At 73.1% G+C, this 56,041-nt stretch carries 53 protein-coding genes and 1 pseudogene (2 of these 54 only partly in view); 21 read left to right on the forward strand and 33 right to left on the reverse strand.

What is annotated here, in order from left to right; genetic code table 11:
- The 5 genes from BJY28_RS16960 to BJY28_RS14705 form a co-directional block, all read right to left on the reverse strand.
- Positions 1-618: the beginning of an ATP-binding protein gene (locus BJY28_RS16960; RefSeq protein ID WP_218875391.1), read on the reverse strand. It extends 936 nt beyond the left edge of the window; 618 of the gene's 1,554 nt are visible here — the first part of the coding sequence; it begins with the start codon at positions 616-618; its stop codon lies off the left edge, out of view.
- Complete coding sequence (locus BJY28_RS14690; protein ID WP_179463656.1) at positions 605-1,051, reverse strand: hypothetical protein; 447 nt, start codon at positions 1,049-1,051, stop codon at positions 605-607. Before BJY28_RS14690 ends, BJY28_RS16960 begins: the two co-directional genes overlap by 14 nt.
- 129 nt (positions 1,052-1,180) lie before the next feature.
- A complete protein-coding gene (locus BJY28_RS14695) occupies positions 1,181-2,443 on the reverse strand; it encodes a uracil-xanthine permease family protein (RefSeq protein WP_218913304.1) in 1,263 nt (420 codons plus the stop codon).
- Positions 2,444-2,661: 218 nt separating this feature from the next.
- Positions 2,662-3,180, reverse strand: a complete 519-nt coding sequence (locus tag BJY28_RS14700) for a hypothetical protein (protein WP_179463658.1) — start codon at positions 3,178-3,180, stop codon at positions 2,662-2,664.
- A complete protein-coding gene (locus BJY28_RS14705) occupies positions 3,180-4,115 on the reverse strand; it encodes an amidase domain-containing protein (RefSeq protein WP_179463659.1) in 936 nt (311 codons plus the stop codon). The genes BJY28_RS14700 and BJY28_RS14705 overlap by 1 nt, the downstream gene beginning before the upstream one ends.
- 359 nt (positions 4,116-4,474) lie before the next feature.
- Between BJY28_RS14705 and BJY28_RS14710 the strand changes: the two genes are divergently transcribed.
- From BJY28_RS14710 to BJY28_RS14725, 4 genes are all read left to right on the forward strand, one after another.
- Positions 4,475-7,111 carry a DEAD/DEAH box helicase gene (locus tag BJY28_RS14710; protein WP_179463660.1) on the forward strand — a complete coding sequence of 879 codons (2,637 nt, stop codon included), beginning with the start codon at positions 4,475-4,477 and terminating at the stop codon, positions 7,109-7,111.
- A gap of 83 nt (positions 7,112-7,194) precedes the next feature.
- A complete protein-coding gene (locus BJY28_RS16965) occupies positions 7,195-8,700 on the forward strand; it encodes an ABC transporter permease subunit (protein WP_179463661.1) in 1,506 nt (501 codons plus the stop codon).
- A 25-nt stretch (positions 8,701-8,725) separates the two neighbouring features.
- Positions 8,726-9,526 (forward strand): amino acid ABC transporter ATP-binding protein, encoded by an 801-nt coding sequence (locus BJY28_RS14720; RefSeq protein ID WP_179463662.1) that lies wholly within the window; start codon positions 8,726-8,728, stop codon positions 9,524-9,526.
- A 128-nt stretch (positions 9,527-9,654) separates the two neighbouring features.
- The gene (locus BJY28_RS14725) at positions 9,655-9,927 is read left to right on the forward strand and encodes a DUF4031 domain-containing protein (RefSeq protein WP_179463663.1); all 273 of its coding nucleotides are present in this window, start codon (positions 9,655-9,657) and stop codon (positions 9,925-9,927) included.
- Positions 9,928-10,106: 179 nt separating this feature from the next.
- Here the strand turns inward: BJY28_RS14725 and BJY28_RS14730 are convergent, their stop codons facing one another.
- Positions 10,107-10,742, reverse strand: coding sequence for an HD domain-containing protein (locus BJY28_RS14730; protein WP_179463664.1), 636 nt, complete (start codon positions 10,740-10,742; stop codon positions 10,107-10,109).
- An 80-nt stretch (positions 10,743-10,822) separates the two neighbouring features.
- Here BJY28_RS14730 and BJY28_RS14735 point away from each other — a divergent pair, with 80 nt between their 5' ends.
- The gene (locus BJY28_RS14735; protein WP_179463665.1) at positions 10,823-12,373 is read left to right on the forward strand and encodes a purine-cytosine permease family protein; all 1,551 of its coding nucleotides are present in this window, start codon (positions 10,823-10,825) and stop codon (positions 12,371-12,373) included.
- Entirely contained in the window at positions 12,370-12,921 is a 552-nt protein-coding gene (locus BJY28_RS16495; RefSeq protein ID WP_179463666.1) for an isochorismatase family protein, read from the forward strand. The genes BJY28_RS14735 and BJY28_RS16495 overlap by 4 nt, the downstream gene beginning before the upstream one ends.
- 153 nt (positions 12,922-13,074) lie before the next feature.
- Here the strand turns inward: BJY28_RS16495 and BJY28_RS14745 are convergent, their stop codons facing one another.
- A complete protein-coding gene (locus BJY28_RS14745; RefSeq protein ID WP_179463667.1) occupies positions 13,075-13,953 on the reverse strand; it encodes a LysR family transcriptional regulator ArgP in 879 nt (292 codons plus the stop codon).
- A gap of 70 nt (positions 13,954-14,023) precedes the next feature.
- Between BJY28_RS14745 and BJY28_RS14750 the strand changes: the two genes are divergently transcribed.
- Positions 14,024-14,614 (forward strand): LysE/ArgO family amino acid transporter, encoded by a 591-nt coding sequence (locus BJY28_RS14750; RefSeq protein WP_179463668.1) that lies wholly within the window; start codon positions 14,024-14,026, stop codon positions 14,612-14,614.
- Positions 14,615-14,801: 187 nt separating this feature from the next.
- On the opposite strand, the gene BJY28_RS14755 is transcribed toward BJY28_RS14750, so the two are convergent.
- From BJY28_RS14755 to BJY28_RS14770, 4 genes are all read right to left on the reverse strand, one after another.
- Positions 14,802-17,255 (reverse strand): glycoside hydrolase family 65 protein, encoded by a 2,454-nt coding sequence (locus BJY28_RS14755; RefSeq protein WP_179463669.1) that lies wholly within the window; start codon positions 17,253-17,255, stop codon positions 14,802-14,804.
- Positions 17,252-17,965, reverse strand: a complete 714-nt coding sequence (locus tag BJY28_RS14760; protein ID WP_179463670.1) for a beta-phosphoglucomutase family hydrolase — start codon at positions 17,963-17,965, stop codon at positions 17,252-17,254. Before BJY28_RS14760 ends, BJY28_RS14755 begins: the two co-directional genes overlap by 4 nt.
- A gap of 77 nt (positions 17,966-18,042) precedes the next feature.
- The gene (gene hflX / locus BJY28_RS14765; RefSeq protein WP_246313424.1) at positions 18,043-19,605 is read right to left on the reverse strand and encodes a GTPase HflX; all 1,563 of its coding nucleotides are present in this window, start codon (positions 19,603-19,605) and stop codon (positions 18,043-18,045) included.
- Between the two features lie 102 nt (positions 19,606-19,707).
- The gene (locus BJY28_RS14770; RefSeq protein ID WP_179463671.1) at positions 19,708-21,414 is read right to left on the reverse strand and encodes a glycerol-3-phosphate dehydrogenase/oxidase; all 1,707 of its coding nucleotides are present in this window, start codon (positions 21,412-21,414) and stop codon (positions 19,708-19,710) included.
- Positions 21,415-21,609: 195 nt separating this feature from the next.
- On the opposite strand from BJY28_RS14770, the gene BJY28_RS14775 reads away from it, so the two are divergent.
- The 4 genes from BJY28_RS14775 (at position 21,610) to BJY28_RS14790 (ending at position 25,701) form a co-directional block, all read left to right on the forward strand.
- Entirely contained in the window at positions 21,610-22,332 is a 723-nt protein-coding gene (locus BJY28_RS14775) for an MIP/aquaporin family protein (RefSeq protein ID WP_179463672.1), read from the forward strand.
- A gap of 75 nt (positions 22,333-22,407) precedes the next feature.
- Complete coding sequence (gene glpK / locus BJY28_RS14780; RefSeq protein WP_179463673.1) at positions 22,408-23,934, forward strand: glycerol kinase GlpK; 1,527 nt, start codon at positions 22,408-22,410, stop codon at positions 23,932-23,934.
- A gap of 84 nt (positions 23,935-24,018) precedes the next feature.
- A complete protein-coding gene (locus BJY28_RS14785; protein ID WP_179464203.1) occupies positions 24,019-24,672 on the forward strand; it encodes a methyltransferase in 654 nt (217 codons plus the stop codon).
- Between the two features lie 102 nt (positions 24,673-24,774).
- A complete protein-coding gene (locus BJY28_RS14790; protein WP_179463674.1) occupies positions 24,775-25,701 on the forward strand; it encodes an endonuclease domain-containing protein in 927 nt (308 codons plus the stop codon).
- A gap of 106 nt (positions 25,702-25,807) precedes the next feature.
- Here the strand turns inward: BJY28_RS14790 and dapF are convergent, their stop codons facing one another.
- The 4 genes from dapF to BJY28_RS14810 form a co-directional block, all read right to left on the reverse strand.
- Entirely contained in the window at positions 25,808-26,695 is an 888-nt protein-coding gene (gene dapF, locus BJY28_RS14795; RefSeq protein WP_179463675.1) for a diaminopimelate epimerase, read from the reverse strand.
- Positions 26,692-27,657 carry a tRNA (adenosine(37)-N6)-dimethylallyltransferase MiaA gene (gene miaA / locus BJY28_RS14800; protein WP_343037141.1) on the reverse strand — a complete coding sequence of 322 codons (966 nt, stop codon included), beginning with the start codon at positions 27,655-27,657 and terminating at the stop codon, positions 26,692-26,694. Before miaA ends, dapF begins: the two co-directional genes overlap by 4 nt.
- Before the next feature lie 47 nt (positions 27,658-27,704).
- Positions 27,705-28,286: a peptide deformylase gene (def, locus tag BJY28_RS14805; protein WP_179463676.1), complete on the reverse strand. Its 582-nt coding sequence runs from the start codon at positions 28,284-28,286 to the stop codon at positions 27,705-27,707.
- An 89-nt stretch (positions 28,287-28,375) separates the two neighbouring features.
- On the reverse strand, positions 28,376-28,927 hold the full coding sequence (locus BJY28_RS14810) for a YceI family protein (RefSeq protein WP_179463677.1): 552 nt from the start codon (positions 28,925-28,927) through the stop codon (positions 28,376-28,378).
- 203 nt (positions 28,928-29,130) lie between these two features.
- On the opposite strand from BJY28_RS14810, the gene BJY28_RS14815 reads away from it, so the two are divergent.
- Positions 29,131-29,301 carry an Rv0909 family putative TA system antitoxin gene (locus BJY28_RS14815; RefSeq protein ID WP_179463678.1) on the forward strand — a complete coding sequence of 57 codons (171 nt, stop codon included), beginning with the start codon at positions 29,131-29,133 and terminating at the stop codon, positions 29,299-29,301.
- Between the two features lie 77 nt (positions 29,302-29,378).
- On the opposite strand, the gene miaB is transcribed toward BJY28_RS14815, so the two are convergent.
- The 7 genes from miaB to recA all read right to left on the reverse strand — a co-directional run bounded on the left by miaB (position 29,379) and on the right by recA (position 37,312).
- Entirely contained in the window at positions 29,379-30,893 is a 1,515-nt protein-coding gene (gene miaB / locus BJY28_RS14820; protein WP_179463679.1) for a tRNA (N6-isopentenyl adenosine(37)-C2)-methylthiotransferase MiaB, read from the reverse strand.
- Positions 30,894-31,077: 184 nt separating this feature from the next.
- Entirely contained in the window at positions 31,078-31,926 is an 849-nt protein-coding gene (locus tag BJY28_RS14825) for a transglutaminase N-terminal domain-containing protein (protein WP_179463680.1), read from the reverse strand.
- Positions 31,923-32,843 (reverse strand): alpha-E domain-containing protein, encoded by a 921-nt coding sequence (locus BJY28_RS14830; protein WP_179463681.1) that lies wholly within the window; start codon positions 32,841-32,843, stop codon positions 31,923-31,925. Before BJY28_RS14830 ends, BJY28_RS14825 begins: the two co-directional genes overlap by 4 nt.
- Complete coding sequence (locus tag BJY28_RS14835) at positions 32,843-34,504, reverse strand: circularly permuted type 2 ATP-grasp protein (RefSeq protein ID WP_246313912.1); 1,662 nt, start codon at positions 34,502-34,504, stop codon at positions 32,843-32,845. The genes BJY28_RS14830 and BJY28_RS14835 overlap by 1 nt, the downstream gene beginning before the upstream one ends.
- Positions 34,505-34,663: 159 nt before the next feature.
- A complete protein-coding gene (locus tag BJY28_RS14840) occupies positions 34,664-35,473 on the reverse strand; it encodes a class I SAM-dependent methyltransferase (RefSeq protein WP_246313426.1) in 810 nt (269 codons plus the stop codon).
- A gap of 58 nt (positions 35,474-35,531) precedes the next feature.
- A complete protein-coding gene (locus tag BJY28_RS14845; RefSeq protein WP_343037142.1) occupies positions 35,532-36,269 on the reverse strand; it encodes a regulatory protein RecX in 738 nt (245 codons plus the stop codon).
- A 2-nt stretch (positions 36,270-36,271) separates the two neighbouring features.
- Complete coding sequence (gene recA / locus BJY28_RS14850) at positions 36,272-37,312, reverse strand: recombinase RecA (RefSeq protein ID WP_179464213.1); 1,041 nt, start codon at positions 37,310-37,312, stop codon at positions 36,272-36,274.
- Positions 37,313-37,594: 282 nt separating this feature from the next.
- Here recA and BJY28_RS14855 point away from each other — a divergent pair, with 282 nt between their 5' ends.
- Positions 37,595-38,320, forward strand: coding sequence for a glutamine amidotransferase (locus BJY28_RS14855; protein ID WP_179463682.1), 726 nt, complete (start codon positions 37,595-37,597; stop codon positions 38,318-38,320).
- A 64-nt stretch (positions 38,321-38,384) separates the two neighbouring features.
- Here BJY28_RS14855 and BJY28_RS14860 read toward each other — a convergent pair whose 3' ends face one another.
- From BJY28_RS14860 to BJY28_RS14875, 4 genes are read right to left on the reverse strand one after another with little or no spacing between them, the layout of a single operon-like run.
- Positions 38,385-39,209, reverse strand: coding sequence for an ABC transporter permease (locus BJY28_RS14860; protein WP_179463683.1), 825 nt, complete (start codon positions 39,207-39,209; stop codon positions 38,385-38,387).
- Complete coding sequence (locus BJY28_RS14865) at positions 39,206-40,051, reverse strand: ABC transporter permease (protein ID WP_179463684.1); 846 nt, start codon at positions 40,049-40,051, stop codon at positions 39,206-39,208. Before BJY28_RS14865 ends, BJY28_RS14860 begins: the two co-directional genes overlap by 4 nt.
- Positions 40,051-40,983: an ATP-binding cassette domain-containing protein gene (locus BJY28_RS14870; RefSeq protein WP_179463685.1), complete on the reverse strand. Its 933-nt coding sequence runs from the start codon at positions 40,981-40,983 to the stop codon at positions 40,051-40,053. The genes BJY28_RS14865 and BJY28_RS14870 overlap by 1 nt, the downstream gene beginning before the upstream one ends.
- A gap of 36 nt (positions 40,984-41,019) precedes the next feature.
- Entirely contained in the window at positions 41,020-41,268 is a 249-nt protein-coding gene (locus tag BJY28_RS14875; RefSeq protein ID WP_218875393.1) for a DUF3046 domain-containing protein, read from the reverse strand.
- Positions 41,269-41,337: 69 nt separating this feature from the next.
- On the opposite strand from BJY28_RS14875, the gene BJY28_RS14880 reads away from it, so the two are divergent.
- The gene (locus BJY28_RS14880) at positions 41,338-42,393 is read left to right on the forward strand and encodes an agmatine deiminase family protein (RefSeq protein ID WP_179463687.1); all 1,056 of its coding nucleotides are present in this window, start codon (positions 41,338-41,340) and stop codon (positions 42,391-42,393) included.
- A 59-nt stretch (positions 42,394-42,452) separates the two neighbouring features.
- Here the strand turns inward: BJY28_RS14880 and BJY28_RS14885 are convergent, their stop codons facing one another.
- Positions 42,453-42,782, reverse strand: a complete 330-nt coding sequence (locus tag BJY28_RS14885) for an ArsR/SmtB family transcription factor (RefSeq protein ID WP_179463688.1) — start codon at positions 42,780-42,782, stop codon at positions 42,453-42,455.
- A gap of 53 nt (positions 42,783-42,835) precedes the next feature.
- On the opposite strand from BJY28_RS14885, the gene BJY28_RS14890 reads away from it, so the two are divergent.
- Both BJY28_RS14890 and BJY28_RS16970 read left to right on the forward strand, forming a co-directional pair.
- Positions 42,836-44,038, forward strand: coding sequence for an MFS transporter (locus BJY28_RS14890; protein WP_179463689.1), 1,203 nt, complete (start codon positions 42,836-42,838; stop codon positions 44,036-44,038).
- 56 nt (positions 44,039-44,094) lie between these two features.
- A pseudogene (locus BJY28_RS16970) lies at positions 44,095-44,928 on the forward strand (hypothetical protein); the annotation flags it as partial.
- Positions 44,929-45,176: 248 nt separating this feature from the next.
- On the opposite strand, the gene BJY28_RS16500 reads toward BJY28_RS16970, so the two are convergent.
- Positions 45,177-45,326, reverse strand: coding sequence for a hypothetical protein (locus BJY28_RS16500; protein WP_246313427.1), 150 nt, complete (start codon positions 45,324-45,326; stop codon positions 45,177-45,179).
- A 93-nt stretch (positions 45,327-45,419) separates the two neighbouring features.
- Here BJY28_RS16500 and BJY28_RS16505 point away from each other — a divergent pair, with 93 nt between their 5' ends.
- The 5 genes from BJY28_RS16505 (at position 45,420) to BJY28_RS14915 (ending at position 52,410) form a co-directional block, all read left to right on the forward strand.
- A complete protein-coding gene (locus BJY28_RS16505) occupies positions 45,420-45,746 on the forward strand; it encodes a hypothetical protein (protein WP_246313428.1) in 327 nt (108 codons plus the stop codon).
- Between the two features lie 84 nt (positions 45,747-45,830).
- Complete coding sequence (locus BJY28_RS14900; RefSeq protein WP_179463690.1) at positions 45,831-46,244, forward strand: MarR family winged helix-turn-helix transcriptional regulator; 414 nt, start codon at positions 45,831-45,833, stop codon at positions 46,242-46,244.
- Between the two features lie 3 nt (positions 46,245-46,247).
- On the forward strand, positions 46,248-46,730 hold the full coding sequence (locus tag BJY28_RS14905) for a DUF2306 domain-containing protein (RefSeq protein WP_179463691.1): 483 nt from the start codon (positions 46,248-46,250) through the stop codon (positions 46,728-46,730).
- 85 nt (positions 46,731-46,815) lie between these two features.
- Positions 46,816-51,555 (forward strand): ATP-dependent helicase, encoded by a 4,740-nt coding sequence (locus tag BJY28_RS14910; RefSeq protein WP_179463692.1) that lies wholly within the window; start codon positions 46,816-46,818, stop codon positions 51,553-51,555.
- Between the two features lie 3 nt (positions 51,556-51,558).
- Positions 51,559-52,410, forward strand: a complete 852-nt coding sequence (locus BJY28_RS14915; RefSeq protein ID WP_179463693.1) for an Fpg/Nei family DNA glycosylase — start codon at positions 51,559-51,561, stop codon at positions 52,408-52,410.
- 86 nt (positions 52,411-52,496) lie between these two features.
- Here the strand turns inward: BJY28_RS14915 and BJY28_RS14920 are convergent, their stop codons facing one another.
- The 5 genes in view from BJY28_RS14920 to BJY28_RS14940 are tightly spaced (at most 36 nt apart) and all read right to left on the reverse strand, a layout consistent with a single transcriptional unit that may run on beyond the window.
- Entirely contained in the window at positions 52,497-52,796 is a 300-nt protein-coding gene (locus BJY28_RS14920) for a helix-turn-helix domain-containing protein (RefSeq protein WP_179464215.1), read from the reverse strand.
- Positions 52,797-52,801: 5 nt separating this feature from the next.
- Positions 52,802-53,323 (reverse strand): nicotinamide-nucleotide amidohydrolase family protein, encoded by a 522-nt coding sequence (locus BJY28_RS14925; protein WP_179463694.1) that lies wholly within the window; start codon positions 53,321-53,323, stop codon positions 52,802-52,804.
- A gap of 34 nt (positions 53,324-53,357) precedes the next feature.
- Complete coding sequence (pgsA, locus tag BJY28_RS14930) at positions 53,358-54,017, reverse strand: CDP-diacylglycerol--glycerol-3-phosphate 3-phosphatidyltransferase (protein WP_179463695.1); 660 nt, start codon at positions 54,015-54,017, stop codon at positions 53,358-53,360.
- Positions 54,014-55,438 (reverse strand): 30S ribosomal protein S12 methylthiotransferase RimO, encoded by a 1,425-nt coding sequence (gene rimO, locus BJY28_RS14935; protein ID WP_179463696.1) that lies wholly within the window; start codon positions 55,436-55,438, stop codon positions 54,014-54,016. The genes pgsA and rimO overlap by 4 nt, the downstream gene beginning before the upstream one ends.
- Before the next feature lie 36 nt (positions 55,439-55,474).
- Positions 55,475-56,041: the 3' portion of an ion channel gene (locus BJY28_RS14940; protein WP_179463697.1), read on the reverse strand. The gene runs 141 nt beyond the window's last position; only the last 567 of its 708 coding nucleotides appear in the window; the start codon falls outside the window, past its right edge — the gene reads right to left on this strand; the stop codon is at positions 55,475-55,477.

Raw genomic sequence — 56,041 nt, forward strand, 5'->3', positions numbered from 1 at the left:
CCAGGAGACGACCCCGGCGAGCACCATCCCGCCGAGCGAGAGCAGCGTGAGCAGCTGCAGCGTGGAGGTCACCCCGGCCTGGGCGTCGGCGGTGAAGACGGCGACGACGAGCACCCCGTCGGGGCCGTCGGCCTCGACCACCGCGCGGCCCCAGCGGATCTCGCCGGCGGGGGTGTCCCTCGTCCCGGAGGAGGCGTCGGCCACCTCGTCGAGGAAGGCCTGGTCCGCGGCCAGGTCGTACTCGCCGGGGGCAGGCACCTCGGGGCCGCGCACCTCGAGCACCTGCCCGTCGCGGCCGACGTATCCCATGATCAGCTCGCCGGTCCCGGCGCGCTGCCGGTCAAGGAAGACCTGCAGCATCCGCTCGGTGGAGGTGAAGGGCTGCCCGGTCTCCGGGTCCTGGCCCTCGGCGGCGAAGGTGCGGAACTCCTCGATCTCCTGGGTGACGTCGCCGTTGGCCTCGGCGGCGACGTCGGCGCGCAGCACCCCGTTCGCCACGAGCAGGATGCTGGCCAGGGTCGCGGCGAGGATGACGAGGACCCAGCCGACGATGGTGCCGCGGGCCAGGCGGGGACGTCGGCCGGTGGCCGGCCCGTGCCCCTGGTCAGTCGTCGTCACCGTCGTCGTCCTCGTCGTCGTCCTCCCCGTCATCATCGTCGTCGGGGCCGTCGTCGTCATCACCGTAGAAGGTGGAGGGCGGCGGCGTGACGGTTCGCTGGGTCCAGGAGCGACGGGTGCTGCTCGTCGGGCGCGGCGTGCTCGTGCTGCGCGGGGTCGACGTCGCCGAGGGCGTGGTCGCCGAGGGAGTCGTGGTCGACGACGCGCTGGTCGAGGTGCTGCTGGTGCTGCTCGACCCGCTGCCGGAGGTGCTGGAGCCGGTGCCGCTCGTGGGTGTCGACGTGGTGCTCGCGGGCTGCTGCAGCGGGACGACGGTGTCCTCGACGCTCGGGCGGTCCTCGCCGGCCAGCGCGGTCGCCCCGACAGCGAGGACGGGCACGAGGAGCAGGGCGAGCAGCAGCGCCACCTCGCGGCGTCGGGTGAACCAGCGCACGCCTCGTCTCCTGTCGTCCCGGCCCCGGTGGTCGCGGCCTGTGCCGCACGACGCTAGGCGCGAGCGATGACCGGGCGGTGAGCCCCGGATGAAGGGATCCTCATCCGCGGATGGATCAGCTGCGTGGGATCAGTCACGTGGGGTCAGCGGGTCGGGCACCGCGCCGGTGAGCGAGTTGATCCCGCGCATGAGGTGGAAGCCGACGAGGGCGACCGCGGAGCCCAGCGCGATGCCGGCGAAAGTGAGGTCCCCGACCGTCCAGGTGAAGTCGGCGATGCCGATGACGAGCGCGACGGCCCCGGTCATGAGGTTGATCGGGTTGCCGAAGTCGACCTTGTTCTCCACCCAGATCTTCACCCCGAGCAGGCCGATCATCCCGTAGAGCGCGGTGCCGGCGCCGCCGAGCACGCCGTCCGGCACGGTCGCGACGAGCTCGCCGAACTTCGGGCTGAGGGACAGCAGCAGGGCGACCACCGCGGCCACCCAGTAGGCGGCGGTGGAGTAGACCCGGGTGGCCGCCATGACCCCGATGTTCTCGGCGTAGGTGGTCGTGCCCGAGCCGCCGCCGGAGCCGGCCAGGGTGGTCGCCAGGCCGTCGGCGATGAGCGCCCGGCCCATCACCGGGTCGAGGTCCTCGCCGGTCATCGCGGCCACCGAGCGGACGTGCCCGACGTTCTCGGCGACGAGCACGAGCACCACCGGGACGAAGAGGCCGGCCACGGCGAGGTCGAAGGAGGGGGCGGTGAGCTCGGGCAGGCCGATCCAGTCCGCCTCCTGCATCTTCGTGAAGTCGAGCTCGCCGCGCAGCCCGGCGACGGCGTAGCCGGCGACGATGCCGACGAGGATCGCCAGCCGGCTGAGCATCCCCCTCGTCGCCACCGAGACGAGCAGGATGACGACGAGGGTCGCGGTCGCCGTCACCGGGGAGCTGACGAACCAGGTCTTCGCCTCCGGGGCGAGGTTGAGCCCGATGAGCGCGACGATGGCGCCGGTGACCATCGGCGGCATGAGCGCCCGCAGCCACCGGTCGCCGGCGGCCTGGACGGCCACGCCGAGCGCGGCCAGGGTCAGCCCGGCCATGACCACCCCGCCGAGCGCGGTGGCCATGTCGTGGCTCTGGCTCGCCGCGGTGATCGGGGCGATGAAGGCGAAGGACGAGCCGAGGTAGCTCGGCACCCGGCCGGCGGTGATGACGAGGAAGAGGGCGGTGCCGATGGCGCTGAAGAAGAGGGTGGTCGCCGGCGGCAGACCGGTGATCAGCGGGACGAGGAAGGTCGCGCCGAACATCGCCACGACGTGCTGGGCGCCGATCCCGATGGTGCGCGGCCAGGAGAGCCGCTCGCCCGGCAGGACCACCTCGCCGGGGCCGAGGTGGCGGCCGTCGCCGTGCAGCCGCCAGCCGAGGCCGAGCGGCCGGTCCGACGAGGGCTGGTCGGCCGGCGGCGGACCGGACGGCGGGGTGCGGGGGCTCTCCGGGGGTGCGCTCACGGGCGGCCACCCTACTGAGCCGAGCTGGACCGCTCGCCGGGCAGCCCGGGAGATCGTGCCGGCGCGGAGGCGGCCGGTCGTGCTCTCGGTCTGCCGCGACCGGGATCAAGACCTCCGTTAGGTCACGGCAATGGTGGCAGGTCGCGGAGGTCCGCCGGCAGACCGGCGTTGGTCACCTCGGTCGCCCCTGACCCTCCCGGCAGCCACTCCAGCAGCACCTCCCAGCTCTCCCCCCGCGTCTCGGAGGCATCCAGCGTGGTTCCGACGCGGTAGTCACTCTCACCACAGGTCATCCTGAAGGCCGCTCGCCCAGCCTCGTTTGATACCCCAGACCCAACGAGCGTGAGGGAGTCCAGGACGTCCTCACACTCGGCGCCCACCTCGCGCAGCCGGGTCGCCTGTGCCTGCGGTACGGGTTCCCCCGCCAGCTCGGCGATCGTGGTCACATCGCCGTCACCGACTGCCTGCGCCAGGCGGCGCGCCACCTCCGGCGAGTCGACGGGATCCCTGTTCGTGGTCTCCGATGACGTGTGCGACGTCGGGCTCGCGCTCGTGGTGGTGGGGTCGCCGGTGCTCTGGCCATCGCCCGAGCACCCGGCGATGGCCAGAGCACCGGCGCACAGGCACGCCAGCGATCGCATTAGAACTCTCCCCATTGCATCCGGACGTTGCGATAGGAGGGGTTGCTGTAGGTCTCCTTCGCCTTCGCTTGCAGCCACCCGACGCTCACGTTGCGCCGATCTGCCGTGTGCCCCGAGACTCGACGATCACCTCGCGGTGTGTAGCCCGTCACCATCCACACATGGTCCTTGACCCCGTCGCGGCGCCAATCCGCGTAGACGAGGTCCCCCCGTACGAGGGCCCTCGACGATGTCCAGCTCACCTTGCCGCGCTTGGTGTTGAGGTGGAACTTGTAGTGATAGTTGGCGACACTCCATGAGTGCGACCACTCGTCGATCCACTCATGGTCATACCACCAGCTCCACGTCGACGTTTTGTTCTGCAGCATGTGGCGATTGTTGAATCCTCCGGCACGTAGTGCCTGCGAGATGAAGTTCGTGCAGTCGTTTCCGAAATTCCGATAGCGATCGTTGTAGGACAATGCATACCGGAGGGCATAGCTGGCCGCATCCTCTCGTGTGGAACCCAAGGCCGTCGCGGCGCTCTCCGCCACGCCAGCATCAGCAGGCTCCGATCCCACCGGGCTCACGGACTCCGACCCTGGCTGCAGACTGCCCTCGAACGCTGTTGCCCCCTCAAGTAGCGGCCAACTGCCCTCAGGAACCTCGTTGCTCTCGATCCGCCATCCATCGCCCTCGGGCTGCAGCACAACTTCGCGCACATAAGCCTCACCCATGGACTCACCCGACGAGTCCAGGTACGGGTAGTCGACGACCTCACGAACCTGGATCTTCAGTCTGCCAGAGGCGATCCGCTCGGACGAGATCAGCTCGCTGCTGACAGATCCCTTGCCAACGTTCAGGGTCTCGTTCCCCGCCGAGAGCGGGTCCTCCGCGCCAAGGCGTCGTCGAAGCGTGTGCTCGGCGCTGGAGGCGGCTCGCGTCTGACTCCCCATGGTCCGACCGGGCGCGTCACCCGCCAGTACGTCTGCACGCTCCTGCGAGTTCCTCAGGACCTGACGAACCGCGTCGTCAACTGTCCCTCCATCAGGCTCGTGTGAGTACGCGGTCGCCCCCCCCAATGCTGATCCCCGCGACACACGCCGCTGCAGCCATTCGAACAATCATCATCTCTCCCCATCGTCGGAACGTCATCGACAGCAAACGACACTCGGCCTTCTCTCGCAACCTGAGCGGGAGAAATGCACATACCGAAACGATCACAGCGTTGTTCGCATTGACCAGAAGTTCTTAGGCCTGGGGGACGGCACCGGAGCGGTCGGACGGCGCATCGGCCTGAGAGCATGGAGCGGACATGACCTCGCCGACCACCGCCTCCCCCACGCCCGCTCCGCTCCCGGTGCCCGACGACGCCGACCCGGACGCCCTCTTGGACACCTTCGCCGGCTGGGCGGAGCAGCGCGGCACCCCGCTCTACCCGCACCAGGAGGAAGCGCTGCTGGCGCTGCTCGGCGGCGACCACGTCGTGCTGTCCACCCCCACCGGGTCCGGTAAGTCGCTGGTCGCCACCGGCGCCATCCATGCCGCGCTGGCCCGGGACGAGGTCGCCTTCTACACCGCACCGATCAAGGCCCTCGTCTCGGAGAAGGTCTTCGACCTGTGCGCCACCTTCGGCGCGCAGAACGTCGGCATGCTCACCGGCGACGCGGCGGTCAACGCCGACGCCCCGGTCATCGTGTGCACCGCCGAGGTGCTGGCCAACACGGCGCTGCGCGAAGGGAGCGACGCCGACGTCGGGCTCGTCGTCATGGACGAGTTCCACTACTACGCCGAGCCGGAGCGCGGCTGGGCCTGGCAGGTGCCGCTGCTGGAGCTGCCGCAGGCGCAGATGCTGCTCATGTCGGCCACGCTCGGCGACACCACCGCCATCGAGGAGGACCTCGCCGCCCGCTCCGGCCGCGAGGTCACCCGGGTCGCCGACGCCGAACGCCCGGTGCCGCTGCACTTCTCCTACGTGCTCACCCCGCTGCAGGAGACCATCGAGGAGCTGCTGGAGTGGCGCCGCGCCCCGATCTACGTCGTGCACCAGACCCAGGCCGGGGCCACCGAGCACGCCCAGAGCCTGCGCACCACCCGGCTGCTGACCAAGGACGAGCAGACGGCGATCGCCGCGCGGATCGGCAGCTTCCGCTTCGCCGCCGGCTTCGGGCGCACCCTCTCGGCGCTGCTGCGCCGCGGCATCGCCGTGCACCACGCCGGGATGCTGCCGCGCTACCGCCGGCTCGTCGAGCAGCTGGCCCAGGAGGGCCTGCTGAAGATCATCTGCGGCACCGACACCCTCGGGGTCGGGATCAACGTGCCGATCCGCACCGTGCTCTTCACCGCGCTGACGAAGTTCGACGGCTCGCGGCACCGGGTGCTGCGGGTGCGCGAGTTCCTGCAGGTGGCCGGACGCGCCGGCCGGGCCGGCTACGACACCGAGGGGTACGTCGTCGTGCAGGCCCCGGAGCACGTCATCGACAACGAGCGGGCCCTGGCGAAGGCGGGCGAGGACCCGAAGAAGCGCCGCAAGGTGCAGCGGAAGAAGGCGCCCGACGGCTTCGTCGTGTGGACCGAGGACACCTTCACCAAGCTGACGACGAGCACCCCGGAGACGCTGCGCTCCCGGATGACCGTCACCAACGCGATGATCCTCGACGTCGTCGCCCGCCCCGGCGACCCGGTGGCCGGGCTCTCCCGGCTGACCCGGGACAACCACGAGGAGCCGGCGGCGCAGGCCCGCCTGGCCCGGCGAGCGATCCGTCTCGGGCGCAGCCTGCTCGACTCCGGGGTGCTGGTGCGCCGCGACCCGCCGGACCCGGCCACCGGCCGCGGGGTCGACCTCACCCTCGACCTGCCCAAGGACTTCGCTCTCAACCAGCCGCTGGCCGACTTCGCCCTGGCCGCGCTCGACCTGCTCGACCCGGAGAGCCCCGAGCACGCCCTCGACGTGGTCTCGGTGGTCGAGTCGGTGCTGGAGACCCCCTACCCGGTCGTGCTCGCCCAGCAGCACGCCGCGCGCGGCGAGGCCATCGCCGAGATGAAGGCCGAGGGCATCGAGTACGAGGAGCGGATGGAGCGCCTCGAGGAGGTCACCTGGCCCCGGCCGCTGGCCGAGCTGCTGGAGGCGGCCTACGAGACGTACCGGCAGAGCCACCCGTGGCTGGCCGAGGACGCGCTGGTGCCCAAGTCCGTGGTGCGGCACATGTGGGAGGACGGGATGTCCTTCGGCGACCTGGTCCGCCGCTACGGCCTGGCTCCGCGCGAGGGGCTCGTGCTGCGCTACCTCTCCGACGCCTACCGCACGCTGCAGCGCACCGTGCCCCAGGAGCACCGCTCCCCCGCGCTGGAGGAGATCACCGACTGGCTGGGCGAGACCGTCCGGCAGACCGACTCCTCGCTGGTCGACGAGTGGGAGGCGCTCGCCGAGGGCGAGGCCGGGCGCGAGGACGGCGGCGAGGTGGCCGCCGCGGTGAGCCACCACGACGGCGCGCCCACGCCCCGGCCGCTCACCGCGCGCACCGCCGCCTTCCGCGCGATGGTCCGCGGCGCGCTCTGGCAGCGGGTCGCTCTGGCCGCCCGCGACGACGTCGACGGGCTGGCCCGGCTCGAGGCCGCCGCAGCCGACCTCGCCCACGACGAGCGACGTCCGGTGCTCACCGCGGACGACTGGGACGCCCCGCTGGCGGGCTACTGGGACGAGCACGACGAGATCGGCACCGACGGGGACGCCCGCGGCCCGGCCTGCTTCCACGTCGAGGAGGCGCACGGCCCGCCGCCGGGGGCCGACGAGCGTCGTGACCTGGCGGACGTGCGGCTGTGGCGGGTGCGCCAGACCCTGCTCGACCCGGCCGGCGACCGGGACTGGGTCATCGAGGCGGAGGTCGACCTCGAGGCCTCCGACCGGGTCGGCGAGGCGGTCGTCTTGGCCACCGCGATGCGCCGCCTCTGATCTCGGGGCGGCCGAGACCGTCGGTGACCGGCACGGACCGGCCCCGCGCTGCGGCGCGGGACCGGCCCACCTACGCTGCACCCATGCCCGCCCCTGACACCGTGCGGCCGACGGCCGCGCCTGGCCGGCTGCGCCGGCTCACCCACCTGCTGATCGCCCTCGCGCTGGTGCTCGTCCCGCTGCTCGGGACGGCCGCCCCGGCCTCGGCGCAGGAGTCCGCCTCCGCCCGCGAGCTGGCCGAGCGCGCGGACCTGCCGGACACCCTCCGGGTGGGCACCGAAGGGGTGTACGCCCCCTTCTCCATGCGGCAGGGCGAGGACTTCACCGGCTTCGACATCGAGGTGATGGACGCTCTCGCCGTGCGGCTCGGGGTCGAGGTGGAGTACGTCGCCACCCCGTGGGACTCGATGTTCGCGGCGCTGGAGGCCGACCGCTTCGACCTCGTCGCCAACCAGGTGACCTACAACGAGGAGCGCGCCGAGCTCTACGACCTCTCCGACCCCTACGTCGAGACCGGCGGGGTGCTGGTCGTCGCCGAGGACAATCCGCAGGACATCCAGGCGCTCGCGGACCTCGACGGGATGCGCGCGGCGGAGAACCTCACGAGCAGCTGGGCCGAGCTCGCCGAGGAGAACGGCGCCGAGATCGTCGGGGTCGACGGGATGACCGAGGCGATGTCCAGCCTCAAGGAGGGCCGGGTCGACGCGATCGTCAACGACAAGCTGGCCGTCCGCAACTACATCGCGACCACCCCGAACCCGGGGGTGAAGGTGGTCGACGAGACCGACGAGGTCTCCCAGTCGGTCTTCGCCGCGAAGAAGGACAGCGGCTACATGCCGGCGATCAACACCGCGCTGGAGGAGATGCGCGCGGACGGCACCATCGACGCGATCTACGACGAGTACTTCTCCGCCGAGAACGTCGCCCCCAGCTGGTGGGACCTGGTCAAGGAGAACGCCGGCCCGATGGCCCTGGCCGCCATCAAGGTAACCATCCCGCTCACCGCGATCTCCTTCGCGCTCGGGCTGGTCATCGCCCTGGTGGCGGCCATCGGCCGGATGTCCCGGGCCGCGCTGCCACGGGCCGTCGCCCGCAGCTACATCTCGATCATCCGGGGCACGCCGCTGCTCATCCAGCTGTACCTCATCTTCTACGCCCTGCCCCAGCTCGGCGTGGAGATCGACCCCTTCCCGGCGGCGGTGATCGCCCTCTCGCTCAACGTCGGCGGCTACGCCGCAGAGGTGCTCCGGGCGGCCATCGAGTCGATCCCCAAGGGGCAGTGGGAGGCCGCCCAGACGGTCGGGATGAGCCGCACCACCGCACTGCGCCGGATCATCCTGCCGCAGGCTGCGCGCACCGCCGTGCCGCCGCTGTCGAACACGCTCATCTCGCTGGTCAAGGACACCTCGCTGACCTCGATCATCCTCGTCGTCGAGATCGTGCAGACGGCGAAGTTTGCGGCCGCCCCCTCCTTCCAGTACCTGGCGATGTTCACCCTCGCGGCCGTCTACTACTGGATCATCTGCCTGGTGCTCTCCTTCCTCCAGGACCGTGCCGAGACCAGGCTGGGTCGCTTTGTCGCGGCCTGAGCCCACCCCCGACCGCAGGAGCGCGATGTCCGACCGCAGCTCGACCAGCCCCGTCGTCCGCGCCGAGGACGTGCGCAAGTCCTTCGGCGACCACGAGGTCCTCTCCGGCGTCTCCTTCGACGTCGGGCAGGGCACCGTGACCGTCATCCTGGGCCCGTCCGGGTCCGGGAAGACCACGCTGCTGCGCTCGCTCAACGGCCTGGAGGTCCCCGACTCCGGCACCGTCACGGTCAGCGACGTGACCGTGGACTTCGGCTCGCTCACCCCGAACCGCTCCGGCAGGCTGCCGCGCGCCCAGCGCGAGCAGCTGACCGCGCTGGGCCGGCAGAGCGGCTTCGTCTTCCAGGCGCACAACCTCTTCGCCCACCGCACGACCATCGAGAACGTCATCGAGGGTCCGGTGGTCGTCCAGGGCGAGGACGAGGGATCGGCCCGGGAGCGGGCGCGGGCGCTGCTGGAGCAGGTCGGGCTGGCCGAGCACGCCGACAAGTACCCCTACCAGCTCTCCGGCGGCCAGCAGCAGCGCGTCGGGATCGCCCGCGCCCTGGCGCTGCGGCCGGAGGTGGTGCTCTTCGACGAGCCGACCTCGGCGCTCGACCCGGAGACCGTCGGCGAGGTGCTGACGGTGATGCGCGACCTCGCCGAGCAGCGCTGGACGATGGTCGTCGTCACCCACGAGATCCGCTTCGCCCGCGAGGTCGCCGACCAGGTGCTCTTCATCGACGGTGGCGTCGTCGTCGAGCGCGGCGCCCCCGAGCAGGTCATCCTCGAGCCGCAGCAGCCGCGCACCCAGGCCTTCCTGCGGCGCATCCTCGACCCGCTGTGACGATCGGGTGACTGTGAGACTGCGGGTGGCTGTGACCTCGGCCCGCGGCGACGCTCGCCCCGCAGCGACGCCTCGTCGGGCGACTACCCTCGAGGTGACCGACCGCTCGATCGTGAGGGGATGATCCGGTGATCCTCATCGATCCCCCGACCTGGCCCGGCTGGGGCCGGGTGTGGAGCCACCTCGTCTCGGACCGCTCGCTGGCTGAGCTGCACACCTTCGCACGGCGGCTCGAGATCCCCCCGCGACTCTTCGACGAGGACCACTACGACGTACCGGTGGAGCGCTACGACGAGGTCGTCGCGGCCGGGGCGGTCGAGGTGAGCGGCGGCGAGCTGATCCGCCGGCTGCGCGACTCCGGTCTGCGGGTCACGACCGCCCAGCGCCGGGCCCGCCCCTGACCCTCCCCTCCCCCTGTTCCGCAACTGCCCGGGCAATTCACACCCCACGTCCGCAACTACCCGGGCAATTCACACCCCGCGCCCGCAACTGCCCGGGCAAATCACCCCTGGTCCGCAACTGCCCGGGCAAATCACCCGTCCGCTCCCCCGCCTCCTCAGGCAGCTGCGGGCGGTGCTCCTCAGCGGGTGAGCCGCGCGAGCTCGTCGGCGAGGTTGTCGCGGGCACGGGCCGTCCACTCACGGTGGGCCTGCTGGGTGGCGTAGAGGCGGTCCCGGTCGAGGAAGGGCGCGAGGATCGCGGCCCGTCCCCGGGCGAAGTCGGGGTCGGGCACCGCGGCGTACTCCCGCCGCACCTGCGCGGTGTAGTCCGCGTAGCGGGTCGGCGGCGCGGACAGGATCCACAGGTCGGCGTCGTGCAGCACCGCGTGGGCGCCGCTCGGCCCCGGCAGCGCGTGCTCCGCGGTCGCCCGCACCAGCTCGGCCACGACGGCAACGTCGGTCTCGGACAGGGCCGCGGCGGCCAGGTCGGCCTCGGCCAGCCGGGCGCTGGCCTCCTCGTTCGCCCCGGCCGCAGCGGCCGGGTCGTAGACCGCGTCGTGGTACCAGGCCGCCAGACGCACCAGCGCCAGGCCGCGCTCGTCCAGGCCGGCCCCTGCAGCGAGCGCATCGATGGCCGTGAGCATCTCGGCCAGGTGCTGCTCGTCGTGATAGCCGCGGTGCGGCTCGCCCCACCGGCCGGTCAGCGCTGCCGCCCGGTCGCCGTCGAGGTCGCCTCCGAGCACCGCGACGGAGTCCGTCAGGCTCTGCGGGTCCATGTGGTCATCGTCGCACCGGCGGGCTGGTCGGGGCGCCGCGGTTCCCGCGCAGGCGTGCTCGGCTGTGGGACGCTCGCCGCATGAGCGAGAGCACCAGCCTCGAGGAGGTCCGGCGCCGCGGCGTCGAGACGACCGGCATCGAGATCGTCGAGGAGGCCGAGCGCACCGCCCGGCCCAGCGACCTCTTCTGGCCGTGGTTCGCCGCGAACATCTCCGTCTTCGGGATCTCCTACGGCTCCTTCGTCCTCGGCTTCGGGATCTCCTTCGCCCAGGCGGCGGTGGTCACGGTCGTCGGGGTCGTGCTCTCCTTCGTCGCCTGCGGCATCATCGCCATCGCCGGCAAGCGGGGCTCCGCGCCGACGATGATCCTCTCCCGGGCCGCCTTCGGGGTGCGTGGGCAGAAGCTGCCCGGCGTCGTCTCCTGGCTGGTCTCGATCGGCTGGGAGACCTTCCTGGCGATCATGGCGGTGCTGGCCACGGCGACGGTCTTCCGCGAGCTCGGCTGGAGCGACGGCACGGCCGTCCAGATCATCGCGATGGTGGCCATCGCCGGGCTCATCGTGGCGGCCTCGGTGGCCGGATACCACGTCATCATGCGGCTGCAGTCGTACCTGACGTGGATCACCGGGATCGTCACCGTGCTCTACATCGGGATGACCCTGGACCAGATCGACATGGCGGCGGTCGCGGAGGTCCCGAGCGGCTCGACCCAGCAGGTCATCGGCGCGCTGGTCATGGTGATGACCGGCTTCGGGCTGGGGTGGATCAACATCGCCGCCGACTGGTCGCGCTACCAGCGGCGGGACACCTCGGGCGCGGCGATCGTCGCGTGGAACACCATCGGCGGCGCCCTCGCACCGACCGTGCTCGTGCTCTACGGTCTGCTGCTCGTCGGCTCCATCGGCGACCAGCCCTACCCCGGCGGGGAGATGACCTGGTCCGACGCCATCGCCGCCGACCCGGTCGGCGCGCTGGCCACGCTGCTGCCGACCTGGCTGCTGCTGCCCTACCTCGCCGCCGCGGTGCTGGCGCTGGTCTCCGGGGCGGTGCTGGGCATCTACTCCTCCGGGCTGACCCTGCTCAGCCTCGGCGTGCGCCTGCCCCGCCCCGCAGCCGCCGGCATCGACGGGGTGATCCTCACCCTGGGCGCGGTCTACGTCGTCTTCTTCGCCGAGGACTTCCTCGGGCCCTTCCAGTCCTTCCTCATCACGCTCGGGGTGCCGCTGGCCGCCTGGGCCGGGATCATGATGGCCGACATCGCGCTGCGCCGCCGCGACTACGACGAGCAGGCGCTCTTCGACGCGCGCGGCCGGTACGGGTCGGTGGACGTCGTCGCCGTGGTGACGATGATCGTCGCGACGGTGATCGGCTGGGGCCTGGTGACGAACGGGATGCCGGACTCGGAGTGGAACAACTGGCAGGGCTACCTGCTCAAGGCCTTCCTCGGCACCGAGCTCGTCGAGGACCCCGCCGGCAACTCGTGGGCCGGCGACTGGTCCTACGCCAACCTCGGGGTGCTCGCGGCGCTGGCGATCGGCTTCGTCGTCAGCTGGGTCGCGCGACGGCCGACGGTGCGGCGCCAGGAGGCCGGGATGGTCGACGACGCCGAGCGGGAGCCGGTGCAGGCGTGAGCGAGACCTGGTTGGTGGTCGTCGACCCGCAGCGGATCTTCGCCGACCCCGCCTCGGAGTGGGGGTCGCCGATGTTCGCCGACATCGTCGAACCGGTGCGGGAGCTGGCGGCCCGGTTCGGACCGGAGCGCACGCTGGTCACCCGGTGGCTGCCCGACGGTCCGCGCGAGGGGTCGTGGGTCGACTACTTCGCCCGATGGCCCTTCGCCGACCGGCCGGCCGACGACCCCGCCTTCGCCGTGGTTGAGGCGCTGTCCGGTCTCTCGGCGCACCCGAGCCTGGACCGGCCCACCTTCGGCAAGTGGGGCCCGCAGATGGCTGCGGTGGTCGGACCGACGCCGACGCTCGTGCTCACCGGTGTCTCCACGGACTGCTGCGTCATCTCCACCGCGCTGGCTGCGGCCGACGCCGGGGCCCGGGTGCTCGTGGCCGCCGACGCCTGCGCCGGCTCCACCGAGACCGACCACGCCGCCGCGCTGCAGGTGATGAGCCTCTACGACCCGCAGATCCGCCTGGCCACCTCCCCCGCCGTGTCCCCAACCCCCTAGGCAGCTGCATCCGCTCACCCTGCAACCGCAGCGGCTGGGACGAAGGTGAGCGTCTGAGGCCCCGATCGTGCCGCGGCCGATCGTCGCGCCGGGTCCGCTCCTCGCCGCCTGGTCGGCCGACCGTCGCGCCGGGTCCGCTCGCCGCCGCCGTGGCTACCGCGGCGTCGGCCGCAACGCCTTCGCCGCGCCGAGCACCGCCTCCGTCAGCCGCGTGATCCGCGGGGAGTCCAGGCGCCAGACCTGCCAGGACAGCGGCACGTCGCGATGCGCCCGCGCCCGCAGCAGGACCAGCCGGCCGTCGTCGAGATCCGCCCCGATCTGGCTCTCCGGTAGCATCCCCCACCCCAGCCCGGCGCGCACCGCGGCGGCGAAGGCCTCGGACGAGGGCACCTGGCTGACCGGCGGCGACCCGTCGGCGCCGATCGCCCGCAGCACGCCGTGCTGCATCTCGTCCTTCACGTTGTAGCGCAGCAGCGGCATCCGGTCCCAGTCGTAGGAGCGGCCCCGGGTGAACCGCTCGGCCAGCACGGGCGCGGCGACCGGGAGGTAGCGCATCGCGCCGAGCAGCACCGTCTCGCAGCCGGCGACCGGTCTGGGATCCGCCGAGACGGCGCCGACCACCCGCCCGCGCCGAAGGTGGTCGGCGCTGTACTCCTCGTCCTCCACCTCGAGCTGCAGTCGGGTGTCCTGCCAGGTCGCGGCGACGCCGAGCAAGGGCTCGAACCACGTGGCCAGCGAGTCGGCGTTGACCGCGACCGGCAGGTCGGTGACGCCGTCGTCTCCCTCGCCGAGGGCGTCCCGGGCCTCGGCGTCCAGCAGGACCATCTGCCGGGCGGTGCGCACCAGCACCTCGCCGGCGTCGGTGGGCCGGCACGGCGCGGTGCGCTCGACGAGGACCCGACCGGTCGAGGACTCCAGCGCCTTGATCCGCTGGCTGATCGCGGACGGGGTGACCAGCAGCGCGCGGGCGGCCGCGTCGAAGGTCCCGTGGTCGACGACGGCGAGGAGGGCGCGGAGCTGCTCGAGCTGCATGAAGCGATGCTAATGCAGATGCAGTTTCTTTCGCTTCCCTCATGCAACGCGCGGCCATAGCGTCGTCGACATGTTCACTCTTCTCGCCGGCATGGTCACCGGACTCGCCCTCATCGTCGCGATCGGCGCGCAGAACGCCTTCGTCCTCCGCCAGGGGATCAGGCGCGAGCACGTCGCGGTGGTCGTCGCCCTGTGCGCCGGCGCCGACGCGCTGCTCATCCTGGCCGGGACAGCCGGGGTCGGCGCGATCGTGCAGGACCACCCGACGGCCATCCGGGTCATCACGTGGGTCGGGGCGATCTACCTCGCCGGGTACGCGCTGCTGGCCCTGCGTCGGGCGGTGCGCCCGCAGGGCCTGACCGAGTCCGCGCCCGTCTCCAAGGGGTCGGTGGTGCTCACCACGCTGGCGCTGACCTTCCTCAACCCGCACGTCTACCTCGACACCGTGGTGATGCTCGGCTCGATCGCCAACAGCCACGGCGACCAGCGATGGGTCTTCGCCGGCGGCGCCGTGCTCGGCAGCATCGTCTGGTTCACCGGTCTCGGCCTGGGGGCGCGGGCGCTGGCCCGGCCGCTGGCGCGCCCCGGTACCTGGCGGGTCGTCGACGGCGTCATCGGCATGGCGATGATCGGGCTGGCCGCGCACCTCGTCACCGCGTGACGGCGCGGTGCCGCGTCGGCTCTCACCGGTCGTCGGCGGGCGAAGGGGAGTCACTCCCCCTTCGCCCGCCGTCTCCATCACCGACGCATCAGGCTCGCCGAGAACCTCTCGCTCCCCGGAGAAGCCTTGTCCCGCAAAGGAGCCTTTATCGGGTAACCCGATAAAGGGGAGACAGGTGAGGTGAGCGTCAGCCGGGGATGTAGGGGAGGTCGACCATCGGGGTGTCGAGCAGGTCGTCCAGGCTGACGGTCACCGGCGCACCGGCCCGCGCGACGTGCTCGCCGCCGCGGACGGTGAAGGCGAGCTCGTCGCCCTCCTCCACGGTCACCGTCATCGTCTCGCCGGTCAGGTGCACCCGCACCCGCGTCCCGCGCACCCGCAGCGGGTAGGTCATCGACGTCCACTCGCGCGGCAGCCGCGGGTCGAAGCTGATCGCCCCGTCGTGCCCGCGCATCCCGCCGAAGCCCTGCACCAGCGCGTTCCACACCCCACCGGTCGAGGCGATGTGCGCCCCGTCCGAGGTGTTGTGGTGCAGGTCCCCGAGGTCGGTGTAGAGCGCCGCGTCGAAGTAGGCCAGCGCGGTCTCCGGCAGCCCCACCTCGGCGGCGATGATCGACTGCACCACCGCCGAGAGCGACGAGTCGCCGGTGGTGATCGGGTCGTAGTAGTCGAAGTTGCGGCGCTTCTCCTCGGCGGTGAAGGCGTTGCCCTGCAGGTAGAGCGCCAGCACGACGTCAGCCTGCTTGAGCACCTGGAAGCGGTAGATCACCAGCGGGTGGAAGTTCAGCAGCAGCGGCCGCTGGTCCTCCCCGGTGTGCTCCAGGTCCCACATCTCCTTGTCGAGGAACTGGTCGTCCTGCGGGTGGATGCCCAGCTCCTCGTCATAGGGGATCCACATCCCCTCGGCGCAGTCGCGCCACTCGCGGGACTCCTCGTCGCTGAGCCCCAGCCGGGTCCGCAGGTGCGGCGCCCGGTCGCCGGCGATGGCGTCGAGGTCGTCGACCGCCTCGGCCGCCCGCAGCAGGTTGCCGCGGGCCATGACGTTGGTGAAGAGGTTGTTGTTCACCACGGTCGTGTACTCGTCCGGCCCGGTGACGCCGTGGATCTGGAAGGTCCGCCGGCCGTCCTCCTCGCGCCAGAAGCCGAGGTCCGCCCACATCCGCGCGGTCTCGACGAGCACCTCGACGCCGTCCTTGGCGAGGAACTCCACGTCCCCGGTGGCGTCGACGTACTTGGCGATGGCGTAGGCGATGTCGGCGTTGATGTGGTACTGCGCGGTCCCGGCTGCGTAGTAGGCCGAGGCCTCCTCGCCGTTGATCGTCCGCCACGGGAAGAGCGCCCCGGCGACGGAGAGCTCACGAGCCCGCTCGCGCGCCTGCGGCAGCATCGCCACCCGGGCCCGCAGCACGCTGCGGGCGACGTCCGGCATGGTGTGCACGAGGAAGGGGATGACGTAGACCTCGGTGTCCCAGAAGTAGTGCCCCTCGTAGCCGGAGCCGGTGACCCCCTTCGCGGCGATCCCGAGCTGGTCGGAGCGGGCGGTCGCCTGGGCCAGCTGGAAGAGGTTCCACCGGATGGCCTGCTGCACCTCCGGCTGGTCCTCGACGACGATGTCGGAGTTCTCCCAGAAGCGGGCCAGCCACTCCCGCTGCTCGGCGACGTAGTGCTCGACCCCGTGCCGGGCCACCCGGTCCAGGGTGCGGCGGCAGCGGTCGGCCAGCTCCCGGGCGGGCACCCCCCGCGAGGTGTGGTAGGCCACGGTCTTGACCAGCCGGACCGGCTGCCCCTCGCGCGCCTCGATCTGGAAGACCTTCTTGCCGAGGTCGGGCTCGGTGATGTCGTTGACCGTGTACTCGTTCTCGGTCTCCAGGTGGTGGTCGGCGCCGACCGCCAGGGTCATCCCGGAGTTCGCCGCGCGGTAGCCGAGCATCATCCGCTCGTCGTTGTGCCAGTCCAGCTGCGGCTCGAGCACCCGGTGGTCGAAGGTGGCGGTCTTGCGCGGGTCGAAGCCCTCGCCCATCGCCGCGTCCTTGACGTAGTACTCGTCCCGGCCGTCCTGGCGGTTCAGGATCTGCGAGGAGATGACCACCGGGGCGTCGCCGCTGAGCATCTCGATCTCGATGGACATCACCGCCAGGTGCCGCTCGGTGAAGGAGACCATCCGGCTGGTGCGGATGCGCACCTGCTTGCTCGACGGGGTGGTCCACAGGATCTCCCGGCGGAGCACCCCTTCGCGGAAGTCGATGCTCCGCTCGTAGTGGTCCAGGTCGGCCGTCGAGAGCAGCAGCGGCTCGTCGTCGACGTAGATCTTCATGAGCTTGCCGTCCGGGGCGTTGACCATCGTCTGCCCGGTGGTGGCGAAGCCGAAGGCCTGCTCCGCGTGGTGGATCGGCCAGGTCTCGTGGAAGCCGTTGACGTAGGTGCCGTGGGCGTAGGCGTCCCGGCCCTCGGTGGGGTTGCCGCGCATGCCGAGGTAGCCGTTGCCGACGGCGAAGAGGGTCTCGTCGCGCCCGAGGGTCTCGTTGTCCGGCTCGGCCTCGACGAGGCGCCAGGGGTCCACGGGGAAGCGGGTGCGGTCCACCGGGTCGCCGAGCCGGTCCTCGGCGCCCGGGTGGTCGCTGCGGCCGTTCGGCGGGGTCACGGGAGCAGCTCCTCGAGGTCGGTGACGACGACGTCGGCGCCGCGCTCGCGCAGCGTCTGCTCGCCGGCCCCGCGGTCCACCCCCACGACGAGCCCGAAGTCGCCGGCGCGACCCGCGGCCACGCCCGACTCGGCGTCCTCGAGGACGACGGCACGCTCCTTGGTGACGCCCAGCCGCTCGGCGGCGGCGAGGAAGGTGTCCGGCTCCGGCTTGCCCGGCAGGCCGTCGGCGCTGGCCACGGCGCCGTCGACGACCACCGGGAAGAGGTCGGCGATGCCGGCGGCGGCGAGCACGGCCGGGGCGTTCTTGCTCGAGGAGACCACCGCCAGCTGCACCGTCGTCTCCCCCAGCGCCCGCAGCAGCGCCAGCGACCCCGGGTAGGCGGCGACGCCGTCCCGCTCCAGCACCGCGTTGAAGGCGTCGTTCTTGCGGTTGCCGAGCCCGCACACGGTCTCGGCCTCCGGCGGATCCTCAGGATCGCCCTCGGGCAGCTCGATCCCGCGCGCGGCGAGGAAGGAGCGCACCCCGTCGTAGCGCGGCTTACCGTCGACGTAGGCGTAGTAGTCGGCGTCGGTGTACGGCTCCTGGCCGTCCATGCCGGCGAGCACGTCGTTGAACATCTCCGACCATGCCGCCATGTGCACGGTCGCCGTCGGGGTCAGCACGCCGTCGAGATCGAAGAGGGCAGCGTCGTAGGGGGTCCAGTCCACGCCGACAGCCTAGAGAGAGAACGCTCCCGGGCGAAACGCTGCGGCGGCAGGTCGTCGCCGACGGTCGCGGCGAGGACTCAGGCGGTGGCGGCGAGGAAGGGGTCGAGCTCGGCGGCGAGGTCGGGGTGGACCCGGGCACGCAGGTGGGTGCCCTCCCCTTCGTAGGTCTCGGCGAGCACCTCGGCCTCGTCGTGCACCCGACTGACCAGGTCGCCCCGGTCGTAGGGCAGCAGCACCTCGACGTCGATGTCCGGCCGGGGCAGCTCGTCGGCGACGACCTGCATCAGCTCGGGCACCCCCTCGCCGGTCCGTGCCGAGACGGCGACGGCGTAGCGCTCCTGGCGCAGGATCCGATCGACCACCTCGGGGTCGGCGAGGTCGGCCTTGTTGACGACGACGACCTCCTTGACGTCGGTGGCGTCGACGTCGGCCAGCACCGCCCGCACCGCGCTGATCTGCCCCTCCGGGTCCGGGTGGCTGCCGTCGACGACGTGCAGCAGCAGGTCGGCGTCGACGACCTCCTCGAGGGTGGAGCGGAAGGCCTCGACGAGCTGGTGCGGCAGCGCCCGGACGAAGCCGACGGTGTCCACCAGCGTGTACTCGCGGCCGTCGGTCGTCTCGGCCCGCCGGACCGTGGTGTCCAGGGTGGCGAAGAGCTGGTTGTCGACGAGCACCCCGGCGTGGGTGAGCCGGTTGAGCAGGGTGGACTTGCCGGCGTTGGTGTAGCCGGCGATGGCCACCGAGGGCACCTGGTGGCTGCGGCGCGCGGAGCGGCGGGTGTCCCGGTGGGTCTTCATCCCGGCGAGCTCGCGCTTGAGCTTCGCGATCCGGCTGTTGATCCGGCGGCGGTCCAGCTCGATCTTCGTCTCGCCGGGTCCGCGCGAGCCCATCCCCTGCCCGCCGGCGGCCTGACCACCGGCCTGGCGGGACATCGACTCGCCCCAGCCGCGCAGCCGCGGCAGCAGGTACTGCAGCTGGGCGAGCTCGACCTGCGCCTTGCCCTCCTTGCTCTTGGCGTGCTGGGCGAAGATGTCGAGGATCAGCGCGGTCCGGTCGATGACCTTGACCTTGACGACGTCCTCGAGGGCGCGCCGCTGGCTCGGGGCCAGCTCGGTGTCGCAGACGACCGTGTCGGCGCCCTCGGCGAGCACGACGTCCCGCAGCTCGGCGGCCTTGCCGGAGCCGAGGTAGGTGCCGGGGTCGGGACGCTGGCGGCGCTGCAGCACGCCGGCGAGGACGTGGCTGCCCGCGGTCTCGGCGAGCGCAGCGAGCTCGCGCAGCGAGTTCTCGGCGTCCTCGGCGGTGCCGTCGGACCACACCGAGGCCAGCACCACCCGCTCCAGGCGCAGCCGCCGGTACTCGACCTCGGTGACGTCCTCGAGCTCGGTGGACAGACCCGCGACGCGGCGCAGCGCCGAGCGCTCCTCGCGGTCGAGCTGGTCGCCGTCGTAGTCGTCGTAGCGGTCGTGCCCGTCGCCGTAGCCCTCGGACGCCCGGTCGGGGTCGGCCAGGGCCTGGGCGCGCCGGCCGAGCACGCGCTCGACGTGCCGGTCGGCCCCGCCGGGCTGCTCGGAGGCGGTCGCGCCCGAGGTCTCGTCGGGCTCGTCGGTGGCGTGCTGGTCGCGCAGTGGTTCGCTCATGTTCTCCTCAGGTTCTCACCGGAGAACGCCCGCGCGCCAGCGATTAGTCCGCCGCCGGTGGCCGTGACCGGTCGGACCCTGGGCCCGACCACCGGCGCCGGCTCACCCCTTCGCGCGGTGCCGGATGTCCACGGCGCCGATCCGCTCGGCGTTGGCGTGCTCGTCGTCGGTCATCTCCTGGGACTCGATCTCGGCGGCGACCCGACGCTCGTAGTGGTCCACCTCGTCCCGGGTGCGCTGCTCGTCCCAGCCGAGCTCGCGCGCCAGGATCGGGGCGCTCGCCCGAGCGGCCTCGACGCCGCGGTCCGGGGTCTCGATGGAGATCCGGGTGCGCCGGGTGAGCAGGTCGTTGAGGTGCAACGTGGCCTCCTCGCGGGCGGCGTAGACGACCTCGACGGTGAGGTACTCCTCCGCCCCGGGCAGCGGATCGGCCAGCGAGCGGTCCGCGTCGATCATCTCCAGCAGCCGGGTGGTCAGCGAGCCGTACCGGTCCAGCAGGTGGGTCAGCCGCCACACCGGCAGGTCGTGCCGCCGGGAGAGCGCCTCGACCTGGTTGACCAGCGCCTGGTAGCCCTCGGCGCCGACCAGCGGGATGTGCTCGGTGACGCTGTCCGGCACCCCGGCGGCGAGGTCCTCCCGGGCGGCGTCGACGGCGTCCTTGGCCATCACCCGGTAGGTCGTGTACTTGCCGCCGGCGATGGAGATCAGCCCGGGCTGGGGCCGGGCCACCGCGTGCTCGCGGCTGAGCTGGCTGGTGGACTCGTCCTCGCCGGCGAGCAGCGGCCGCAGCCCGGCGTAGACGCCCTGGATGTCGTCGCGGGTCAGCGGGGTGGTCAGCACCGAGTTGACCTGCTCGAGGATGTAGTCGATGTCCTTGCTCGTCGCCGCCGGGTGCGAGCGGGAGAGGTTCCAGTCGGTGTCGGTGGTGCCGATGATCCAGTGCTGGCCGAAGGGGATGCAGAAGAGCACCGAGGTCGGGGTGCGCAGGATGATCCCGGTCTCGGCGTTGAGCCGGTCGCGGGCGACGACGATGTGCACGCCCTTGCTGGCGCGCACGTGGAAGCGGCCGCGGCCGCCGGCCATCGTCTGGATGTCGTCGGTCCACACCCCGGTGCAGTTGATGACGACGTCGGCCGTGACGGTGGTCTCCTCGCCCGTCTCGACGTCGCTCACCCGGGCGCCGACGACCCGCTCGCCGGCGTGCTCCAGGCCGACCACCTTCGCCGAGGTGAGCACGGTCGCGCCGTAGGCGGCCGCCGTGCGGGCCACGGTGAAGGTGTGCCGGGCGTCGTCGGAGTGCGCGTCGTAGTAGACGAGCCCACCGTGGTAGGAGTCGCGCTTGAGGCCGGGGGCGATCTTGCCGACGCCCCGGCGGGAGAGCTGCTTGGTGCGCGGGACGGAGCGGGCACCGCCCATGGTGTCGTAGAGGGTGAGCCCGGCGGTGACGTACGGCCGCTCCCACACCGCGTGCTCCAGCGGGTAGAGGAAGCTCACCGGCTTGATCAGGTGCGGCGCGATCCGGGTGAGCATCAGCTCGCGCTCCTGCAGCGCCTCACGGACCAGCGCGAAGTTCAGCTGCTCGAGGTAGCGCACCCCGCCGTGGAAGAGCTTGCTGCTGCGCGAGGAGGTGCCGGAGGCGAAGTCGCGCTGCTCGACCAGGGCCACCCGCAGCCCTCGGGTGGCCGCGTCCAGGGCCACCCCGGCGCCGGTGACCCCGCCACCGACGACCAGCACGTCGAACTCGTCCTCACCCAGCGAGCGCCAGGCGGCCGAGCGGTACTCCTGGTTCAGCACGGTTGCCGTGGGCATGTGTCCTCCTGCTCAGATCGCCTGTGCCGCAACGGATCGGTGCCGCCACCTCGGACCGGTGGACCGAGGTGGAGCCGCGGCCACGCCCTTCGACGAGCGCTACGGCCACTGTAGTCCTAGGGTGGGGGTCCGGCACCTCGTGGCGGCCCGGGCCCGTCCCCCAGCGGACCCGGACGACGACGAAAGGCGGCAGACATGGACGTCTCCTCCGGCACGATCTTCCTGTCCGAGCTGCTCGGGACGGCGACGCTGATCCTGCTCGGCTGCGGGGTGGTCGCCAACGTCACCCTGCGGCAGACCACCGGGTTCAGCGGCGGCTTCCTCATGGTGACCTTCGGCTGGGCCATCGGCGTCTTCGCCGGCGTCTACGTGGCCTACGAGTCCGAGGCGCACATCAACCCGGCGGTGACCCTGGGTCTGCTCGCCTCCGGCGCCAACCTCTCGGCGGTGCAGGTGCTGGCCTACCTCGGCGGCCAGCTGCTCGGCGCGATCCTCGGGGCGACGCTCTGCTGGCTCGCCTACCGCCAGCACCTCGACGACGCCGAGACCGAGCCCGAGGCCAAGCGCGGCATCTTCTCGACCGCCCCGGGCATCCGTCACCCGGTGTGGAACCTCGTGACCGAGGCGATCGCCACCTTCGTCCTGGTCTTCGTCATCATCGCCTTCGGCCAGACCCCCAGCGGCCTGGGTCCGCTGGCGGTGGCGCTGCTCGTCCTCGGCATCGGGGTGAGCCTGGGCGGACCGACCGGCTACGCGATCAACCCGGCCCGGGACCTGGGGCCGCGGATCGCGCACGCCGCGCTCCCCTTCTCCGGCAAGGGCGACAGCGACTGGGGCTACGCCTGGGTGCCGGTAGTGGGGCCGATCGCCGGCGGCGTGCTGGCCGGACTGCTGGCCAACGCGCTGGGCTACGTCTGAGAATGGGGCCACGTCTGATGATGAGCACGACCGCACCGCCGCGGAGCGCCCGTGGCCGGACCCGAAGGGAAGAGCATGGCTGACACCTACGTCCTCTCGATCGACCAGGGCACCACGAGCACCCGGGCGATGGTCTTCGACCACTCCGGCGAGGTGATCTCGGTCGACCAGGTCGAGCACGAGCAGATCTTCCCGCGGGCGGGCTGGGTCGAGCACGACGCCGAGGAGATCTGGAAGAACACCCGCAAGGTGATCGGCGGCGCGCTCAGCTCGGCCAACCTCAACAGCAAGCACATCGACAGCGTCGGGATCACCAACCAGCGCGAGACCGCGGTGGTGTGGGAGAAGGCCACCGGCCGGCCGATCCACCACGCCATCGTGTGGCAGGACACCCGTACCCAGAAGATGGTCGACGAGATCGGCGGCGACGCGGGCCCGGAGCGCTTCAAGGAGAAGACCGGGCTGCCGCTGGCGACCTACTTCGCCGGACCGAAGATCGCCTGGATCCTGGACAACGTCGACGGCGCCCGCGAGCGCGCCGAGGCCGGCGAGCTGCTCGCCGGGACGATGGACACCTGGGTGCTGTGGAACCTCACCGGCGGCGGCGAGAACGAGGGGGTGCACGTCACCGACGTCACCAACGCCAGCCGCACCCTGCTCATGGACCTGGCCACGCTGGACTGGGACGACGAGCTGTGCGAGGCGATCCGGGTGCCGCGGGCGATGCTGCCGCAGATCCGCAGCTCCTCCGAGGAGTACGGCGAGTGCAAGCCGGGCGTGCTGAACGGCACCCCGGTGGCCGGCATCCTCGGCGACCAGCAGGCCGCCACCTTCGGCCAGGCCTGCCTGGAGCCAGGGACGGCGAAGAACACCTACGGCACCGGCAACTTCATGCTGCTGAACACCGGCACCGAGATCGTGCGCAGCGACAACGGCCTGCTCACCACGGTCTGCTACCAGCTGGGCGAGGACAAGCCGGTCTACGCCCTGGAGGGCTCGATCGCGGTCACCGGCTCGCTGGTGCAGTGGGTGCGCGACAACCTCGGCCTCATCAAGGACGCCCCGGAGATCGAGACCCTGGCGAAGGGGGTCGACGACAACGGCGGGGTGTACTTCGTACCCGCCTTCTCCGGGCTCTTCGCCCCGCACTGGCGGCCAGACGCCCGCGGCGCCATCGTCGGGCTCACCCGCTACGCCAACAAGGGGCACATCGCCCGGGCGGTGCTCGAGGCCACCGCCTTCCAGACCAAGGAGGTGCTGGAGGCGATGCAGGCCGACGCGACCCGGGCCGGCAGCGACCTCACCGAGCTCAAGGTCGACGGCGGCATGGTGGCCAACGAGACGCTCATGCAGTTCCAGGCGGACATCCTGGGCATCGACGTCATCCGCCCGAAGGTCGCCGAGACCACCGCCCTGGGCGCTGCCTACGCGGCCGGCCTGGCCACCGGCTACTGGTCCTCGACCGACGACATCACCGACAACTGGGGCGAGGGGCAGCGGTGGAGCCCGGACATGGACTCCGAGCAGGTCGACCGGCTCTTCCGGAACTGGAAGAAGGCGGTCACCCGCACCCTGGACTGGGTCGACGACGACGTCGACTGAGCCGGCTCGACCGGGCCGGATCGACCGAGCGCGCCGGCCCGTAGGGTGTGCGGCGTGTCCGAGCCGCCCGTGTCCGAGCCGCCCGTGTCCGAGCAGCAGGGGACCGAGGGGCAGGGGTCCGAGCAGCACGGCTCCGAGGGGACCGAGCACTACTTCACCGCCCGGCCCGCCGGTGACGGCGAGCGTCGTCCGCTGGAGGTCCGGCTGGCCGATCGCCAGGTGACGGTCGAGACCGCCGGGGGGATCTTCTCCCCCGGCGGTCTCGACAAGGCCACCGCGGTGCTGCTGGAGACGGTGCCCGCTCCCCTGCCGACGGGGACGCTGCTCGACCTGGGCTGCGGCTGGGGTCCGCTGGCGCTCACCCTGGGGCTGAGCTCGCCGGAGGCCGACGTGTGGGCGGTCGACGTCAACGAGCGGGCGCTGGACCTCACCCGCCGCAACGCGGCCGCCCTGGGGTGCGACCGGGTCCGGGCGGTGCGTCCCGAGGACGGCCCGGAGGCGCCGCTGGACCTCATCTGGAGCAACCCGCCGATCCGGGTGGGCAAGGCCGCCGTGCACGCGATCCTGGCCACCTGGCTGCCCCGGCTGGCACCGACCGGTGAGGCCTGGCTGGTCGTCGGCAAGAACCTCGGTGCCGACTCCCTGGCCCGGTGGATCACGGACGAGCTGGGGCTGGTGGTCACCCGCGAGGCATCCAAGAAGGGCTTCCGGGTGCTGCGCGTGACCCGACAGTCCTAGGACAGTCGCGCTGGACCGCACGCGCGCGCGGTCCTGGCGGACATCGGCGGGCCTGTGGATGACACCGCCGCCGATCTCGGCCGATCCGCGATGCTCCCGGGCATGCACCTCAGCGATCTGTACCTGCTCGCGCCGAGCGGCGTCGTGTCCACCGGGTTCGCCGAGCAGCACGGCATCGACCGGCGCGCGCTGGCCTTTGCGGCCCGCCAGGGTGAGGTCACCCGACTGGTCCAGGGCTGGTACGCCCCGGAGACCGAGCTGACTGCGGACGCCTACCACCGCCTGCTCAGCCTGGCGATGGCCATCGCCTACGCGGGCCGAGCCACGCCGAGCCACTACTCGGCGTCGCTGCTGCGTGGGCTCCCGGTCTACGGGGTGGACCGCTCCCGCGCGCACCTCACCCGCCTGTCCCCGGGCAAGACCCGTAAGCGCGCCGGGCTGACCCTGTGGTGTCCCTCGGAGGGGCGCGCCGAGCCCGAGGAGATCCGGCTGGCCGCTCGCTCCGTCCACCTCGTGACGACCGCCGAAGGGGTGTGCCAGACCGCGCTCGTGGCGGGGCTGCAGCCGGCACTCGTCACGGCTGACGCCGCCCTTCGCGAAGGGATGATGACGATCCCTGAGCTGGCAGGGGCGGCCGAGACGATGACCGCCCGACGACGAGGTCACCGGTTGTCCCGGCTGGTCGAGCGGGCCGACGGTCGGCACGAGTCGGTGGGTGAGACCCGGACCGCCTACGCCCTGCACCAGATGGGGCTGCGCTTCACCCCGCAGGTCTGGATCGGGGGCGGGGACGCCCGGTACCGGGCGGACTTCGTCCTGGACGACGCCCCGGTGATCATCGAGTTCGACGGAGCCGTGAAGTACGACGGGCGTGCCGCGCTCGTCGCCGAGAAGCGCCGGGAGGACCGGATCCGCGCGCACGGCATGGTCGTCGTGCGGGTCACCTGGGATAACCTGGAGGATCCGCGACGCCTGCAGGCCCGGATCATGGAGGCGATCAGCGCCGCCCGGTACGGCCGGCCCGCGTGAACGAGCGCCCCGCGTGGGCGGCCACCCTGCGGGAGGGGTGGCTCCCCCTCCATGGACCGGCAGTGTCCGCCCGGACCGCGCGCGCACGCGGGCCTGCGCGACAGTCCTAGGACTGTCGGGTCAGCAGGGTGGTGGTGCCGTCGGCGACGAGGGCCGCCGGGCCGGCGAGCTCGACCTGCTGACCGGGAAGGGCGTTGACCGTCAGGCTGCCGCCGGGCACGTCGACCCGCCAGGTCGAGCTCTCGTCGGCGGTGCCGGACCACACACCCATGGCCAGCGCCGCCGCGCACACCCCGGTGCCGCAGGAGCGGGTCTCGCCGACCCCGCGCTCGTGCACCCGCATCGCCAGGTGGCCGGGGCCGAGCACCCGTACGAGCTCGACGTTGGTCCCCTCCGGCGGCACAGGACGCACCACCGGCGCCTGGGTGAGGTCGAGACCGTCGAGGGAGATGCCCGGTGGGAGGGCGACGACGGTGTGCGGGTTGCCCAGGTCGAGCGAGAGCGCGCTGTAGGGCTCGTTGATCTCCTCGGCCTCGGCGACGTGCACCAGGGCGTCGAAGCCCTGGTCGCCGGCCTCCTCGGGCCGGGCCAGCCGCCAGGTGCCCATGTGGGTGACCACGTGGTCCCCGTCGAATCGCACCCGGCGCACCCCGGCGCGGGTCGCGATCGCGGTCTCGCCGGCGCCGACGAGCCCCTCGCGCCGCAGCCAGGCGGCGAAGACGCGGGTGCCGTTGCCGCACATCTGGGCGGCCGAGCCGTCGGCGTTGCGGTAGTCCATGAACCAGGGCGCCTCGTCGGCCTGGGCGCGCACGTCGTCCTCGGCGGCCAGCCGGGTCGGCACGATCCGGATGACCCCGTCGCCGCCGATCCCGGCGTGCCGGTCGGCCAGCAGCGCCGCCTCCTGGGCCCCGACCTCCAGGGAGCCGTCGAGGTCCGGCAGGAGGACGAAGTCGTTCTCGGTGCCGTGGCCCTTGGTGAAGGGGATGCCGGTCATGGCGTCCATTCTGCCGGGTCGTGGGCCAGGTCGAGCACCCGGTCCCCGAGGTCGGGGGCCCCAGCCGGGAGCCACCGCACCCGCTCGTCGGGACGCAGCCAGGACCGCTGCCGCCGGGCGTAGCGGCCGGTGGCCCGGGCCGTGTCGGCCATCGCCTGCTCGGCGCTGCTGCGCCCGTCGAGGTGATCCAGCGCCTGGGCGTAGCCGATCGCCCGGGAGGCGGTCCGTCCCTGGCGCAGGCCCTGGGCGTCCAGCGCCCGCACCTCGTCCAGCAGGCCCTCGTCCCACATCCGGCGCACCCGCCGCTCGATCCGCGGCAGCAGCAGGTCCTGATCGAGGTCGAGGGCGACCACGAGGCTGGGCCGCAGGTACCGCTTCGCAGGAGCGGTCGCCGAGAAGGGCCGTCCGGTGAGCTCGACGACCTCCAGCGCGCGCACGACCCGGCGCAGGTTGCGCGGCTCGATCGCCGCCGCGGCCTCGGGGTCCAGCCGCCGCAGCCGCTCCCGCAGCCGCTCCGGCCCGCCCGGACGCTCCGCCTCGGCCTCCAGGCGCGCCCGGACCTGCGGGTCGGTGGGCGGGATCTCCAGGTGGTCCAGCGCGGCCCGGACGTAGAGCCCGGAGCCCCCGACGAGCACCGGGACCCGGCCACGACCGAGGATCTCCTCGACCGCGGCCCGCGACCGGCGCTGGTAGTCGGCCAGGGTGGCCTCGTCGGTCACCGCGAGCACGTCGAGCACGTGGTGCTGGATGCCGCGGCGCTGGTCGGTCGGCAGCTTGGCGGTGCCGACGTCCATGCCGCGGTACAGCTGCATGGCGTCGGCGTTGACGATCTCGCCGTCGAGCCGCTGGGCCAGCTCCAGCGCCAGCTCCGACTTGCCGGTGGCGGTCGGACCGACCACCGCCAGCACCTCGGGGAGACGGCGCCCGTCGTCCGCGCCCGCCGACTCGCGCTCGGCGCTCACTCGTCCTCCGGGCTCACTGGTCCTCCGGGCTCACTCGTGGCCCGCGCTCACTCGTCGTCGTGGCCGAAGGGGTCGGCGTCCTCGCCGGGCATCCAGGTGAGCCCGGGCACGCCCCAGCCCTCCCCCTTCGTCGCCTTGCGCGCCTTCTTCTTCCACGGCTCGCCGAGGCGATCGACGTAGAGGAAGCCGTTGAGGTGGTCGTACTCGTGCTGCATGCACCGGGCGAACCAGCCGGTGGCGGTGAAGGAGAGCTCCTGGCCGTCGAGGTCGTAGCCGCTGACCTCGGCGCTCTCCCCGCGGCGCAGCGGGTAGGAGTAGCCCGGCACGGACAGGCAGCCCTCCGACTCGTTCTCCCGGTCCGGCTCGCCGACGACCGGCTTGGCGGCCCGGACGAAGGGGTTGATGACGTGCCCGCGGGAGGGGACGCCGTCGTCGTTCTTCATCTGCCAGACGAAGATGCGCAGGCCCACCCCGATCTGCGGGGCGGCCAGGCCGACCCCGTGCGCGGCCTCGCAGGTCTCGTGCATGTCCGCGACGAGGCGGCGCACCTCGTCGTCGATCTCGGTGACCTGGGCGGCGCGGGTGTGCAGCACCGGTTCACCGGTGATGGTGATCGGGTGGATCGTCATGGCGGGCATTGTCTCCCACCAGCCGCGTCCTGCACGCCGGGGTGCCCGGCGTGCAGGACGCGGTGTCGTGCGAGGGGGTGCGACCGGGGTCAGGCCGCCTGCTGGATGGCCGAGACCTCGAGGGTGAGCACGATCTTCTTCGAGACGAGCACGCCGCCGGTCTCCAGGGCGGCGTTCCAGCTCAGGCCCCAGGTCTCGCGGTCGACCTCGGTGGTCGCGGAGAAGCCGATCCGGGTGTTGCCGAAGGGGTCCTGGGCGGTGCCGAAGTACTCGGCGTCCAGGCTGACCGGCTTGGTGACGCCCTTGACGGTGAGGTCGCCGTCGAGGACGAAGCGGTCACCGGCCACCTCGCGCACGCCGGTCGAGGTGAAGGTGATGCTCGGGTGCTGCTCGACGTCGAAGAAGTCAGCGCTCTTGAGGTGTCCGTCGCGGTCGGCGCTGCGGGTGTCGACCGAGTCGACGCCGATGGTCGCCCGGGCGCTGGACCCGGCGAAGTCCTCGCCGACGGTGACGGTCCCCTCGACGTCGCTGAAGGCGCCGCGGACCTTGGTGACCATCGCGTGCCGCGCGGTGAAGCCGACCTCCGAGTGGCTGGCGTCGATGGTGTAGGTGCCGGCGGGGATCTGGGTGACGTCGCTCATCGTGAGCTGCTCCTTCGAGGTCGAGGGTGACGCGGTCTGCGTCACGGGTCGGTACGCACGAACCGTGGTACGCACGGTCCAATGCGATTGAACCCTAAACTATTCCCAGTTCGTCCGATCCGGTTGCGAACACCTTCAACGACTGTTTGGGTGGAGTCACCGAGGCGGCGAGATGCGCCGCCCACGACGAGAGGGGAACACGCATGGGTCTCTTCGACAAGGCCAAGGACGCTGCCGACCAGAACTCCGACAAGGTCGAGGACGTCTCGGACCAGGGTCTGGAGAAGGGCGGCGAGTTCGCCGAGAGCAAGGGGGTCGGCCAGGACCAGGTCGACAAGGGCAAGGAGACGCTCGACGGCAAGATCGGCGAGTAACGCCCCACAGCTTCGACGAGGCCCATCGCAGCCACGGCTGCGATGGGCCTTCGTCGTGCGCGCGCCCGATCGGTGGGTCAGGCTCCGCAGGGGGCGGTGGGCACCTCGACCGGCTCCGGGGCACCGATCCGCGGCATCCCCAGGGAGACCGCGGGCTTGCCGCTCGGCTGCGCCTGCGCGCGCTCCCAGGCGTCCCCGCCGGCGCTGCGGCGCACCCGGTAGGTGCCGCCGGTCAGACCGGAGTCGGCCAGCAGGTGGTGCGGCGCGCCGTACGTCACCTCGGCCTCGACGACGTCGCCAGGCCGCGGTCGCTCGGCCCCCTGGGGCACGGCCACGTGCACCAGCCGGTTGTCCCGGGCCCGGCCCGAGATCCGGTCGGTGCGCTCGTCCTTGCGCCCTTCGCCGGTGGCCACGAGCACCTCGAGGGTCTCCCCCTCCTGGCCGCGGTTCTCCGCCCAGCTGATCTCGTCCTGCAGCGCCACCAGCCGCTCGAAGCGCTCCTGCACCACCGGCTTGGGCACCTGGTCGGCCATCTCGGCGGCCGGGGTGCCCGGGCGGATCGAGTACTGGAAGGTGAAGGCCGAGGCGAAGCGGGACGCCTCGACGACCCGCATGGTCTCGGCGAAGTCCTCCTCGGTCTCCCCCGGGAAGCCGACGATGAGATCGGTGGTGATCGCCGCGTGCGGGATCCGCTCGCGCACCCGGTCGAGGATGCCGAGGAAGCGCTCGCTGCGGTAGCTGCGGCGCATCGCCTTGAGCACCCGGTCCGAGCCGGCCTGCAGCGGCATGTGCAGGCTGGGCATGACGTTCGGCGTCTCGGCCATCGCGTCGATGACGTCGTCGGTGAAGGCGGCGGGGTGCGGGCTGGTGAAGCGCACCCGCTCCAGCCCCTCGATCTCGCCGCAGGCGCGCAGCAGCTTGCCGAAGGCGTAGCGGTCGCCGAACTCGACGCCGTAGGAGTTGACGTTCTGCCCCAGCAGGGTGATCTCGACGACGCCCTGGTCGACCAGCGCCTCGAGCTCGGCGAGGATCTCGCCCGGCCGTCGGTCCTTCTCCTTGCCGCGCAGCGCCGGGACGATGCAGAAGGTGCAGGTGTTGTTGCAGCCCACCGAGATCGAGGTCCAGCCGGCGTAGGCGGAGTCGCGGCGGGTGGGCAGGGTGGAGGGGAAGGTCTCCAGCGACTCGAGGATCTCGACCTGGGCCTCCCGGTTGTGCCGGGCGCGGTCCAGCAGCGCCGGCAGCGAGCCGATGTTGTGCGTGCCGAAGACGACGTCCACCCAGGGCGCCCGCTCGGTGATCTGCTCACGGTCCTTCTGGGCCATGCACCCGCCGACGGCGATCTGCATGTCCGGGTTGCGCTGCTTGGCCGGGCGCAGCTGGCCGACGTTGCCGTAGAGCTTGTTGTCGGCGTTCTCCCGGACCGCGCAGGTGTTGAAGACGACGACGTCGGCGGTCTCGGCGCGCTCCCCCTCGGGGAGGCTGGCGAGGTCGACGTAGCCGGCGGTCTCCAGCAGCCCGGCGATCCGCTCGGAGTCGTGCACGTTCATCTGGCACCCGTGGGTGCGCACGTCGTAGGTCTTGGCGGCAGTCATGACCGGTCCAGGGTACGCGTCGTGCGCTCCCCTCCCGGTCACGCCCGACCCCCTTCGCCCGCTCCACCGTCACCCGGACCACCGCCGCGGACCGGAGCGCTCTGGGGTCGCTGACATTCCTAGGACTGTCGCTCCGGACCGGCAGCGCGCGCGGTCCGGGGAGACAGTCCTAGGAATGTCGAGGTCAGGTGATCCGGGAGATGGCGACCTCGACGGAGAGGTCGACGAGCTCGGGGCCGACGTACATGCCGCGGAAGGGGGCGACGTCGTCGTAGTCCCGGCCGCGGGCGACCACGACGTGGTCGAGACCGACCGGGGTGAGGTTGGTCGGGTCCAGGCCGTACCAGTCACCGTCCCAGTACTCGACCCAGGCGTGGCTCTCGCCCACCTCGGTGCTCCCGGGCTCGCTGCGCACCGCGTCCTGGGTGGTGTAGCCGCTGACGTAGCGGGCCGGGACGGAGATCGAGCGCAGCGCGCCGAGGGTGATGTGCGCGAAGTCCTGGCACACCCCCTTCCCGTGCCCCCAGGCGACGGCGGCGGTGTCCTGGACCCCGGTGATCCCGCGCTGGTAGGTCATCCGCTCGTGAATCCGCTCCACGAGCAGCCGGGCCGCCGCCCCCGACGACTCCTCGCTGCGCACGCCCTCGGCCAGCTCGACCAGGCCGTCGGCCGGCTGGGTGCGCTCGGTGATGTCGAGGTACTCGCTGAGCCGGTCGCGCAGCCGCTCGTCCTCCAGCGCCGCCCAGCCGCCGGCCTCGTCCTCGGCCGGCACCTCGAAGCGCTCGACGAGGCTGGTGGCCTCGATCTCCAGGCTGCGGTGCGGGGTCTGGCTCTCCATCGCCATGACCTCGGTGCCCCAGTGGTCGGTGTAGACGTGGCTCCAGGTCAGCGGCCGCACCTTCACCCGGGACTCCAGGGTGGTCTGGCCCGGCTCGGTGACCGGGATCATCCGCAGCTCGTTGTGCGAGGCGGTGACCTCGCCGTCATAGGTCATCGTCGTGCGGTGCACGATGCGGTGCCGTCGGGTGCTCACAGCGTCTCTCCCGTCCACTCCTGCACCGGAGCCGAGTTGAAGTAGCGGTCGCCGATCGCCTCGGAGGCGGCCATCACCGCGTCCTGGACGGCCATCATGTGCGCCGGCAGCTCGGCCAGCACCGCGTCCGGGTCGGTGAACTCCAGCTGGGTCCGCACCTGCCCGAGGATCCGTCGGCCCTCGTCGGAGAAACCGATCCGGTCCTTGTCCGGGGCGAGCGCGATGAGCCGGTCCTCGGCCTCGTTGAGGGCGGCGATGACCGAGCGCGGGAAGCGCCGGTCCAGGGTGAGGAAGGCGGCCGCGGTGCGGTCGGTGACCACCCCGCGCATGGTCCGCAGCATCGACTGCTGGGCGCCGCAGCTGGCCAGCACGCTGCCCCAGGTGGGCCCGTAGGACTGGGCGCCGGTGGCGACCATCCGGGCGGTCATGTCGGCCCGCTCCAGCGAGCGGCCGAGCGCGAGGAAGTCCCAGGCGTCGTCGTGGCTCATCGTCGCGTCGGCGACCCCGGCGACCAGGGCGCTGCGCTCGCGCACCCAGCCGAGGTGCTGCTGGGTGACCGCGCGGGTGCCCAGGCCGTTCCACCGGTGCCAGGTGGTGTTGATGCACTCCCAGACCTCGGTGGAGATGGTCTCGCGGGCGCGTCGGGCGTTCTCCCGCGCGGCCAGCCACGAGCCGGAGATGGCGTTGGGGTTGGCGGCGTCGAAGACGAGCATCCGGCCGACGTCGTCGAAGGTGGCCTGCTCGACGTCGTCGTAGCCCATGGCCCCGTGCAGCACGAGCCGGGCGGAGAGGCCCTCGTCGGCACTGGGGTCCTCGAGCAGCTGCAGCCGCAGCACGTCGACGATCCGCGCGGTGCCGTCGGCCCGCTCGATGTAGCGGCCGATCCAGAAGAGGCTGTCGGCGATCCGGCTGAGCATCAGGCCCTCCCTCCGTCGCTGCTCGCGGGGTCACCGCTCACGGGGTCGCTGCTCGGGGTGTCGCTGCTCGTGGGATCGACCGGCAGCTCGGGGGGTGGCACGGCCGGGTCCTGGCCGCCCATGGCCACGCCCCCGTCGAGCTCGGCGCTCTCGCCGCGCTCGCGGGAGGCGGCGACCTCGGCCTCGGCCTGCTCGGTCTCCGGCGCCGAGGCGGTGCCGCCGAGCAGGATGACCTCGGTCTCCTCGCCGGTGGGCACCTTGGCGTAGCGCCCGGCGAGCACCCAGGTGTCCTTGCTGCCGCCGCCCTGGCTCGAGTTGACCACCAGCTGGCCCTCCGGGAGCGCGACCCGGGTCAGGCCGCCGGGCAGCACGCGGACGTCGTTGCCGTCGTTGACCGCGAAGGGGCGCAGGTCGACGTGCCGCGGGCGCAGCCCGCCGTCGATGAGCGTGGGCACGGTGGAGAGCTGGACGACCGGCTGGGCGATCCAGTCGCGGGGGTCGCGCTCCAGCTTGCCGCGCAGCTCGTCCAGCTCGGCGCCGCTGGCCTCCGGGCCGATGACCAGGCCCTTGCCGCCGGAGCCGTCGACCGGCTTGACGACCATCTCGTCGAGGCGGTCGAGCACGGTGGCCAGCGCCTGCGGCTCGTTGCACCGGTAGGTGTCGACGTTCGGCAGGACCGGGTCCTCCTCGAGGTAGTAGCGGGTGAGGTCCGGCAGGTAGGAGTAGACGAGCTTGTCGTCGGCGACGCCGTTGCCGATGGCGTTGGCCAGGGTGACGCGGCCGGCCCGCACCGCCGAGACCAGCCCGGGCACCCCGAGCATGGAGTCGCGGCGGAAGTGCACCGGGTCGAGGAAGTCGTCGTCGATGCGTCGGTAGATGACGTCGACGCGCTCCTCGCCGTGGGTGGTGCGCATCCGCACCTCGCCGCCGCGGACGACGAGGTCGCGGCCCTCGACGAGCTCGACGCCCATCATCCGGGCGAGCAGGGTGTGCTCGAAATAGGCGGAGTTGTAGACGCCGGGGGTGAGCACGACGACGGTGGGGTCGCTGTGCCCCTCGGGGGCCGACTCCCGCAGCGCCTCCAGCAGGATCCGCGGGTAGTCGTGCACCGGCCGGATCCGCATCGTGGCGAAGGCCTCGGGGAAGACGTTGGCCATCGCCCGGCGGTTGGCGATGACGTAGGAGACGCCCGAGGGCACCCGGACGTTGTCCTCCAGCACCCGGAAGGTGCCCTGCTCGTCACGGATGAGGTCGATGCCGCTGACGTGGGCGCGCACCCCGTTGGTGGGCCGGATCCCGGCGACGGCCTGGTGGTAGTGGCTCGAGGTGGCGATGAGCTTCCACGGGATGATGCCGTCCTCGACGGCGCGCGGCACGCCAGAGCTGCGGCTGTAGATGTCGTCGAGGAAGGCCTCCAGGGCGCGCACCCGCTGGGCGACGCCGCGCTCGACCGTCTGCCAGCTGTCGGCGTCGATGACCCGGGGCACCGCGTCCAGCGGGAACGGGCGCTCCTCGCCGGCGTGGTCGAAGGTCACGCCCTGGTCGAGGAAGGTGCGCGCGAGGGCGTCCGCGCGGTCCTTGAGGCTGTCCGCGTCCATCGAGCGGAGGGTGTGATGGATCGGCTTGTACGGCGCCCGGGGGGTGCCGCCCTCGTCGAGCATCTCGTCCCAGGCGCGTCCGGCGGTGTACTCGCTGAAGAGGCTGGGCCCCGACGAGCGCGCGGCCCCGTCGCCTTGCGTCTGTCCGTGTACCTGCGTCACGTCCCCCACCCTAGGGGGGCGATGTTTCGCGGCGGTGTCCCCGGGTGCTGCGGGGTGTCGTCAGCGCAGACCGACGAGGACCCGGTCGTCACCGACCTGGCGGACCACGCCGACGCTGCGGCACCCGCCCTCGGTGAGGGCGTCGAGGTAGTCCTGCACGACCGCACGATGCTGCACCTCGTGCTCGAGAGCGGCCGTGGCACGCTCGGCCATCAGGTCGGCGAGCTCCGGCGCGGCCGCGACGGCGTCCCACCACTGCTGCCACCCCAGGGCGCCCTCGTCCTCGTACCGTTCGGCGCTGCGGCGGGTGAGGTGACTCTCGAGGTCGACGAGGCGCGAGTCGTCCCCGAGGGGGATGTGGTCGGCGTCGACCAGCACCCCGGAGGGTCGCAGCGCCGCCGCGGCCCCCCGCAGCACGGACTGCAGCTCGGGCCGGTCCAACCAGTGCAGCGCGGTGCTGCTCACCACCGCGTCGGGCGCACGGTCCAGGGCCAGACGCTCCAGCCACCCCTCGTCCCGGAGGTCCAGCTGCTGCACGCTGGCGCGTTCGTCGAGCACGGCCCGAGCCAGCCCGAGCAGCAGCGGGTCCATGTCGACGGCGATCACCCGCGCCTGCGGGAACCGCGCCAGGAGCCGGGAGGTGAGCGACCCAGGACCGCACCCCAGGTCGAGCACCAGCGGGTCCGGTCGGTCCAGGGTGTGCTCCAGGACGTCCAGCACGGCCTGGAACCGCTCCTCGCGGTCGTCGAAGAAGGTGGCCTGCTGACGATCCCAGCTCTCCACCCAGGCCCGGGCGGTCTCGGGCTCGAGCATCTGGCCGGAGGCGGAGGCTGGCGAGACGTCACGCTCGGACGCTGAGGTGGGCTGCATGGGCCCAGCCTGGCACGGTCCTGGCACCTCGAACCCCGGCTGGGACGCGCGATGCACCTCAGTCGCGGCGGTGCTCGGGCAGGGCGTCCAGGCACTCCCGGATGACGCCGTGGGCGACCTCGCCGCCGTACCCCTTGCGGGCGAGCATCCCGGCCAGCCGCCGGGTCTGCACGTCGCGGTCCAGTCCGTGCATCCGCCCCAGCCGCTTCTCCACGAGCGCGCGGGCGGTCTCCCGCTCGCTGTGCGGGTCGATCTCGTCGAGGACGCCCCGGGCGGTCTCCTCGTCGACCCCCTTCGCCCGGAGCTCGTGGGCCAGTGCGCGGCCGGCCAGGCCGCGGGTGGCCTGCTTGGAGCGGACGAAGGTCTCGGCGAAGGCGGTGTCGTCGACCAGGCCGACGTGCTCCATCCGGTCGAGCACCTCGGCGGCCACGTCGTCGGCGCAGCCCTTGCGGCGCAGCGCCCGCTCCAGCTCGGCACGGCTCTTCGGGGAGCCGGTGAGCAGGCGGAGGACCACCGCGCGGGCCACCGCGTAGGGGTCGGCCTCCTCGTCCACCTCCGGCGCAGGTGGTGGCACCGGACGGCCGGGGGCACCCGGACCGCGGACGCCGAGGCCCGCGCCCGCGTCGGACTCGCCGGGCTGCCACGCCTCGCCCGCCTGCGCTGCCTCTCCCGGCTGCCCTGTCTCGCCCGCCTGCGCCGTCTCACCCGCCTCGACGCGGGCGACCGCCGCCCGCAGCCGATCGATCTCGGCCTGCTGCGGTGCGGCGGTCGCCGGCGCGCTCTCCTGCGGAGCCACGATCAGAAGTCGACCGGGACCTCGGCCGGCTCCTCGACCGGAGCCTCGGGCTGCACGCCGATGCCGAGCTTGGTCTTGATCTTGGACTCGATCTCGTCGGCGAGCTCAGGGTTGTCCTTGAGGAAGGTGCGGGCGTTCTCCTTGCCCTGACCGAGCTGGTCGCCGTCGTAGGTGTACCAGGCGCCGGCCTTGCGGACGAAGCCGTGGTCGACCCCCATGTCGATGAGGCCGCCCTCGCGGGAGATGCCCTGCCCGTAGAGGATGTCGAACTCGGCCTGCTTGAAGGGCGGGGAGACCTTGTTCTTGACGATCTTGGCGCGGGTGCGGTTGCCGACCGGCTCGCTGCCGTCCTTGAGGGTCTCGATCCGGCGCACGTCGATGCGCACCGAGGCGTAGAACTTCAGCGCCTTGCCACCGGTGGTGGTCTCCGGCGAGCCGAACATCACGCCGATCTTCTCGCGCAGCTGGTTGATGAAGATCGCGGTCGTGCCCGAGGTGCTCAGCGCACCGGTGAGCTTGCGCAGCGCCTGGCTCATCAGCCGGGCCTGCAGGCCGACGTGGCTGTCGCCCATCTCGCCCTCGATCTCCGCCCGCGGCACCAGCGCGGCCACCGAGTCGACGACGATGATGTCCAGCGCGCCGGAGCGAATGAGCATGTCGGCGATCTCCAGCGCCTGCTCGCCGGTGTCCGGCTGGGAGACCAGCAGCGCGTCGGTGTCCACGCCGAGCTTCTTGGCGTACTCCGGGTCGAGCGCGTGCTCGGCGTCGATGAAGGCGGCGATGCCGCCGGCCTTCTGCGCGTTGGCGACCGCGTGCAGCGCGACGGTCGTCTTGCCCGAGGACTCCGGGCCGTAGACCTCGACGACCCGGCCGCGGGGCAGCCCGCCGATGCCGAGGGCGACGTCCAGGGAGATCGACCCGGTGGGGATGACCGCGATCGGCGGGCGCACGTCGTCGCCGAGGCGCATCACCGCGCCCTTGCCGTGGGCCTTCTCGATCTGTCCCATGACGGTGTCCAGGGACTTGAGCTTCTGCTCCTGCATCTTGCTGTCGATGGCGGTGACCTCGGCCATGCCACACCTCTCTCTTCTCACTCGTGCGCGGGCGCGTCCACCGGCGACCGTCGACGCTGTCGGGCTCGTTGCGTGTCAGGTCAGACGCTAGGAGCCCCCACCGACAACGGTCCGCGGCCGCCGTGAGGCTGTGGACCTCGAGGTCGCCGGGAGGGCACCTGTGGACGAGCGTAGACGAACATCTGTTCGAGGCAAGCACCGGCGCGCCGACACGCCGCCCGCGCCCCGACCCGCGCCACCTACCCTGCTCGGGTGAAGCCCTTCCTGCTGCTGGCCACCCGGGCCGACGACGTCGCCGCCGACGACGAGTACGCCGCCTTCCTGCGCTACAGCGGGCTGCGCGAGGACCAGCTCGTCCGGCACCGGCTGGAGCAGCACCCGCTGCCGAGGATCGACCTCGACGACTGGAGCGGCTTCATCGTCGGGGGCAGCCCCTTCAACGTCACGGACCGTGAGAAGACCGCGGTGCAGCGCCGGGTCGAGGCCGAGCTGGCCGACCTCGTGGCCCGGGTGGTGGCCGCCGACCACCCCTTCCTCGGCGCCTGCTTCGGCGTGGGTGTGCTCGGCTCGCTGCCGGGCGGGGTCGTCGACCGCACCTTCGGCGAGCCGCCGACCTCGGTTCGCCTGACCCAGACCGAGGCCGGGCGCACCGACCCGCTGCTGGCCGGGGTCGGCGAGCACTTCCACGCCATCGTCGGGCACAAGGAGGCCTGCCGGGTGCTGCCGGAGGGCGCGACGCTGCTCGTGGCCGGCGAGGCCTGCCTGGTGCAGATGTTCCGGATCGGCCGCAACGTCTACGCCACCCAGTTCCACCCCGAGCTGGACGCCGACAGCCTCGCCGAGCGGCTGCGGATCTACGCCGGCCACGGCTACTGCGAGCCGGAGGAGGCTGACGCGCTGGTCGCCCAGGCCCGAGCCGCGGACGTCGGCGACGTCCGCGAGGTGCTGCGCACCTTCGTCGCCCGTCACGCCCGCTGACCCGGCTCTATCCGTCCGCCCGACGGTCTTACCCTCAGGTCGAGGGTCAGCCTCGATCCCTCGTTCAGGAGCGCAGCAGACCGTCCAGCCGCCGCGCGGCGCCCCAGGCGCCGAGGCCGCCCAGCGCGGTGAGCACCGCCACGTGCACCAGCAGCCCCGGACCGACCTCGCCGAGGACGAGCGCCCGCTCCAGCGCCACCCCGTGGTAGAGCGGGCTGAGCTGGACCACCGGCTGCAGCCAGCCCGGGTAGGTGCTCAGCGGGAAGAAGGTCGCCGAGAGCATGAAGAGCGGCTGGACGACGAGGAAGATGAGATCGAAGTCGGTCCACGAGCGCAGGTAGGTCGTGGCGAACATCCCCATCCCGGAGAAGGCCAGCCCGGTGAAGACCGCTGCCGGCACGCACAGCAGAGACCACGGCGAGGCCAGCGGGTCGATGATCCCGGCGAGCACCGCCACGAGGTAGAAGGCGAGCGCATAGGTGCCGCCGCGCACCAGCGACCAGGCCACCTCGCCGACGGCGATGTCCCGCGGACGCAGCGGGGTGGCCAGCATGGAGTCGTAGATCCGCGCGTAGCGCAGCTTGAAGAAGACCCCGAAGGTAGAGTCCATCACCGCCCCGTTCATCGCCGAGACCGCCAGCAGCGCGGGCGCGACGAAGAGGGCGTAGTCCACCTGCCGCCCCGAGTCGGTGGTCACCAGCGGCACCAGCGCGCCCACCCCGAGGCCGATCGAGAAGAGGTAGAAGACCGGCTCGGCGAAGCCGGAGACGAAGATCGGCCACTGCCGCCGGAAGGTGGTGACGTTGCGGGCGAGCACGCTGCGCCACAACCACAGCCCGGGGCTGAGCGCGGCGCCGACCGGGGGCCTGGTCCGGGCTGGCGCGCTCATCCGACCAGCCTCGCGGACAGCCCGGTGCGGGCCAGGAGCGCACCGAGCGCGATCGCCACGAGCAGCACCACCAGGTGCAGCAGGCTCATCAGGTCCGGCGCCCCCGCTGCCACGGCCCGGGAGAGCTCGACCCCGTGCCAGAGCGGGGTGCACCCGGCGAGCGCCTGCAGCACCACCGGCAGCGAGCCCACCGGGAAGAAGACGCCGGAGAAGAGCATCAGCGGGGTGACCACGAGCCGGAAGACGAGGTTGAAGACGGCGTCGGTGCGGGCGCGGGCGGCGATCCCGATGAAGGGCGCCGCGAAGGCCAGGCAGGTCAGCACCCCGACCGGGACGCACAGCAGCGCCCACCACGAGGTCACCGCCCCCAGCAGCGCCGCCACGAGCAGGTAGGCCAGCCCGCCGGCGGCGGTCTGCGCGGCGATGACGAGCAGGTGCCCGGCCAGCAGGTCGCCCACGGACAGCGGGGTGGCGACCATCGCGTGGTACATCCGGTTCCACACGAACATGCCGTAGACCGGCCAGAGCGACTCGTTGGTGGCATCGAGCATCCCTTGCACGGCGAACATCGCCGGCGCCACGAAGAGCAGATAGCTCGTGCCGCCGACCCCGCCGGAGCTCTCGTCGACCAGCGAGCCCAGCCCGAGGCCGAGGGCGAGCAGGAAGAGCACCGGTCCGCCGACCCGGCTGATCACCGAGCCGACCCAGGCACGCCGCCAGACCGCGGCGAAGTAGCCGGCGACCGCGCCGACCCGCACGAGTCGCGGGGGCACGACGTGCGCGACCGCGGCCGTCGACCGGTCGACCGCGGCGGTGCGGCCCGGGGTGCTGGCGTCGGCCATCAGTCGACCAGGGTGCGCCCGGTCAGGCGCAGGAAGACGTCCTCGAGGCTGCTGCGCCGGACCAGGGCGGAGACCGGCTGCAGCCCGCGCGCGGTGGCGCTCTCCAGCGCGGCGTCACCGTGGTCGGCGTAGACGAGCAGCCGGTCCGGCAGCGCCTCGACCCGCTCGCCGATCCCGCCGACCTGCCCGACCGCCTCGGCGTGGTCGTCGACGGCCAGCCGCAGCTCGAGCACCTCCCGGGTCGAGTAGCGCTCGATGAGCGCCCGCGGCGAGCCCTCGGCGACGATCTCGCCACGATCCATGACGACGAGCCGGTCGCACAGCTGCTCCGCCTCGTCCATGTAGTGCGTGGTGAGGATGAGCGTGACCCCGCGCCGCTTGAGCCGGAAGAGCCGGTCCCACAGCACGTGCCGCGCCTGCGGGTCCAGCCCGGTGGTGGGCTCGTCGAGCAGCAGCGCCTCGGGCTCGTTGATCAGCGCCCGGGCGATGGTCAGCCGGCGCTTCATCCCGCCGGAGAGCGGCTCCACCCGGTCGTGCCGCCGCTCGGTGAGCTGGGCGAAGTCGAGCAGCTCGTCGGTGCGGGTCCGGATCACCGCCCGGGGCAGCCCGAAGAAGCGGCCGTAGACGTGCAGGTTCTCCTCGACGGTCAGCTCGGCGTCGAGGTTGTCCTGCTGCGGGCAGGAGCCGAGCCGGGCCCGCACCGCCGGACCGTCGGCGACCGGGTCGAGGCCGAAGATCCGCAGCTCGCCGGAGGTCGGCGGCGAGGTCGCGGCGACCATCTTCATCGTCGAGGACTTGCCGGCCCCGTTCGGCCCGAGGAAGCCGAAGGACTCCCCCGGCGCGACCTCGACGTCGATCCCGCGGACCGCGGTGAGCTCGCCGAAGGACTTGGTCAGCCCGCGGGCGCGCAGCACGGGCTGGTCGCTGGTCACGAGGAGGGAGGCTACCGAGGATCCCGGCCGGCCGGTTCAGTCGCCGATCGAGTCGATGACCCGGCGCGGCACGTCCACCGGCGCGACGTCGCGGCCGAGCCGGCGCTCGGGCGGGATCTGCAGGTCTTCGCACAGGGCCTCCCAGACCGTGCGCGGGTCGACCCCGTCCTCGAGGGCCTGGATGACCGTGCGGTCACGCAGGGCGTGCACCGCGTGACCGCGGGCGAGGGTGTGGGCATACCCCTCGCCGAGCTCGTCCTCCATGAGGCGCCAGAAGTGACTCATCCGCACACCCCCAGGGTAGGCACGGCCCCGAGCGACCGCGGCGGCAGGCCGCGCGGGCATACTGCCGCCATGACCGACAGCGCAGGTGCCCGGTGGCGGATGCCGGCCGAGTGGACCCCGCACGAGCGCACCTGGATGGCCTGGCCGAGCAGCGGCTACACCCTCGGTGACGACCCGGCCGAGGCCGACCTGGCCCGGCGCACCTGGGCGGCCGTCGCCCGGGCGGTGGCCGCCTTCGAGCCGGTGACCGTGGTGGTCGAGGGACACGACCTGCACACCGCCCGCGAGCACCTGGGCACCGACACCGCGCACCCGGTGGACCTCGTCATCGCCGACCTCGACGACGCCTGGATGCGCGACATCGGCCCCTCCTTCGTCCTCTCCGAGCGCGGCACCCTGGGCGCGGTGGACTGGATCTTCAACGGCTGGGGCGGGCAGTCCTGGGCGTCCTGGGGCAAGGACTCCCGGGTCGCCGCGCTGGTCGCCGACGCCGCCGGGGCGCAACGGATCGCCTCGCCGATCGTCAACGAGGGCGGCGGCATCCACGTCGACGGCGAGGGCACCGTGCTGCTCACCGAGACCGTGCAGCTGGACCCCGGGCGCAACCCCGAGGCGACGAAGGGGGACATCGAGACCGAGCTGGCCCGCACCCTCGGGGTCTCCACGGCGATCTGGCTGCCGCGCGGGCTGACCCGTGACTACGACGAGTACGGCACCCGCGGGCACGTCGACATCGTCGCCTGCTTCGTCGCGCCGGGGCGGGTGCTGCTGCACTGGCAGGAGGACGAAGGGCACCCCGACCACGCGGTCAGCCGCGAGGCCGAGCAGGTGCTGCGGGCGGCCCGCGACGCCGCCGGTCGCGAGCTGGAGATCGTGCGGGTGCCGGCACCGGCCACCACCCACGACGAGCAGGGGCCGGTGGACTGGTCCTACATCAACCACCTCGTGTGCAACGGCGGCGTCGTCGCCTGCACCTTCGAGGACCCCCACGACGAGCGGGCGCTGGCGGTGCTGCGCGAGGCCTACCCCGGGCGCGAGGTGGTCGGGGTGGATGCCCGGCCGCTCTTCGACCGTGGTGGCGGCGTGCACTGCATCACCCAGCAGCAGCCGGCCACCCGCGGCTGAGCCGACGGAACCTCGGCGCAGGCTGCCCACGGCGCAGCCCGGTTGAGCGCGGCCCGACCTCAGCGCAGACCGACCTCCACGGCGTCCTCCGGCGCCGCGAGCAGCACCGAGTCCAGCAGCCCCGGGAACCTCTCGTCGAGGTCGTCCCGCCGCAGCCTGACGTAGCACCGGGTGCCCTCGTCCCGGGTGCGGGTGATCCCCGCGCTGCGCAGGGTCTTCATGTGGTGGCTCAGCGTGGACTTCGAGACCGGCGCGTCCAGCTCGCCCCACTGCCGCTCGGCCCCGTCGGAGAGCAGCGCGACGATCCCGAGACGCAGCGGGTCGGAGAGGGCGGAGAGCACCCGCGGGAGGGAGATCTCCTCGACCTCGGGATGCTCGGCGTGCCGCATCACCCCATGCTACGTTGTTCGATGTTCGTCGCACATCAAACAAAGGAGCGTCCGTGCAGTCGCAGACCCGGTCCCGGCTCTGGCTCGGTGTCCTCTTCGTCGCCACCCTCGCGCTCGGGACAGACGAGTTCGTCATCGCCGGCGTGCTCCCGGAGGTCGCCGCGGACCTGCGGGTGAGCACCGGGGCGGCCGGCCAGCTGGTCACCGCCTTCGCCCTGTCCTTCGCGGTGGGCACGCCGTTGCTCGCCGTCTGGCTCGACCGGTGCCCGCGCCGCCCGGTGCTCGCGCTCGGACTGGCCGCCTTCGTGCTGGTCAACCTCGGCTGCGCCCTGGCCCCGGACCTCACCTCGCTGCTCGTCCTGCGGGCCCTGGCCGGCCTCTCGGCGGGGGTGGTCTCGACCAGCGCCTTCGCCATCGCCGCCGACGCGGCGCCGCCCGGGCGCCAGGGGCGCTACCTCGCCGTGGTCACGGCCGGGCTGACGGTGGCCCTCTTCACCGGCGTACCCGTCGGTGCCTGGCTGGCCGAGCTCGTCGACTGGCGGGCCACCTTCGTCCTCATCGGCGCTGTCGCGACGCTGGCGGCCGTGGTCGCGGTGAGCACCCTCCCGCCGCTGCCCGGGGCACCCGTCACGACGCTGGCCGCCCGGCTGACCCCGCTGCGGCGGCCGGCGCTCGCCCGGCTCGTCGCCGCGATCACCCTCTGCGGCACCGGGGGGCTGATGTTCTACACGTATCTCGGGCCGGTCAGCGCCCTGTCCGTCGGCAGCGACCAGGCCCTGCCGCTGCTGCTGCTCCTTGTCGGGCTCGTCGGCGTCGTCGCCGCCGTCGGGAGCGGACGACTGACCGACTCCCTGGGTCCGCGCCGCGCCCGGCTGCTCATCATCGGCGGCCATGCGGCCCTGCTGCTGGCGATCGCCGCCGTGGCCGCCGGCGGTGGGCCCGGGTGGGTCTTCGTCGTGCTCGTCGGGCTGTGGTCGCTGGCCGCATGGGCGCTGAGCCCGCCGATGCAGGCCAGCGCCCTGGCCGCCGCCCCGGAGACCCCGATGACCGCGGTCTCGTTGATCATCTCGGGCCTGTACCTCGGCACTGCCGGGGCGGGCGCCCTCGGTGGGCTCGTCGTCGACCGGCTGGGTGCCGAGGCCGTCCCGCTGGTCGGTGCTGCGGCGCTGCTCGGCGCGCTGGTCCTGGCCTGGGAGGCGCCGTCGGCCCTCGCGCGCTGCCGCGCACCCGAGCAGGCGGTCGGCGCGCGCGACTGAGAGGATCGGGCCCCGTGGAGGCGATCTGGGAGGGTCAGGGCGAGCTGCGCTGGTCGATGGAGCAGCTGGCCGACGACGCGCTCGACGCGGCCGGCATCGAGCTCGACCCGCGCGGCTACCTCGTCGCGCTCCCCCGCCGCGGCGACGGCAGCGTGCTGCTGGAACCCGCAGACGCGCCCGTCGACCTCACGATGCCCGGCGAGCCCCTCGGATCCGGTGAGCCCGACGACCCCGGAGCGCCCGACCCACGGGCCGGCGCGCTCGCTGCAGCAGCCGAGCCGGCCAGCACTGACGACCTGACGCCACGCCTGGAGACCGCCCTGACCGACGAGGACCGAGCCCTCGTCGTCGGCACCGGCCGCATCGTGGGCGAGCACCTCGTGGTGCCGGTCCTGGCGCTCGCCCGCGACCCGTGGGAGCAGCTGCCGCGCTTCACCCGCGACCACGTCGGCGGCGAACGGGTCCCGACCTGCTACCCGGAGGCGGTGGTCCGCGAGGTGCTGCGCGCCGCCTCCCGCGAGCTCGACCGCAGCAGCCCGGCGGCGCTCGCCGGCGTCGACCCCGGGACGATCCTGAGGCGGGCCGCCGACCGCTTCGTCGACGGCGCCCTGGCCCGGACCGGCCAGGCGCACGCCCAGGGCTGCCGGGACGCCCTCGACGAGGTCAGCGTGCGCACCTACGAGGGACGCTCCGGGCTGGGCACGCTGGTGCTCGCGCGGCGGGAGCACCCTGCGGTGGTCGAGGAGGTCACCTTCGACCAGCCGGTGCCGATGAGCATCCCGCGCTCGCTGCGCAAGGCCCTGGAGATGGCCGGCGGCGACCTGGCCCTGATCAGCGACGGGCGCGAGGTGCACGGCCTGGGGTCGGTGCGCGACGAGGACGACCTGCCCCGGGAGGACGTCGTCGAGGCCCGGGTCGTCGGCACCGGGTCGTGGGAGCTGTGGCACGCCGACACCCCCTTCCTGCGGGTGGACAACGGCCGCCCCGGCCTGCCCCGGGAGCCGATCGACCCGACCACCTTCGCCGACGTCGTCGACCGGGTCTTCGCCGGATCGACGGAGGCCGACCCGGCGGCGCTGTGGTCGATGGCGCAGGCCTGCGCCCGCCAGGACCACGGGACGATCCTCGTGGTCCACCCTCAGGCCGCCACCGAGGGGCAGCGGCTGCTGCCGCAGGCCCACACGATCCGCCCGACCCGCCTGGGCGGACGGGCGCTGAGCACCCTCAGCGGCATCGACGGCGCGGTGCTCGTCGCGCCCGACGGCCGCTGCCACGCGGTCGGGGTCATCCTCGACGGGGTGGCCACCGGCACCGGCGACCCCTCCCGGGGCGCCCGGTACAACTCGGCCATCCGCTACCTGGCCGTGCCGGCCGTGGGGCGATGGTCATCATCGTCAGCGAGGACGGCTGGATCGACGTGCTGCCCACCCCCAAGCGACGGGTGCGTCGGGCCACCGTCGCGCAGGCGGTGCAGCGGCTCGTCGCGGCCGCCGACGACGGCACCTCGCACGAGCGCTTCGCCCGCCTCGACGCCGCTCTGGAACGGCTGGAGTTCTACCTCGACGCCGCCCAGTGCGAGGCGGTCAACGAGGCTCGCGAGCGCGTCGAGCAGCGTCGCTGGCAGGAGCACCGCACCCGCGACCGGGTGGTGCCGGTGCGGCCGCACCCGGCGATGGACGAGAGCTACTTCCTCGAGCCGGTCGGCTGAGAGCGCGCCGCTCCCGGCCCGGTGCGTGCACGGCCCCTGCGCCTCCTACTTGCATAGGCAAGTTGCATGGTTAAGACTGGGCGCATGGTCTCCCTCGCCCACCAGCTGCATCTGCTCGTCCGCCGGATGGACCACTACGCCGACGGGCTGCTGGCCGAGCACGGACTCACCTATCGCCGCTTCCTCACCCTGCTCATCGTCGACGAGCACCCCGGCGCCACCCAGCGGGCGGTCGCCGAGCGCACCGGCGCCAGCGAACCGGCCGCCAGCCGGCTGCTGCGCTCGCTCGCCGAGGACGGGCTGGTCGCCATGGGCCGCACCCCCGGCGGCGGCAACCGGCGGGCGCTGCAGCTGACCGGCGCCGGACGGGAGCGGCTCGCGGCCGCGTCGGCGGCCGTCGGTGGCTCCTTCGACGACCTCGTGTCCGCCCTCGGCATCGACGGTGCCGCCCTCTCCCGGGACGTCACCCGGCTGTCCGACGCGCTGCGGGAGGGCTGAGCCATGGAGCACCTCACCCCGCTGATCGCCGTGCACGCCACCATGGCGCTGGTCGCGCTGCCGCTGGGGGCCTACCAGCTCTTCGGCGGGACGAAGGGGTCACCGGCGCACCGCTTCGCCGGCCGGGTGTGGGTGGTGCTCATGCTGGCGGTCGCCCTGACGTCCTACGGCATCCGCGGGATCAACGGCGACAGCTTCAGCGGGCTGCACGTGCTCAGCACGGTCACCCTGGTCACGGTGACCCTCGGGCTGGTCAACGCCCGCCGCGGTCGGATCTCCGCCCACCGTCGCCACATGGCCGGCAGCTGGCTCGGCCTGGTGGGCGCCTTCGCCTTCGCCGCGGCCATCCCCGACCGGGTGGTGCCCCAGTTCGTCATGACCCGACCGCTGGGGGCGCTCGCCTTCGTCGTCGCGGTCGCCCTCACCACCGTCGCCGTCGTCGCCCTGGGCCACCGGCTCACCCCCTCCCCACCCCGACAGTCCTAGGAGAGTCGCCCAGGACCGAGCGCGCGGCCGGTCCGGCGCGACAGTCCTAGGACTGTCGGAGGTGCGTGGCAGGCTGGGCGACGACATGAGCGACACGAACCCTCCGGGCCCGCCCGGCGCCGCGGACTCCCCCGCCAGCAGCACCGACGTCCTGGAGCGCTTCTCCCCCGCGACCCGCGACTGGTTCCGCGGGAGCTTCGCCGAGCCCACCAGCGCCCAGCGCGGTGCCTGGCACGCGATCAGCTCCGGCCAGCACGCCCTCGTCGTCGCGCCCACCGGCTCGGGCAAGACGCTCTCCGCCTTCCTCTGGGCGCTGGACCGGCTCGCCTCCACGCCCCCGCCGCAGGAGGCCCTGGCCCGCTGCCGGGTGCTCTACGTCTCCCCGCTCAAGGCGCTGGCCGTCGACGTCGAGCGCAACCTGCGCTCCCCGCTGGTCGGCATCGGCCACGCCGCCGCCCGGCTCGGGCTCGACGCGCCCGAGGTGACCGTCGGGGTGCGCTCCGGGGACACCCCGGCCGCCGAGCGACGGGCCTTCGCCAAGACCCCCACCGACGTGCTCATCACCACCCCGGAGTCGCTCTTCCTCATGCTCACCTCCGGCGCCCGCGAGGCGCTGCAGGGGGTGGAGACGGTGATCATCGACGAGATCCACGCGATGGCCGGCACCAAGCGCGGCGCCCACCTCGCGCTCTCCCTCGAGCGCCTGGACGAGATGCTCCCGCAACCGGCGCAGCGGGTCGGCCTCTCGGCCACCGTGCGCCCGGTCGAGGAGGTGGCCCGCTTCCTCGCCGGCGGACGGCCGGTCGAGATCGTCCAGCCCACCTCGACGAAGCAGTGGCAGCTCGACGTCGTCGTCCCGGTCGCCGACCTCACCCAGCTCGGCGAGCCCACCGGCGACCTCACCGGACAGGCCGCCGGCGAGGAGCGGCGCGCCTCGATCTGGCCGCACGTCGAGGAGCGCGTCGTCGACCTCGTCGCCGCCCACCGCACCACCCTCGTCTTCGTCAACTCCCGGCGGATCGCCGAGCGGCTGACCGGCCGTCTCAACGAGCTGTGGGCCGAGCGCCAGGTCGAGACCTCGGGGGACGCTGACGGCGCCACCGACGAGCCTCGGCACGACGAAGGGGGCCCGTCGGACCGGACCGCGGGCGAAGGGGGCGCCCGCCCCCCGGCCGAGATGATGGCCCAGTCCGGTGCCTCGGCCGGGGCGCCGCCGGTGATCGCCCGGGCCCACCACGGCTCGGTGAGCAAGGAGCAGCGCGACCTCATCGAGGACGACCTCAAGGCCGGCCGGCTGCCCTGCGTGGTGGCCACCTCGAGCCTCGAGCTGGGCATCGACATGGGCGCGATCGACCTCGTCGTGCAGATCGAGTCGCCGCCGTCGGTGGCCTCCGGTCTGCAGCGCGTCGGCCGGGCCGGGCACCAGGTCGGCGCGGTCAGCCACGGGGTGGTCATGCCCAAGTTCCGCGGCGACCTCGTCCAGTCGGCGGTCGTCGTCGAGCGGATGCGGGCCGGGGACATCGAGGCCCTGCACGTGCCGACCAACCCGCTGGACGTGCTCGCCCAGCAGGTGGTGGCGATGTGCGCCCTGGACGACTGGCAGGTCCCCGACCTCGAGGCGCTGGTGCGCCGGGCCGCCCCCTTCGCCTCGCTGCCGAGCACCGTGCTGCACGCGACGCTGGACATGCTCGCCGGCCGGTACCCCTCGGACGAGTTCGCCGAGCTGCGGCCCCGGCTGACCTGGGACCGTGGCGCCGGCACCCTCAGCGGTCGTCGTGGCGCGCAGCGGCTGGCCGTCACCAGCGGCGGCACCATCCCCGACCGCGGGCTGTACGGGGTCTTCCTCGCCGGATCCGACGGCCCGGGCCGACGGGTCGGCGAGCTCGACGAGGAGATGGTCTACGAGTCCCGGGTCGGCGACACCTTCACCCTCGGCACGAGCACCTGGCGGATCCAGGACATCACCCACGACCAGGTGCTCGTCACCCCGGCGCCGGGCGAACCGGGTCGGCTGCCCTTCTGGCACGGCGACCAGATCGGCCGTCCCGCCGAGCTGGGCGCGGCGGTCGGCTCCTTCGTCCGCGAGGTCGGGGCGCTGGCACCCGGGCCCGCCCGGGAGCGGCTGACCGCGGCCGGGCTGGACCCGTGGGCCGCGGACAACCTGCTCGGCTACCTCGGCGAGCAGCGCGAGGCCACCGGCCACCTGCCGGACGACCGGACGATCGTCGTGGAGCGCTTCCGCGACGAGATCGGCGACTGGCGGGTGGCGCTGCACTCCCCCTTCGGCGCCCAGGTGCACGCCCCGTGGGCGCTGGCGATCTCGGCGCGGATGCGGGAGCGGCTCGGGGTCGACGTGCAGGCGATGCATGGCGACGACGGGATCGTGCTGCGCCTGCCCGACGTCGAGCTGGACGGCGGCGACGGCCCCGGCCAGGGCGCCCGTGCCGAGGAGATCCTCGACCTGATCACCCTCGACCCGAGCGATGTCGAGACGCTGGTGACCGAGGAGATCGGCGGCTCGGCGCTCTTCGCCGCCCGCTTCCGCGAGTGCGCCGCCCGGGCCCTGCTGCTGCCACGGCGCCGCCCGGACCGCCGCACCCCGCTGTGGCAGCAGCGCCAGCGGGCCGCCGCGCTGCTCGAGGTCGCCAGCGGGCACGCGCAGTTCCCGATCGTGCTGGAGACCGTCCGCGAGTGCCTGCAGGACGTCTTCGACGTCCCGGCGCTGACCGACCTCATGACGAAGGTGGCCGGCCGCGAGGTCTCCCTCGTGGACGTGGAGAGCCCGCGGCCCTCCCCCTTCGCCGCCTCGTTGATGTTCGGCTACGTCGCCCAGTTCCTCTACGAGGGCGACAGCCCGCTGGCCGAGCGCCGTGCGGCCGCGCTGACCCTGGACCCCACGCTGCTGGCCGACCTGCTCGGCCGCGGCGAGCAGCTGGCCCTGGCCGACCTGCTGGACCCGGACGCGGTGCGCCGCACCGAGGCCGAGCTGCAGCACCTGACGCCCGAGCGGGCCGCCCGGGACGGCGAGGACGTCCTCGACCTGCTGCGGGTCCTGGGCCCGCTGAGCCTGGCGGACCTGGACGCCCGCAGCACCGAGGCCCTCGACGTCCCCGCGCTGCAGGAGGCGCTGGAGCAGCTGCGCCGCACCCGCCAGGCCGTCCCGGTCCGCATCGCCGGGCAGGAACGGTGGGCCTGGATCGAGGACGCCGCCCGGCTGCGCGACGCGCTCGGGGTCTCGCTGCCGCCGGGGCTGCCCGAGTCGGTCCTCACCCCCACCGCGGACCCGCTCGGCGAGCTGGTCGCCCGCTACGCCCGCACGCACGTCCCCTTCGCGGCCGCGGACCTGGCCACCTGGTGGGGCATCGGGCGGGCGGTGGCCCAGGACGCGCTGCGCCGGCTGGTGCAGAGCGGCCGGGTGGTCGAGGGCGACCTGCTGCCCGAGGAGTGCGGCGGCAGCGGCGGCGAGCTGTGCGACGCGGAGGTGCTGCGGCTGCTGCGGCGCCGCTCGCTGGCCGCGCTGCGGCACGAGGTGGAGCCGGTGGACCCGCGCCAGTACGCGCGCTTCCTGCCGTCCTGGCAGGGGGTCGGGCGGCGGATGCGCGGTCGCGAGGGGGTGCTGCGGGTGGTCGAGCAGCTCTCCGGGGTCCGGCTGCCGGCCAGCGCCGTGGAGTCGCTGGTGCTGCCGGCCCGGATGGGCGAGCCGGCCGGGCCGCTGCTCGACGAGCTCACCGCCGCCGGGGAGATCCTGTGGTCGGGGCACGGCGCGATGGCCGGCGACGATCTGTGGGTCAGCCTGCACCTGGCCGAGACCGCGCCGCAGACGCTGCCGCTGCCCGACCGCGACGACCTCGACCCGGTCGAGGAGGCGCTGCTGGCGGCGCTGAGCGGCGGCGGGGCCCGCTTCTTCCGTGACCTCGCCGACGACGTCGCCCGTCGGTTCCTCGACGAGCAGAGCGAGGCCGTCGGCGACGACCGGCTCGTCGAGGCGCTGTGGTCGCTGGTGCACCGCGGCCTGGTCACCGGCGACACCCTGGCCCCGGTCCGAGCCAGCCTGGCCGGCGGACGCAGCAGCCACCGGACCAGCCGGCGCCCACCGAGCCGGGGACGGTACGGCTCGCGGCCCCGGCTGGGACGCAGCGGGCTGCCCGGCCGCAGCGGACCGCCCCGGGCCACCGGGCGCTGGTCGCTGCTGCCCGCCGCCGAGGACGACCCCACGGTGCGGGCGCACGCCGCCGCCGAGGGGCTCCTCGACCGGCACGGGGTGGTCACCCGCGGCGCGGTGGCCGCCGAGGATGTGCCCGGTGGCTTCGCGGCGGTGCACCGGGTGCTCGGTGCGGCCGAGGAGGCCGGGCAGGTGCGTCGCGGCTACTTCGTCGAGGGGCTCGGCGCCTCCCAGTTCGCTGCGGCCGGGGCGGTCGACCAGGTCCGCTCCAGCGGCGGCGCCGACGGGGCTGTCGTGCTCGCCGCGACCGACCCCGCCAACCCGTGGGGCGCGGCGCTGCGCTGGCCGGAGCGGGACGGCGGTCACCAGCCCGGGCGCAAGGCCGGGGCGCTGGTCGTCACGGTGGACGGCGCGCTGGTGCTCTATGTCGAGCGGGGCGGACGCACCCTGCTGACCTGGAGCGAGGACGAGGCGGTGCTCGCCCGCGCCGCCGGCGCCCTGGCCGAGGCGGTGCAGCGCGGTGCGCTGGGCCGGCTCACCGTGCAGAAGGCGGACGGGGCCGACGTCCTCGGGTCTGCCGAACCGCTCGCCCGGGCCCTGGAGGGCGCCGGCTTCCACGCCACCCCGCGCGGGCTGCGGCTGCGCCCCGGCGGGCGGGGCTGAGCCGTGCCCGAGGGCGACACCGTGTGGCGCACGGCGCAGCGGCTGGGCTCCGCGCTCGCCGGTGAGCGGCTCACCCTGGCCGAGATCCGGTGGGGCGAGGTCGACGAGGCGCCGCTGCGCGGGGCGGTGGTCCGCGAGGTCGTCCCGCGCGGCAAGCACCTGCTGCACCGGACGGACACCGGCTGGAGCCTGCACACCCACCTGCGGATGGAGGGCTCCTGGCGGGTGGAGCGCGCCGGATCACCGGCCGCTGCGCGGATGCTGCGCCGTCCCGCGGTGCGAGCGGCCCTGGGCACAGATCGCTGGACGACGATCGGTCTCGACCTCGGGGTCCTCGACCTCGTCCCCACCGAGGACGAGCACCGGCTCGTCGGCCACCTCGGCCCGGACATCCTCGGCCCGGACTGGGACCACGACGAGGCGCTGCGGCGGCTGCGCGAGACCCCGGGCACGACGATCGGCGAGGCCCTGCTCGACCAGCGCCACCTCGCCGGGATCGGCACCTTCTGGGCCAGCGAGGCGCTCTTCGCCGAACGGGTCCACCCGTGGCGAGCGGTGGGTGAGCTGACGCCGGACGAGCTGACGGCGCTCGTCGAGCGGGCCCGCACGCTCATGCTGCGCGGCAAGGAGCACGCGATGCAGTCCTCGACCGGCGTCCGTCGCCGGGGGGAGGAGTCCTACGTGCACGCCCGGTCTGGACGACCGTGCCGACGCTGCGGCAGCACGGTCCGGGTGGCGGCGTTGGGCGCGCCACCGCGCGAGCGGCCGTTCTTCTCCTGCCCGGGCTGCCAGGGAGGTCCCGCGCCGACCGACGACGGGAGACCGCAGGCGCCGCTGGGCGCGAAGCGCCGCTGAGAGCACAGCGCCTGAGAGCACGGCGCCGTTGAGAGAACAGGAGCCGAGGCTTCGCCGAGCCACAGGGGACGCGGCGGCGCCGGACGTCAGGCTGCGGGTGCGGCCACCTCGCGGGCGCTGGCCACCGGCAGCGTGACCGGGGCGCTGGCCTCCTCCGCGCGCCGGGCGCGGTCGGCCAGCTCGGTGAGCACCGAGGACAGCGGCAGGTCGAGGGCTGCGCAGACCGAGGCGAGCAGCTCCGAGCTCGCCTCCTTCTCGCCGCGCTCGATCTCGCTGAGGTAGCCCAGGGAGACCGAGGCCCCGGCGGAGACGTCGCGCAGGGTGCGTCCCTGTGACGCGCGGGCGTCGCGGAGCACGTCGCCGAGCTCCTCGCGCAGCAGCACCACGGTCCTCACCTCTCCTCGTCCGGGGTCTTTACCGTACCCCTCGGCGGCGACAACCGGGAGACCCCGTCGAGCGCCAGCCGCAGGGCGGCACCGGTACAACCCCGGCGGACCGCCTCCCGATTCCCGTGGAGCTGCAGCGGGACGGCCGTGGCCCACCCGTCCGCGGCGGCCGCCACCCAGGCGGTCCCGGCCGGGTGCCCTTCGGCCGCACCGGGACCGGCGACCCCGGTGGTGGCCACGGCGAGGTCGGCGCCCAGCCGGCGGCGCGCCCCGTCGGCCATCTGCCGGGCGACCTCCTCGTGCACGGTGCCCACCCGCGCCAGCAGCGCGGCGTCGACGCCGAGCAGCTCGTGCTTGACCGCCGGGGCGTAGGCGACCACGCCGCCGCGGAGGACGTCGGAGGCGCCGGGCACGTCGACGATGGTGGCGGCCACCAGGCCCCCGGTGAGCGACTCGGCCGTCGCCAGCGCCAGCCCCGCCCGGCGGCACCGCTCGACGAGCTCCGCCGCCGCAGCGGACGAGGGCACCTGAGCGGCACCCCCGCCAGACGAGATCGAGGGGTCAGCGGCCACCCTCGGCCTTCCGACGGCGCTTCATCTCGGCGCGCTCGCTGGTGCGTCGCAGCGAGAGCGCCTTGACCACGTAGTCGATGCCGGTGGCCAGGGTGACCACGACGGCGGCGGCCAGGACCAGCCAGCCGAGCACCTCCCACAGCTGGGCCAGCGGGAAGGTCCACAGCGGGAGCATGAGGATGGCCAGGGCCAGCGCCTGCAGGAAGGTCTTGATCTTGCCGCCGCGGCTGGCCGGCATGACCCCGTGCCGGATCACCCAGAAGCGCATCAGGGTGATCCCGGCCTCGCGGACGAGGACGACGACGGTCACCCACCAGGGGATGACCCCGATGACCGAGAGCCCGACGAAGCCGGTGCCGACGAGCGCCTTGTCGGCGATCGGGTCGGCGACCTTGCCGAAGGTGGTGACCAGCCCGCGGGCGCGCGCCAGGTCGCCGTCGATGCGGTCGGTGGCGATGGCCAGGGAGAAGACCGCCCAGGACCACCAGCGGGAGGCGGCGTCCTCGCCTCCGTGACGCATGAGCAGCCAGCCGAAGAGCGGGACGAGGGCGATCCGCAGCACGGTGAGGGCGTTGGGCAGGTTCCACGGGCTGGGCTCGGCGGCCTGCGCGGCGCCCGTCGCGCCGTTGCCGGTCGGCGCCTGGCTCACGGCCCGACCTCGGCGATCAGGTCGATGCCCTCGGTGGCGACGACCCGGGCGAGGACGGTGGCGCCCACCGGGGTGTCCTCGTCGCTGTCCAGCAGCCGGGTGGTGCCGTCCACGTCGGGGCCCTGGTGGGCTGCGCGACCGACGGCCTCGCCGGTGTCCTCGTCGTGCTCCTCGACGAGCACCTCGACGAGGGAGCCGATGCGCTCCTCGGCGCGCTGCGCGGTGAGCTCCTCGACGAGGCCCTGGACGCGTTCGACCCGGGCGGCGACGACCTCGGGGTCGAGCTTGTCGCCGAGCCGCTCCCCCTCGGTGCCATCCTCGTCGGAGTAGCCGAAGACGCCGACGACGTCGAGGCGGGCGCGGACGAGGAAGTCCTCGAGGACCTGCACGTCCTCCTCGGTCTCGCCGGGGAAGCCGACGATGACGTTGCTACGGATGCCCGCCTCGGGCTCGCGGCCGCGGATCTCCTCGATGAGCCCGAGGAAGGAGGCGGTGTCGCCGAAGCGGCGCATCCGGCGCAGCAGCGGCCCGGAGGCGTGCTGGAAGGAGATGTCGTACCAGGGCTGGACGGTCTCGGTGGCGGCCATCGCGGCGAGCAGCCCGGGCCGGATCTCGGCGGGCTGCAGGTAGGAGACCCGGACCCGCTCGATGCCCTCGACCGCGGCCAGCTCGGGCAGCAGGGCGGTGAGCAGGTCGAGGTCGCCGAGATCCTTGCCGTACGAGGTGGAGTTCTCGCTGACCAGGAAGAGCTCGCGGACCCCTTCGCCGGCCAGCCAGCGGGCCTCGTCGAGGACGTCGGTGGGACGTCGGGAGACGAAGGCGCCGCGGAAGGTGGGGATGGCGCAGAAGGCGCACCGCCGGTCGCAGCCGCTGGCGATCTTCAGCGGCGCCCACGGGCGGTCGTCCAGCCGGCGCCGGGTGGCGCCGCGGGCGTGCGCGGAGTCGCCGCCGGGCTGCCCGTGCCCGGGCACGGCGACCGTGCTGGCGTCGCGCTCGACCGGCGACAGCGGCAGCATCGTGCGCCGGTCGCCGGGGGTGTGCGCGGGCGGGGCGTGCCCGTCGAGCACGGCGCGAAGGTGGCTGGACATGTCGGCGTAGCTGTCGAAGCCGAGCACCGCGTCCGCCTCGGGCAGCTCCTCGGCGAGCTCGGCGCCGTAGCGCTCGGCGAGGCAGCCGACGGCCACCACCTTCTGGGTGCGGGCCTGGCCGCGCAGGTCCCCGGCCTCGAGGATGGCGTCGATGGAGTCCTTCTTCGCCTGCTCGATGAAGCCGCAGGTGTTGACCACGGCCACGTCGGCGTCGGCGGCGTCGTCGACGAGCGTCCAGCCCTCCCCCGCGAGCCGACCGGCGAGCTCCTCGGAGTCGACGTCGTTGCGGGTGCAGCCGAGGGTGACCACGGCGACGCTGCGGGCTTCAGGCATGAGCACCACTCTAGGTGGCGCGCGCGGGCGCTCTCCTCAGCGGCGCGCCTTGGCCACGGTGAGCGCGACCAGGCGGGAGATGACCATGGCGACGTACATGACGCCGGTGAGCTGCTCGACGATGGTGATCGCCCGGGCGTGCGGCTTGACCGCGCCGACGTCGGTCAGCCCGACTCCGGTGAGGTTGGCCCCGGAGAAGTACAGCAGCTCGAGGAAGGAGCGCCGCCCTTCCCCGTCGTAGCCGCTGAAGGAGCCCGGCCAGGCGCTCTGGATGCCGACGTAGAGGTAGGCGAAGCCGAACAGCAGCACGGTGAAGGCGGCGCCGACGGCGAAGAGCTCGTCGCTGGTCACCCAGTTGTCGGAGAAGACGTAGCTGACCAGCCCGTAGGCGACGTAGAAGTAGAAGACCGCCAGGGCGATGTGGCCGGTGACCCCGACGATGGTGTTGTCCGGGTCGATGACGCTCCAGGCCTCCATCGCCACGGCGGGCAGGCCGATGCCCAGGGCCAGCCAGCTGAGCGCGTCGGTGGAGCGGATGACCCCGGCTGCGGTGGTCACCGCGACGAAGCTGATGACGACGAAGGCGAGCCGCCCCCAGAACTG

Origin of the sequence: Janibacter alkaliphilus, assembly GCF_013408565.1 — a bacterium.
In the GTDB taxonomy this organism is placed as follows: Bacteria; Actinomycetota; Actinomycetes; order Actinomycetales; family Dermatophilaceae; genus Janibacter; species Janibacter alkaliphilus.

Excerpts from the sequence above, each read along its gene's own strand:
- BJY28_RS14700 (WP_179463658.1), bottom strand. The coding sequence starts at position 3,180 with ATGCGATCGCTGGCGTGCCTGTGCGCCGGTGCTCTGGCCATCGCCGGG.
- BJY28_RS14705 (WP_179463659.1), bottom strand. The coding sequence starts at position 4,115 with ATGGGGAGTCAGACGCGAGCCGCCTCCAGCGCCGAGCACACGCTTCGA.
- BJY28_RS14710 (WP_179463660.1), top strand. The coding sequence starts at position 4,475 with ATGACCTCGCCGACCACCGCCTCCCCCACGCCCGCTCCGCTCCCGGTG.
- BJY28_RS16965 (WP_179463661.1), top strand. The coding sequence starts at position 7,195 with ATGCCCGCCCCTGACACCGTGCGGCCGACGGCCGCGCCTGGCCGGCTG.
- BJY28_RS14720 (WP_179463662.1), top strand. The coding sequence starts at position 8,726 with ATGTCCGACCGCAGCTCGACCAGCCCCGTCGTCCGCGCCGAGGACGTG.
- BJY28_RS14730 (WP_179463664.1), bottom strand. The coding sequence starts at position 10,742 with ATGGACCCGCAGAGCCTGACGGACTCCGTCGCGGTGCTCGGAGGCGAC.
- BJY28_RS14735 (WP_179463665.1), top strand. The coding sequence starts at position 10,823 with ATGAGCGAGAGCACCAGCCTCGAGGAGGTCCGGCGCCGCGGCGTCGAG.
- BJY28_RS14745 (WP_179463667.1), bottom strand. The coding sequence starts at position 13,953 with ATGCAGCTCGAGCAGCTCCGCGCCCTCCTCGCCGTCGTCGACCACGGG.
- BJY28_RS14750 (WP_179463668.1), top strand. The coding sequence starts at position 14,024 with ATGTTCACTCTTCTCGCCGGCATGGTCACCGGACTCGCCCTCATCGTC.
- hflX (WP_246313424.1), bottom strand. The coding sequence starts at position 19,605 with ATGAGCGAACCACTGCGCGACCAGCACGCCACCGACGAGCCCGACGAG.
- BJY28_RS14770 (WP_179463671.1), bottom strand. The coding sequence starts at position 21,414 with ATGCCCACGGCAACCGTGCTGAACCAGGAGTACCGCTCGGCCGCCTGG.
- BJY28_RS14775 (WP_179463672.1), top strand. The coding sequence starts at position 21,610 with ATGGACGTCTCCTCCGGCACGATCTTCCTGTCCGAGCTGCTCGGGACG.
- glpK (WP_179463673.1), top strand. The coding sequence starts at position 22,408 with ATGGCTGACACCTACGTCCTCTCGATCGACCAGGGCACCACGAGCACC.
- BJY28_RS14790 (WP_179463674.1), top strand. The coding sequence starts at position 24,775 with ATGCACCTCAGCGATCTGTACCTGCTCGCGCCGAGCGGCGTCGTGTCC.
- dapF (WP_179463675.1), bottom strand. The coding sequence starts at position 26,695 with ATGACCGGCATCCCCTTCACCAAGGGCCACGGCACCGAGAACGACTTC.
- def (WP_179463676.1), bottom strand. The coding sequence starts at position 28,286 with ATGACGATCCACCCGATCACCATCACCGGTGAACCGGTGCTGCACACC.
- BJY28_RS14810 (WP_179463677.1), bottom strand. The coding sequence starts at position 28,927 with ATGAGCGACGTCACCCAGATCCCCGCCGGCACCTACACCATCGACGCC.
- BJY28_RS14815 (WP_179463678.1), top strand. The coding sequence starts at position 29,131 with ATGGGTCTCTTCGACAAGGCCAAGGACGCTGCCGACCAGAACTCCGAC.
- miaB (WP_179463679.1), bottom strand. The coding sequence starts at position 30,893 with ATGACTGCCGCCAAGACCTACGACGTGCGCACCCACGGGTGCCAGATG.
- BJY28_RS14830 (WP_179463681.1), bottom strand. The coding sequence starts at position 32,843 with ATGCTCAGCCGGATCGCCGACAGCCTCTTCTGGATCGGCCGCTACATC.
- BJY28_RS14835 (WP_246313912.1), bottom strand. The coding sequence starts at position 34,504 with ATGCTCGACGAGGGCGGCACCCCCCGGGCGCCGTACAAGCCGATCCAT.
- BJY28_RS14840 (WP_246313426.1), bottom strand. The coding sequence starts at position 35,473 with ATGCAGCCCACCTCAGCGTCCGAGCGTGACGTCTCGCCAGCCTCCGCC.
- recA (WP_179464213.1), bottom strand. The coding sequence starts at position 37,312 with ATGCAGGAGCAGAAGCTCAAGTCCCTGGACACCGTCATGGGACAGATC.
- BJY28_RS14860 (WP_179463683.1), bottom strand. The coding sequence starts at position 39,209 with ATGAGCGCGCCAGCCCGGACCAGGCCCCCGGTCGGCGCCGCGCTCAGC.
- BJY28_RS14865 (WP_179463684.1), bottom strand. The coding sequence starts at position 40,051 with ATGGCCGACGCCAGCACCCCGGGCCGCACCGCCGCGGTCGACCGGTCG.
- BJY28_RS14875 (WP_218875393.1), bottom strand. The coding sequence starts at position 41,268 with ATGAGTCACTTCTGGCGCCTCATGGAGGACGAGCTCGGCGAGGGGTAT.
- BJY28_RS14880 (WP_179463687.1), top strand. The coding sequence starts at position 41,338 with ATGACCGACAGCGCAGGTGCCCGGTGGCGGATGCCGGCCGAGTGGACC.
- BJY28_RS14885 (WP_179463688.1), bottom strand. The coding sequence starts at position 42,782 with ATGCGGCACGCCGAGCATCCCGAGGTCGAGGAGATCTCCCTCCCGCGG.
- BJY28_RS16500 (WP_246313427.1), bottom strand. The coding sequence starts at position 45,326 with ATGACCCCGACCGCGTGGCAGCGGCCGTCGGGCGCGACGAGCACCGCG.
- BJY28_RS16505 (WP_246313428.1), top strand. The coding sequence starts at position 45,420 with ATGGTCATCATCGTCAGCGAGGACGGCTGGATCGACGTGCTGCCCACC.
- BJY28_RS14900 (WP_179463690.1), top strand. The coding sequence starts at position 45,831 with ATGGTCTCCCTCGCCCACCAGCTGCATCTGCTCGTCCGCCGGATGGAC.
- BJY28_RS14905 (WP_179463691.1), top strand. The coding sequence starts at position 46,248 with ATGGAGCACCTCACCCCGCTGATCGCCGTGCACGCCACCATGGCGCTG.
- BJY28_RS14910 (WP_179463692.1), top strand. The coding sequence starts at position 46,816 with ATGAGCGACACGAACCCTCCGGGCCCGCCCGGCGCCGCGGACTCCCCC.
- rimO (WP_179463696.1), bottom strand. The coding sequence starts at position 55,438 with ATGCCTGAAGCCCGCAGCGTCGCCGTGGTCACCCTCGGCTGCACCCGC.